Source organism: Thermoactinomyces vulgaris (assembly GCF_005886755.1).
Taxonomy (GTDB): domain Bacteria; phylum Bacillota; class Bacilli; order Thermoactinomycetales; family Thermoactinomycetaceae; genus Thermoactinomyces; species Thermoactinomyces vulgaris.
Map to the genome: position 1 here is coordinate 1,544,678 of NZ_CP039710.1, position 57,239 is coordinate 1,601,916.

The 57,239-nt window shown below is 47.7% G+C and carries 60 protein-coding genes (1 of these 60 cut by a window edge); 20 read left to right on the plus strand and 40 right to left on the minus strand.

What is annotated here, in order from left to right; translation table 11 throughout:
- Nucleotides 1–33: 33 nt before the first annotated feature.
- The gene (locus tag FA954_RS07875; protein WP_037994442.1) at nucleotides 34–216 is read right to left on the minus strand and encodes a DUF896 domain-containing protein; all 183 of its coding nucleotides are present in this window, start codon (nucleotides 214–216) and stop codon (nucleotides 34–36) included.
- A gap of 81 nt (nucleotides 217–297) precedes the next feature.
- Here FA954_RS07875 and FA954_RS07880 point away from each other — a divergent pair, with 81 nt between their 5' ends.
- From FA954_RS07880 to FA954_RS07890, 3 genes are read left to right on the plus strand one after another with little or no spacing between them, the layout of a single operon-like run.
- On the plus strand, nucleotides 298–954 hold the full coding sequence (locus tag FA954_RS07880; RefSeq protein WP_037994443.1) for a YneB family resolvase-like protein: 657 nt from the start codon (nucleotides 298–300) through the stop codon (nucleotides 952–954).
- A gap of 2 nt (nucleotides 955–956) precedes the next feature.
- Nucleotides 957–2,027, plus strand: coding sequence for a M42 family metallopeptidase (locus FA954_RS07885; protein WP_037994444.1), 1,071 nt, complete (start codon nucleotides 957–959; stop codon nucleotides 2,025–2,027).
- Nucleotides 2,028–2,039: 12 nt separating this feature from the next.
- A complete protein-coding gene (locus FA954_RS07890) occupies nucleotides 2,040–2,504 on the plus strand; it encodes a pyridoxamine 5'-phosphate oxidase family protein (protein WP_037994446.1) in 465 nt (154 codons plus the stop codon).
- Nucleotides 2,505–2,531: 27 nt separating this feature from the next.
- Here FA954_RS07890 and FA954_RS07895 read toward each other — a convergent pair whose 3' ends face one another.
- A complete protein-coding gene (locus FA954_RS07895) occupies nucleotides 2,532–3,041 on the minus strand; it encodes a PadR family transcriptional regulator (RefSeq protein WP_037994448.1) in 510 nt (169 codons plus the stop codon).
- Nucleotides 3,042–3,137: 96 nt separating this feature from the next.
- Between FA954_RS07895 and FA954_RS07900 the strand changes: the two genes are divergently transcribed.
- From FA954_RS07900 to FA954_RS07905, 3 genes are all read left to right on the plus strand, one after another.
- A complete protein-coding gene (locus tag FA954_RS07900; protein ID WP_037994450.1) occupies nucleotides 3,138–4,358 on the plus strand; it encodes a cytochrome P450 in 1,221 nt (406 codons plus the stop codon).
- Nucleotides 4,359–4,502: 144 nt separating this feature from the next.
- Nucleotides 4,503–4,709: a hypothetical protein gene (locus FA954_RS13665; protein ID WP_165489744.1), complete on the plus strand. Its 207-nt coding sequence runs from the start codon at nucleotides 4,503–4,505 to the stop codon at nucleotides 4,707–4,709.
- A 28-nt stretch (nucleotides 4,710–4,737) separates the two neighbouring features.
- Nucleotides 4,738–5,664, plus strand: coding sequence for a S66 peptidase family protein (locus tag FA954_RS07905; RefSeq protein WP_231855183.1), 927 nt, complete (start codon nucleotides 4,738–4,740; stop codon nucleotides 5,662–5,664).
- On the opposite strand, the gene FA954_RS07910 is transcribed toward FA954_RS07905, so the two are convergent.
- Nucleotides 5,636–6,406, minus strand: coding sequence for an arylamine N-acetyltransferase family protein (locus FA954_RS07910; protein ID WP_049720100.1), 771 nt, complete (start codon nucleotides 6,404–6,406; stop codon nucleotides 5,636–5,638). The genes FA954_RS07905 and FA954_RS07910 overlap by 29 nt on opposite strands.
- Nucleotides 6,407–6,505: 99 nt before the next feature.
- Here FA954_RS07910 and FA954_RS07915 point away from each other — a divergent pair, with 99 nt between their 5' ends.
- On the plus strand, nucleotides 6,506–7,501 hold the full coding sequence (locus FA954_RS07915; RefSeq protein ID WP_049720099.1) for an MDR family oxidoreductase: 996 nt from the start codon (nucleotides 6,506–6,508) through the stop codon (nucleotides 7,499–7,501).
- A 90-nt stretch (nucleotides 7,502–7,591) separates the two neighbouring features.
- Here FA954_RS07915 and FA954_RS07920 read toward each other — a convergent pair whose 3' ends face one another.
- Nucleotides 7,592–8,206: a PH domain-containing protein gene (locus FA954_RS07920; protein ID WP_138614984.1), complete on the minus strand. Its 615-nt coding sequence runs from the start codon at nucleotides 8,204–8,206 to the stop codon at nucleotides 7,592–7,594.
- Nucleotides 8,207–8,314: 108 nt separating this feature from the next.
- The gene (locus FA954_RS07925) at nucleotides 8,315–9,145 is read right to left on the minus strand and encodes a serine hydrolase (protein ID WP_138614985.1); all 831 of its coding nucleotides are present in this window, start codon (nucleotides 9,143–9,145) and stop codon (nucleotides 8,315–8,317) included.
- Between the two features lie 236 nt (nucleotides 9,146–9,381).
- Between FA954_RS07925 and FA954_RS07930 the strand changes: the two genes are divergently transcribed.
- The 3 genes from FA954_RS07930 to FA954_RS07940 all read left to right on the plus strand — a co-directional run bounded on the left by FA954_RS07930 (nucleotide 9,382) and on the right by FA954_RS07940 (nucleotide 11,478).
- Complete coding sequence (locus tag FA954_RS07930; protein WP_062843001.1) at nucleotides 9,382–10,341, plus strand: GAF domain-containing protein; 960 nt, start codon at nucleotides 9,382–9,384, stop codon at nucleotides 10,339–10,341.
- The gene (locus tag FA954_RS07935) at nucleotides 10,338–10,523 is read left to right on the plus strand and encodes a hypothetical protein (RefSeq protein ID WP_049720095.1); all 186 of its coding nucleotides are present in this window, start codon (nucleotides 10,338–10,340) and stop codon (nucleotides 10,521–10,523) included. The genes FA954_RS07930 and FA954_RS07935 overlap by 4 nt, the downstream gene beginning before the upstream one ends.
- Nucleotides 10,524–10,686: 163 nt before the next feature.
- Nucleotides 10,687–11,478: a sulfite exporter TauE/SafE family protein gene (locus tag FA954_RS07940; protein ID WP_138614986.1), complete on the plus strand. Its 792-nt coding sequence runs from the start codon at nucleotides 10,687–10,689 to the stop codon at nucleotides 11,476–11,478.
- 641 nt (nucleotides 11,479–12,119) lie between these two features.
- Here FA954_RS07940 and FA954_RS13670 read toward each other — a convergent pair.
- Nucleotides 12,120–12,266 (minus strand): hypothetical protein, encoded by a 147-nt coding sequence (locus FA954_RS13670; protein WP_156097719.1) that lies wholly within the window; start codon nucleotides 12,264–12,266, stop codon nucleotides 12,120–12,122.
- Between the two features lie 267 nt (nucleotides 12,267–12,533).
- A complete protein-coding gene (locus tag FA954_RS07945) occupies nucleotides 12,534–12,860 on the minus strand; it encodes a hypothetical protein (RefSeq protein WP_121874081.1) in 327 nt (108 codons plus the stop codon).
- A gap of 118 nt (nucleotides 12,861–12,978) precedes the next feature.
- Here FA954_RS07945 and FA954_RS13675 point away from each other — a divergent pair, with 118 nt between their 5' ends.
- Nucleotides 12,979–13,152 (plus strand): hypothetical protein, encoded by a 174-nt coding sequence (locus tag FA954_RS13675; protein WP_170151223.1) that lies wholly within the window; start codon nucleotides 12,979–12,981, stop codon nucleotides 13,150–13,152.
- 227 nt (nucleotides 13,153–13,379) lie between these two features.
- On the opposite strand, the gene FA954_RS07950 is transcribed toward FA954_RS13675, so the two are convergent.
- From FA954_RS07950 to FA954_RS07960, 3 genes are all read right to left on the minus strand, one after another.
- Entirely contained in the window at nucleotides 13,380–14,333 is a 954-nt protein-coding gene (locus FA954_RS07950) for an aromatic ring-hydroxylating oxygenase subunit alpha (RefSeq protein ID WP_037995334.1), read from the minus strand.
- Between the two features lie 77 nt (nucleotides 14,334–14,410).
- Nucleotides 14,411–15,343, minus strand: a complete 933-nt coding sequence (locus tag FA954_RS07955) for a cation diffusion facilitator family transporter (protein WP_175413182.1) — start codon at nucleotides 15,341–15,343, stop codon at nucleotides 14,411–14,413.
- Nucleotides 15,344–15,495: 152 nt separating this feature from the next.
- Nucleotides 15,496–16,248, minus strand: coding sequence for an SDR family NAD(P)-dependent oxidoreductase (locus FA954_RS07960; protein ID WP_138614988.1), 753 nt, complete (start codon nucleotides 16,246–16,248; stop codon nucleotides 15,496–15,498).
- Between the two features lie 600 nt (nucleotides 16,249–16,848).
- On the opposite strand from FA954_RS07960, the gene FA954_RS07965 reads away from it, so the two are divergent.
- Nucleotides 16,849–17,205, plus strand: a complete 357-nt coding sequence (locus FA954_RS07965; RefSeq protein WP_138614989.1) for a VOC family protein — start codon at nucleotides 16,849–16,851, stop codon at nucleotides 17,203–17,205.
- Between the two features lie 300 nt (nucleotides 17,206–17,505).
- On the opposite strand, the gene FA954_RS07970 is transcribed toward FA954_RS07965, so the two are convergent.
- Nucleotides 17,506–18,696, minus strand: coding sequence for an MFS transporter (locus FA954_RS07970; RefSeq protein WP_244932701.1), 1,191 nt, complete (start codon nucleotides 18,694–18,696; stop codon nucleotides 17,506–17,508).
- A 305-nt stretch (nucleotides 18,697–19,001) separates the two neighbouring features.
- Between FA954_RS07970 and FA954_RS07975 the strand changes: the two genes are divergently transcribed.
- The gene (locus tag FA954_RS07975) at nucleotides 19,002–20,219 is read left to right on the plus strand and encodes a Tm-1-like ATP-binding domain-containing protein (RefSeq protein WP_121874077.1); all 1,218 of its coding nucleotides are present in this window, start codon (nucleotides 19,002–19,004) and stop codon (nucleotides 20,217–20,219) included.
- 15 nt (nucleotides 20,220–20,234) lie between these two features.
- Nucleotides 20,235–21,059 carry a phosphoenolpyruvate hydrolase family protein gene (locus FA954_RS07980; RefSeq protein ID WP_121874076.1) on the plus strand — a complete coding sequence of 275 codons (825 nt, stop codon included), beginning with the start codon at nucleotides 20,235–20,237 and terminating at the stop codon, nucleotides 21,057–21,059.
- Between the two features lie 48 nt (nucleotides 21,060–21,107).
- On the opposite strand, the gene FA954_RS07985 is transcribed toward FA954_RS07980, so the two are convergent.
- Both FA954_RS07985 and FA954_RS07990 read right to left on the minus strand, forming a co-directional pair.
- Nucleotides 21,108–21,689, minus strand: coding sequence for a hypothetical protein (locus FA954_RS07985; protein ID WP_138614991.1), 582 nt, complete (start codon nucleotides 21,687–21,689; stop codon nucleotides 21,108–21,110).
- 109 nt (nucleotides 21,690–21,798) lie between these two features.
- Complete coding sequence (locus FA954_RS07990) at nucleotides 21,799–22,257, minus strand: D-glycero-alpha-D-manno-heptose-1,7-bisphosphate 7-phosphatase (RefSeq protein WP_138615207.1); 459 nt, start codon at nucleotides 22,255–22,257, stop codon at nucleotides 21,799–21,801.
- A 218-nt stretch (nucleotides 22,258–22,475) separates the two neighbouring features.
- Between FA954_RS07990 and trhO the strand changes: the two genes are divergently transcribed.
- Nucleotides 22,476–23,393, plus strand: a complete 918-nt coding sequence (trhO, locus tag FA954_RS07995) for an oxygen-dependent tRNA uridine(34) hydroxylase TrhO (RefSeq protein WP_138614992.1) — start codon at nucleotides 22,476–22,478, stop codon at nucleotides 23,391–23,393.
- A gap of 57 nt (nucleotides 23,394–23,450) precedes the next feature.
- On the opposite strand, the gene FA954_RS08000 is transcribed toward trhO, so the two are convergent.
- The 9 genes from FA954_RS08000 to FA954_RS08040 form a co-directional block, all read right to left on the minus strand.
- Nucleotides 23,451–24,545 (minus strand): SDR family oxidoreductase, encoded by a 1,095-nt coding sequence (locus tag FA954_RS08000; protein WP_138614993.1) that lies wholly within the window; start codon nucleotides 24,543–24,545, stop codon nucleotides 23,451–23,453.
- Nucleotides 24,546–24,609: 64 nt separating this feature from the next.
- Nucleotides 24,610–25,392, minus strand: a complete 783-nt coding sequence (locus FA954_RS08005; protein WP_037995352.1) for an enoyl-CoA hydratase/isomerase family protein — start codon at nucleotides 25,390–25,392, stop codon at nucleotides 24,610–24,612.
- On the minus strand, nucleotides 25,392–26,546 hold the full coding sequence (locus tag FA954_RS08010; RefSeq protein WP_138614994.1) for a thiolase family protein: 1,155 nt from the start codon (nucleotides 26,544–26,546) through the stop codon (nucleotides 25,392–25,394). Before FA954_RS08010 ends, FA954_RS08005 begins: the two co-directional genes overlap by 1 nt.
- A gap of 20 nt (nucleotides 26,547–26,566) precedes the next feature.
- A complete protein-coding gene (locus FA954_RS08015) occupies nucleotides 26,567–27,400 on the minus strand; it encodes an SDR family NAD(P)-dependent oxidoreductase (protein ID WP_049720083.1) in 834 nt (277 codons plus the stop codon).
- Nucleotides 27,397–29,253: an AMP-dependent synthetase/ligase gene (locus tag FA954_RS08020; RefSeq protein ID WP_069201542.1), complete on the minus strand. Its 1,857-nt coding sequence runs from the start codon at nucleotides 29,251–29,253 to the stop codon at nucleotides 27,397–27,399. The genes FA954_RS08015 and FA954_RS08020 overlap by 4 nt, the downstream gene beginning before the upstream one ends.
- Before the next feature lie 66 nt (nucleotides 29,254–29,319).
- A complete protein-coding gene (locus FA954_RS08025; RefSeq protein WP_231564595.1) occupies nucleotides 29,320–29,673 on the minus strand; it encodes an SCP2 sterol-binding domain-containing protein in 354 nt (117 codons plus the stop codon).
- Nucleotides 29,674–29,702: 29 nt separating this feature from the next.
- Complete coding sequence (locus FA954_RS08030; protein ID WP_037995357.1) at nucleotides 29,703–30,875, minus strand: acyl-CoA dehydrogenase family protein; 1,173 nt, start codon at nucleotides 30,873–30,875, stop codon at nucleotides 29,703–29,705.
- 58 nt (nucleotides 30,876–30,933) lie between these two features.
- Nucleotides 30,934–31,563: a TetR/AcrR family transcriptional regulator gene (locus tag FA954_RS08035; RefSeq protein ID WP_037995359.1), complete on the minus strand. Its 630-nt coding sequence runs from the start codon at nucleotides 31,561–31,563 to the stop codon at nucleotides 30,934–30,936.
- Between the two features lie 746 nt (nucleotides 31,564–32,309).
- A complete protein-coding gene (locus tag FA954_RS08040) occupies nucleotides 32,310–33,560 on the minus strand; it encodes an NCS2 family permease (RefSeq protein WP_037995366.1) in 1,251 nt (416 codons plus the stop codon).
- Between the two features lie 237 nt (nucleotides 33,561–33,797).
- Between FA954_RS08040 and FA954_RS08045 the strand changes: the two genes are divergently transcribed.
- Both FA954_RS08045 and lexA read left to right on the plus strand, forming a co-directional pair.
- Nucleotides 33,798–34,883, plus strand: coding sequence for a tyrosine-type recombinase/integrase (locus FA954_RS08045; RefSeq protein WP_037995373.1), 1,086 nt, complete (start codon nucleotides 33,798–33,800; stop codon nucleotides 34,881–34,883).
- Between the two features lie 117 nt (nucleotides 34,884–35,000).
- Complete coding sequence (lexA, locus tag FA954_RS08050) at nucleotides 35,001–35,621, plus strand: transcriptional repressor LexA (RefSeq protein ID WP_049720079.1); 621 nt, start codon at nucleotides 35,001–35,003, stop codon at nucleotides 35,619–35,621.
- An 89-nt stretch (nucleotides 35,622–35,710) separates the two neighbouring features.
- Here lexA and FA954_RS08055 read toward each other — a convergent pair whose 3' ends face one another.
- The 6 genes from FA954_RS08055 to FA954_RS08080 all read right to left on the minus strand — a co-directional run bounded on the left by FA954_RS08055 (nucleotide 35,711) and on the right by FA954_RS08080 (nucleotide 41,874).
- On the minus strand, nucleotides 35,711–36,904 hold the full coding sequence (locus tag FA954_RS08055; protein WP_037995379.1) for a pyridoxal phosphate-dependent aminotransferase: 1,194 nt from the start codon (nucleotides 36,902–36,904) through the stop codon (nucleotides 35,711–35,713).
- A gap of 71 nt (nucleotides 36,905–36,975) precedes the next feature.
- The gene (locus FA954_RS08060) at nucleotides 36,976–38,172 is read right to left on the minus strand and encodes an acetate/propionate family kinase (protein WP_037995382.1); all 1,197 of its coding nucleotides are present in this window, start codon (nucleotides 38,170–38,172) and stop codon (nucleotides 36,976–36,978) included.
- Nucleotides 38,169–39,017, minus strand: coding sequence for a 3-hydroxyacyl-CoA dehydrogenase family protein (locus tag FA954_RS08065; protein WP_231564597.1), 849 nt, complete (start codon nucleotides 39,015–39,017; stop codon nucleotides 38,169–38,171). The genes FA954_RS08060 and FA954_RS08065 overlap by 4 nt, the downstream gene beginning before the upstream one ends.
- Before the next feature lie 63 nt (nucleotides 39,018–39,080).
- Nucleotides 39,081–40,589 carry an AAA family ATPase gene (locus tag FA954_RS08070; RefSeq protein ID WP_242062442.1) on the minus strand — a complete coding sequence of 503 codons (1,509 nt, stop codon included), beginning with the start codon at nucleotides 40,587–40,589 and terminating at the stop codon, nucleotides 39,081–39,083.
- Entirely contained in the window at nucleotides 40,582–41,115 is a 534-nt protein-coding gene (locus tag FA954_RS08075) for a hypothetical protein (protein ID WP_138614995.1), read from the minus strand. Before FA954_RS08075 ends, FA954_RS08070 begins: the two co-directional genes overlap by 8 nt.
- A gap of 120 nt (nucleotides 41,116–41,235) precedes the next feature.
- The gene (locus FA954_RS08080; RefSeq protein ID WP_138614996.1) at nucleotides 41,236–41,874 is read right to left on the minus strand and encodes a hypothetical protein; all 639 of its coding nucleotides are present in this window, start codon (nucleotides 41,872–41,874) and stop codon (nucleotides 41,236–41,238) included.
- A gap of 198 nt (nucleotides 41,875–42,072) precedes the next feature.
- Between FA954_RS08080 and FA954_RS08085 the strand changes: the two genes are divergently transcribed.
- Nucleotides 42,073–42,270 (plus strand): hypothetical protein, encoded by a 198-nt coding sequence (locus tag FA954_RS08085; protein ID WP_062842990.1) that lies wholly within the window; start codon nucleotides 42,073–42,075, stop codon nucleotides 42,268–42,270.
- Nucleotides 42,271–42,362: 92 nt separating this feature from the next.
- Here FA954_RS08085 and FA954_RS08090 read toward each other — a convergent pair whose 3' ends face one another.
- Together FA954_RS08090 and ligD are read right to left on the minus strand one after the other, a co-directional pair.
- Nucleotides 42,363–43,661, minus strand: a complete 1,299-nt coding sequence (locus FA954_RS08090) for an amidohydrolase (RefSeq protein WP_062842989.1) — start codon at nucleotides 43,659–43,661, stop codon at nucleotides 42,363–42,365.
- Between the two features lie 68 nt (nucleotides 43,662–43,729).
- A complete protein-coding gene (gene ligD, locus FA954_RS08095) occupies nucleotides 43,730–44,632 on the minus strand; it encodes a non-homologous end-joining DNA ligase (protein WP_138614997.1) in 903 nt (300 codons plus the stop codon).
- Nucleotides 44,633–45,253: 621 nt separating this feature from the next.
- On the opposite strand from ligD, the gene FA954_RS08105 reads away from it, so the two are divergent.
- Nucleotides 45,254–46,195 (plus strand): ATP-dependent DNA ligase, encoded by a 942-nt coding sequence (locus tag FA954_RS08105; RefSeq protein ID WP_138614998.1) that lies wholly within the window; start codon nucleotides 45,254–45,256, stop codon nucleotides 46,193–46,195.
- A gap of 55 nt (nucleotides 46,196–46,250) precedes the next feature.
- Here FA954_RS08105 and nagB read toward each other — a convergent pair whose 3' ends face one another.
- Nucleotides 46,251–46,988: a glucosamine-6-phosphate deaminase gene (nagB, locus tag FA954_RS08110; RefSeq protein WP_138614999.1), complete on the minus strand. Its 738-nt coding sequence runs from the start codon at nucleotides 46,986–46,988 to the stop codon at nucleotides 46,251–46,253.
- Nucleotides 46,989–46,991: 3 nt separating this feature from the next.
- Nucleotides 46,992–48,179, minus strand: coding sequence for an N-acetylglucosamine-6-phosphate deacetylase (gene nagA, locus FA954_RS08115; RefSeq protein ID WP_138615000.1), 1,188 nt, complete (start codon nucleotides 48,177–48,179; stop codon nucleotides 46,992–46,994).
- A 282-nt stretch (nucleotides 48,180–48,461) separates the two neighbouring features.
- Between nagA and FA954_RS08120 the strand changes: the two genes are divergently transcribed.
- Complete coding sequence (locus FA954_RS08120) at nucleotides 48,462–49,646, plus strand: CynX/NimT family MFS transporter (RefSeq protein WP_138615001.1); 1,185 nt, start codon at nucleotides 48,462–48,464, stop codon at nucleotides 49,644–49,646.
- A 54-nt stretch (nucleotides 49,647–49,700) separates the two neighbouring features.
- Here the strand turns inward: FA954_RS08120 and FA954_RS08125 are convergent, their stop codons facing one another.
- The 8 genes from FA954_RS08125 to FA954_RS08160 all read right to left on the minus strand — a co-directional run.
- Nucleotides 49,701–51,029, minus strand: a complete 1,329-nt coding sequence (locus FA954_RS08125) for an APC family permease (protein WP_062842986.1) — start codon at nucleotides 51,027–51,029, stop codon at nucleotides 49,701–49,703.
- Nucleotides 51,030–51,180: 151 nt separating this feature from the next.
- On the minus strand, nucleotides 51,181–51,615 hold the full coding sequence (locus FA954_RS08130) for a pyrophosphohydrolase domain-containing protein (protein ID WP_138615002.1): 435 nt from the start codon (nucleotides 51,613–51,615) through the stop codon (nucleotides 51,181–51,183).
- A 23-nt stretch (nucleotides 51,616–51,638) separates the two neighbouring features.
- Entirely contained in the window at nucleotides 51,639–52,682 is a 1,044-nt protein-coding gene (locus FA954_RS08135) for a ribonucleotide-diphosphate reductase subunit beta (RefSeq protein WP_242062444.1), read from the minus strand.
- A 12-nt stretch (nucleotides 52,683–52,694) separates the two neighbouring features.
- Nucleotides 52,695–54,860: a ribonucleoside-diphosphate reductase subunit alpha gene (locus FA954_RS08140; protein ID WP_052186690.1), complete on the minus strand. Its 2,166-nt coding sequence runs from the start codon at nucleotides 54,858–54,860 to the stop codon at nucleotides 52,695–52,697.
- Nucleotides 54,861–55,263: 403 nt separating this feature from the next.
- Complete coding sequence (gene cas4 / locus FA954_RS08145; protein WP_062842985.1) at nucleotides 55,264–55,746, minus strand: CRISPR-associated protein Cas4; 483 nt, start codon at nucleotides 55,744–55,746, stop codon at nucleotides 55,264–55,266.
- Nucleotides 55,746–56,015: a hypothetical protein gene (locus tag FA954_RS08150; protein ID WP_062842984.1), complete on the minus strand. Its 270-nt coding sequence runs from the start codon at nucleotides 56,013–56,015 to the stop codon at nucleotides 55,746–55,748. The genes cas4 and FA954_RS08150 overlap by 1 nt, the downstream gene beginning before the upstream one ends.
- A gap of 127 nt (nucleotides 56,016–56,142) precedes the next feature.
- The gene (trxB, locus tag FA954_RS08155; RefSeq protein ID WP_037995428.1) at nucleotides 56,143–57,093 is read right to left on the minus strand and encodes a thioredoxin-disulfide reductase; all 951 of its coding nucleotides are present in this window, start codon (nucleotides 57,091–57,093) and stop codon (nucleotides 56,143–56,145) included.
- A gap of 141 nt (nucleotides 57,094–57,234) precedes the next feature.
- Nucleotides 57,235–57,239, minus strand: partial view of a DsbA family oxidoreductase gene (locus FA954_RS08160; RefSeq protein WP_037995429.1) — the 3' end only. The gene runs 628 nt beyond the window's last position; the window shows 5 of its 633 coding nt (coding positions 629–633); the start codon falls outside the window, past its right edge; it ends in the stop codon at nucleotides 57,235–57,237.

A 57,239-nucleotide genomic window follows, 5' to 3' on the forward strand; every position in this document is an offset into this window, starting at 1 on the left:
AATGTACAATATAATGGAAATCGAAACCATTCATCAATGTTTGGGTTCATCCACAAAGCGCACCCGGGACAACTGCTGTTTCACTTGTCCCCGGATCGCTTTCAGGTAAATTTGATACAGCTTGGCTTGTTCCTTTTTTTCTTCCTCTGTCAAACCCTGCGTTCTTTTTTTGCGGGCCAGTTCATTGATTCGCTGTATGAGTTGTTCATTGATCACTCCAATCACTCCTTCTTGTTCACTGTACCGAATTCAACGAAGTCTGGCAAGAATGTGAGAGGATGAGAAGAGAGATTTGCGATGAAAGCGATCATTTATGCGAGAGTCAGCACACAAAAAGAAGAACAGGAAACCAGCCTTAAAAGGCAAGTGGAAGTTTTGACCGAATGGGCAAAAATATTAAAAATGGATGTGTGTCAGGTGATTAAGGAGCAACACAGCGGGTTCGATTTAAACCGGCCGGGGTTGTATCAAATGTTTGAGACGATTAAAAAGGAGAAAGCAAACGCCATTTTGATCCAGGATGACACCCGCTTGGGACGGGGAGAAGCAAAATTGGCGATTATCCATCAGCTGGACCGTTCCGGTTGCCGCATCTATTCCAAACAGCATCAGGGCGAGTTGGAATTGGAAGCCGGGGAATCCACCGTGCTTGCCATCATCGCCAAAGTCGAAGAATTGCAACGGAAAATGATGAACCAGAAGATCAGTTGGGGAATGAGACGCGCCATCCGGGAGAAAGGATACAATCCGGCGAAAAATCTTAAGAACCAGGGAATGGGAGGAAGAGAACGGAAAGAACTTCCGGTGGAACAAATCGTGGCATTGAAAGAAAAAAATCTGACATTCGAAGAAATCGCCGCAACGTTGAAAGGTTTTGGCTATCCGGTTTCCCGCGCAACCGTTCACCGGCGATATCAAGAATGGAAAAATCAACAAGAAAAGATGGAGGAGTAACCATGGCTGAAGTCAATTTGGATATTTACAAAGAGTTGACACAAATCCCCGGCACTTCCGGCTTTGAACATGAAGTGCGCCAGTGGATGCGTTCTTACATAACCCCGTTGGCGGATGAAGTCCTGACCGATCGGTTGGGAGGCATTTTCGGAGTCAAAAAAGGAAACGCTCCGGACCCGAAAGTGTTGGTCGCCGGCCATATGGATGAAGTCGGGTTTATGATCACCAAAATCACTTCCAACGGATTTCTCAAATTTCAAACTCTGGGCGGATGGTGGTCACAAGTCATGCTTTCGCAACGTGTGGAAATTGTGACCCGCACCGGCAAACGAATCCCCGGTGTCATCGGTTCCACCCCGCCGCATCTGCTCAGTTTGGAACAACGCCGCAAACCGATGGAAATCTCCCAGATGTTTATCGATATCGGAGCCGACAGCGATGAAGAGGCAAAGAGCTGGGGAGTCAGAGTCGGGGACTTTGCGGTGCCGCATTGTGACTTTGTGGAAATGGAAGGCGGAAAACGCCTGTTGAGCAAAGCTTGGGACAATCGTTTGGGCTGCGGATTGGCGGTGGAATTGTTGCAAGAATTGCAAAACGAGAAGCACCCCAACACCTTGTATGCCGGCGCCACGGTGCAAGAGGAAGTCGGCACCCGGGGAGCGGCAACGGCTGCCAAAATGATTGATCCTGATGTCTTTTTTGCCGTGGATGTCGGTCCCGCCGGTGACACTCCCGGAGTGAAAGACGGGTTTGGCGAAATCGGAAAAGGGGTCGTGATCCGGATTTATGACCGCTCGATGATTCCGCTGCCGGCCATGCGGGACTTCTTGCTGGACACCGCGGAATCCAATGACATTCCATATCAATTCTTTGTCTCGCAAGGAGGGACGGATGCCGGACGCGTCCATCAAACCGGAATCGGAGTGCCGTCGGCCGCCATCGGGATTTGCGGACGCTACATTCATTCCAACATAACCATTGTCGATAAAGAGGACATCGCGGCAGCCAAAGAATTTGCCGTCAAACTGATCAAAAACCTTAACCGTTCCACATACCAATCTTTGCTTGCCTGAGAAAGGGAAGGGATGATGAGTCAAACCGCCATTTCCGAAGAACTGTTTTGCTTTTTGGATGGAAACGACTTGGAAGACAAAACACGGGAGGCCATGATGCTGCTTTCGGTCAGCGAAGACGGCTGGCCGCATGCTGCTATGGTCAGTGTGGGGGAAGTGGTTGCTTTAAACCATGAGGAATTGAGAATTGCCCTCTGGCCAAAGACCCATACCGTCGCCAATTTAAAACGAACCCAACAAGCAACCTTGGTCGCCGTCCACAAAGGAAAAGTGCACTATGTCCGGCTGGCGATCAAACCGCTGCCCGCCTTGAAGGATGACAAACACAACCGGGAGCGGTTTGCGGCCAAGGTGGTTTCCGTTAAAGAGGATACAGCCAAATACGCTGAGATTACTTCAGGCATCCGCTTTGATTTATATGATCCGGAATCCGTTGTCCGGCGGTGGACCGAAACGGTATCCGGGTTGAAGAAATAGAAGACCCACTTTCAGGGTCTTTTTTTATTAATCAATCTCTTGCGACAGGCTTTGAATCCAGTCCAATTCGAGCTCCGCCTGGGCTTTTTGGAAATCGATCACTTTCAATACATAAGGGTTTTGCACATGATCTTGTTCAACCTTCCGGTAGTATTCCAGTTTTTTTTGTAACACTTCCTGTCTGTTTTGCATAATTTCTTGTTGTATTTCCGGTTCCAACCGGTCAAATAATGCCACCCTGACTAAAAATTCGATTTGTCTTGCCGCCAGTTTACCCGGGAAGTCACAGATCATTTCCAGAAAGATTTCCTCCCCGGTTTCGGTCAAACAATAGACGTGGCGGTTTGGTTTTCCTTCTGACTGAATCACTTCTTTGGAAATGGCGCCCATTTCCACAAAACGGCGCAACGCGGGATACAACAAGTTGTTGTTGATTTCAAATTCATCGCCGAGTGCGTTTTGGATGTTGCGTTTGATTTCATAACCATGTTTGGGACCTGACATCAGTTCCCCCAAAATCAATATTTCTGCATACATGGACATCACCTTGATTTGAAATTTTTGCGAATCGCTCCGGCGTCATATTCTAAGTTAATTTATCATATGTTATCCTAACATAGGGAGGGATTTTCGTTGAGTGATACCAACAACACCATCATCGTTCCTGAAATTTCCAAACTCAAAACCAAAGAAGAGCAATGGGAGCCTTATGCATGGTACAAAGAAATGAGAGAAAACCATCCGGTATATTACGATGAAGAACAAGACGTATGGAATGTGTTTTTGTATGATCATGCCAAACGGGTCCTGTCCGATCATGAACTTTTCTCCAACGTAAAAACCAGAAGTTTGATCCCCACTCCCAGAACGGACAACCGGGCCAATATCAACTTTTGTGACCCGCCGGAACATCGCAAAAGACGTGCGCTGTTGGCCAAAGCTTTCACCCCCCGCAGCCTGGATTCATGGGAACCGCGGATCCAAGCCATTGTCAATGACTTGATTGCCGAAATGGAAAAACACGAAACGGTGGATATCGTGGAGAAACTGGCCGTTCCGTTACCCGTCACTGTCATTGCCGATCTGCTGGGGGTTCCCAACAAAGACTGGCGTTTGATCAAGCATTGGTCCGATATCTTGTTCCGTCCCTATGAAAAAGAACACTATGACGATATTGCCGAGAAAAAACAACAAGCTTTGAAAGAATTCCGCGAATACTTATATCCCATTGTGCAAGAAAAACGCAAAAACCCTGCTGATGACATCATTTCCGACCTGACCCGGGCCGAACTTCACGGCGAACGGTTAAGTGATGAAGAAGTTGTTGATTCCAGCAGAGGGTTGCTCGGTGCCGGTAATGAAACCACAACCATGCTCATTGCTAATATATTTTATTGCATGTTGTTCGATCAACCGGGGGTTTATCAAGAGTTGCGCGAGGATATCTCCCTTGTCCCCAATCTGATTGAAGAAGTGCTTCGTTTCCGCTTTCCGGCCTCCAATGACCGCCGGATCGTAAAAGACACCAATGTCTTCGGCCCTTTGATGAAGAAAGGGCAAATGATCATTGCATGGGCCGGATCGGCAAACCGGGATGAAGCCCAATTCGCCAATGCGGAAACCTTTGACATCCATCGTCCCAATAACAAGCAACACCTCACGTTCGGATCCGGACCGCATTTCTGCCTGGGGGCTCCGCTGGCCCGCATGGAAGCCAGAATTGCACTGACCACCTTTGTCCAAAGCTTTGCCGACATCCATCCGGTGGAAAACTTTAAATTAACCGATCATTTGATTGCTTCCGGTGTGGGACAGTCGTTGAAAAACTTGCCGATCCGCTTGGTAAAAGCATGACAACATTGATCATCGAACTCATCTCCTGACAGAAAACACCTTGAGTCCGTCTCAAGGTGTTTTCTTTTTACCTGAGATTGCAAAGCACAAAAGCCATGATATGATAGGGGGGATAGATAATACTTTGGAAAAGGGGTTATGTCATTGTTCCAAAACAGTTGGCTCTGGATTTTTGTCGGACTTTGCATTTTGTTCTCGTTGATCATCACGATCCGATTAGGGGTCAACCAGAGTCCGGAACAAAACCAAGGTTATGTCAAACGCCGCAGAAAAATCGTTTGGCTGCTTCTTTCGATTTATGTCGCAGCCGTTGTGGTTTGGGTTGCCTTTGTGTTCCCTTTTTTATTCTGACGACAAGAGGTGGGGGAATTTGGGTTTGGTGATAAAACCTGAAGCTTTGCGGCCCGGGGATACCATCGGCCTGATTGCACCGGCTGGTCCGGTTCGCGAAAAAGAGTTGGAAGATTGCATCCGCATGCTTTCCGGCTTTGGTTATCCGGTGAAAACCGGAAAATCGGCCGGCAAGGCGTATGGATATTTGGCCGGGAAAGATTCATACCGGAAAGATGATTTGGAAGCGATGTTTCTCGATCCGGAGGTGAAAGCCGTTTTTTGTTTGAGAGGCGGATATGGAAGTTTGCGCATCATCGACCGGATCGATTATGAAGTGATTCGCCACCATCCGAAAATTTTTGTGGGATACAGCGATATCACGGCGCTTCACATTGCCATCCGGCAAATCTGCGGCCTTGTCACTTTTCACGGCCCGATGGGTGCGGAATTGTCCGGCGAACGGTACGATGAAGAAAGTTGGGGCGTATTGTTTTCCGTCTTATCCGGCCGGGATGTGAAGAGTTACACCCCGAATGAACACTTCTTTTCCATTGTTCCCGGCGTGGCGGAAGGAGAACTGACCGGCGGCAATCTGAGTTTGTTGCGTTCGGCCGTGGGAACCTCTTATGAGGTGGACACTCGGGACAAAATTTTGCTTCTGGAAGATGTGAATGAAGAAGTGTATGCCATCGACGGCATGCTGAATCAATTGCGGCTGGCCGGCAAGTTTGAACATGTGCGGGGAGTGATTCTCTCTGATTTCCGGCTCGCCGAACCCGGCCGCGACAAACCTTCCCTCCCGTTTCGGGAAATGATTGAAACCTTTTTCGCCCCGCTCGGCATCCCTTGCTTTTACGGCCTTTCCGCCGGACATTGCCGACCCAATTTCACATTGCCCATTGGCGGAAAAGTGAGAATGGATTCCGAGCGGGGAAGGGTTCAAATCACTGAGCCTCCGGTGATTCCCACCTGATTTGGAATATTTCCCGGATCAAAGCGGGCAGTTCGTTTTCGCTCACTTCTCTTTTTTCTTTTCCGGACGGGGTCACTTGAACCAGCTTTCGGCCGATCAAAGAGACTCTGCCGTCCGGCGTCATTTTGGAGATATAAATGGAGCGATTAAAAGGAGAGCGGGGGGAAGTTTCGATTAAACGGCAAGCTTCATGAAAATCCTGAAATGTTTTCGCTTCCCCTGTAAACCGGTATAAGACCTGCCAACTTTCAGCCCCGGGCTCTTTTTTCTCCAGGACGTATCGATCCGGGTTGGAACGGATCCGGTATTGTCCGGCAATATCTTGCACAACTTCTCCGGATAATGGAACCGGCCGACGCGGGGCGTTTCCGCCAAAACCCACATCAACCAGATATTTTTCATCATTCAGATAAACAAGATTGGCCAGGTGGGTTCCTTCCAATCCCCAATCACCGCTGGACGGTTCGTATACCGTTCCTGCAACCATTTGCACGTCAAACCCCAATTCGTTTAAGAGCAAATGAAACAGGCCGTTTAACTCAAAGCAAACGCCTCCGCGGTGATTAATTATGATTTTTTGAAAGAGGGAGATTGGATCCAACTGAATGGACCGGCCGGAGAGAATATCCAGGTTTTCAAAGTGGATGTGTTGTTGGTGTTTTTGCATTAACCTGGTGAGGCCGGGAAGATGGACCGGAACCGGAGGTTGAACACCGATTCGCGCAAGGTATTGAGGAATCATTCTGATGTCTCCTTTTCCTTTTCTTCGCGCACTTCTTATTGTATCGGAAAGGAATTATGTTGGAAATAGAGAAGTATTTGCTTGAAGGAGGTTGTTGCTGTGCAAGATCGTGAATTTATCGCATTGGTTGTGGACCGGAAGCAAGATCAATATTCCCATTCTTTTCAAACACTGAAGATCAAGGACTTGCCGGAAGAAGATGTTCTGATTCGCGTTCAGTATTCCAGCTTGAATTACAAAGACGGAATGGCCGTTTTAAATCGCGGGAAAATCGTCCGCAAATTCCCCATGGTTCCCGGTATCGATTTGGGCGGCACGGTGGTCAAATCCAAAAACAGCGCATTTCAACCCGGCGACAAGGTGATTTTAACCGGATGGGGAACCGGAGAAACACACTGGGGAGGATATGCCGAATACGCAACCGCGAAACCCGAATGGCTGGTTCCGCTCCCGTCCGGCCTTCAATTGAAACATGCTATGAGTCTGGGGACCGCAGGGCTTACGGCCATGCTGGCCGTGTCGGCTTTAGAGCGGCATGGAATCAACCGGGAAAAACCGATTTTGGTTACCGGGGCATCCGGAGGGGTCGGAAGCTTGGCCGTAGCCATTTTGTCCCGTCTGGGATATACGGTTGCCGCATCGACCGGAAGTCCGGACAACCATGACTTTTTAAAATCCCTGGGTGCAAGCAAAATCATTGACAGGAAAGAACTTTCCAAAGCGTCCCGTCCGCTGGAATCCCAACGGTGGGGAGGCGCAGTGGACGTGGTGGGCGGTGACACGTTGGCTCATGTGTTGAGTGAGATGAGCTATTACGGAACCGTGGCCGCTTGTGGCTTGGCCGGAAGCCATTCGCTTCACACCACGGTATATCCATTTATTTTGCGCGGAATCAAATTGGTCGGCATCGACTCCAACACCTGCCCGGCGGATGAAAGAACCCAAGCGTGGAACCGTCTGTCGGAACTTTTGCCGGCAGAACTTTTGGACCAACTCACCGAAGTTCACGGCCTTCGCGATGTTCCGGCTTTAAGCGAAAAGATTTTAAGCGGCGACGTCAAAGGGCGGATCGTGATCGATGTTCAGTCATTGTAAGCGTTTATTTCAATGATGATTTTTGCGGTGTGGTCACAAAAAAGTCCTCTTTGGATCGATAAAGAGGACTTTTTTAAAAATGCATGTTCATCAGCGGTTGATATAACGTTCAAACACAAACCCGTAATCTTTGACATGATACTGATTTCTCGCTTCAACAAGCCAGGAGAATGCCGCCTGATTTAACTCTTTGAATTGCTCGACCGGATTGTGTTCGGTGGTCCGTAGCTGGCTTAAAGTGGACGAAGCCAGATTGAGACTCCGGTTGGCGTATTCCAGGATAATTTCGTTATCACGGGAGATTTCAGCGATTTTCAACAACGCTTTGTATAAGTCTTTCAACTCATCCAAATGTTTTTTATGGACATCAATGGAGAACACTCTGGATCCGATCTTGAATTTGAGTTCGATGTCCAAATCGACGGTTCCGGCGGTTTCAAGCGTCACTTCCGAAATCTTGTGCGTGCTGTAATCAAAGCGGTAAAGAGAACGTTTTTTGCTTGTTGCGCTGGTTCCGTCCAGATGAATTAACGCTTTATTCGTGAAACAATACTCATCGGTTTTGGATTTGATCAAAAAATAGATTCTCTCATTATCTTCGTGCATCACAAAATCGTCCGATTCAACTTTGTCATAATCTTCCGGTTTGATCACGGACCCGATCTCACTCAATCCGAGCACATCCGAGGCGACTTTTACAAACATTTGAATCAACCTTTCCCGTGTGATTTGTTGACGGTTGGATATTTCGTCCCATTCGTATGGTACCATAATTGGAATAAAACGGTTAAAAAAGATCAGCCGGCCCGTTTTTCATCGGGAGGCCTGGGTATAGGCATCGTAAACCCATTTGCCGATATGGTTGATTTCCCGTTGCGCTTGATGATGATCCAGCCCGCTGCTTAATACCACCAAGATCAAGGAATGGGAAGCGATGTATAAAATTCCCCCGTCGTGAAGCGTTTGGTTGACCCACCCGGTTTTGTGCGCCATTTCCCATCGTGGCAGACTGCCGATGATTTCGGAATCGGAGGGAGGAAGCCGTCCGGGCAGGCAATTCCGCCATTGTTGTTTTTTTAATATTTCGACCATCTTTCGGCTGGCATCACGGGAAACGGCTTGACCGGTTGCCAGCAGCCGGAAACAACGGGCCATGTCTTTGGCAGTGATTTGATTGGTTATATTCGAGCCGGCCGGGACAATATGGAGGCGGTTGATGAAAACCGTATCGGTCATTTCCAGTGCAAGGAGTGTTTCTTGGACAAATTCTTTCCCCAACCGGTCAATCAAAAGGTTGGTTGCTGTATTATCGCTTTGGATGATCATCAAGGTGACCAAGTCTTGAATGGTAAATTTCGTTCCATATGAAAGATGCTGCAAAACCCCCGAACCGCCGACTCTGTCTTCCCGTCTTAATTCAATCCGATCGCTCAAGCAAAGTTTTCCTAGCGCATGGGCCCGGTAAACCGCCACCATCACCGGTACTTTGATCATGCTGGCTGCCACAAAAGGTTGCTTTTCATTCCAAATCCATTTTTCTCCGGTGTTCAGATCTTCCATCCAGATCCCCCAAATCCCCGAAGATTTTTTCTTCCAGGCATCCAAAGAACCGCTCAACTTTTGGAACGGCGATTGTCCGTTCATGAACCATCCCCCTGATCATTTGACGTCATGAATATTCTAATGCAATTCCGGGGTCATTTCTATTTATTCATAAAAATATAACTTTTTTCCTTGTTTTAAAATATTAATATCTGTTTGTCGTTTTGTTGTATAATGGAATCAATAACAGAAACTTCATATCATTCAGGATCTAAAAACTCAAACAATCCATCCAGACATTGCAAAAGACTGATCTTTATAAAACAGGGAGCGGAACAATGACGGAAGATCTTATCGAGTTACTGGAGATGTTAAATAAAAATTCAGGATGGTTTTTTGACTTTTTAGTGATTATTATTGCTGTCGGTCTGACAGCCACCTTGGTGATCCATATTTATCGTTATGCCACAGGAAAAAATGATTGGTTGGGCCGCAGTTTGGAAGAAGGGGACCAAAACAGCCAAATGGCCATGATCCAACTGGACACTTGCCGAAACGAGAAAGAAGAGCTGGAAAAGAAAGTGCTGCTTCTGGAACAGGACCGGCAAGAATTAATGGATTTGTTAAAAGAAAAAGACCAGCAGATTGATCAACAGAATACCCAATTGGCCAAAGCGGAAGATGAAATTGAGATTTTAAAAAGTTTATATGAAGAATTGGACAGCAAATACAACGATGAAACCTACACCATGTCTCAAATTATGTATACCATTGAAGAAGTGGCCGCGGCCATCGCCGATCAAAACCGCTTCCGGCAAAACCGCGATGAAATCTTCATGAATTTGCTGGACTATCTGGTGAACACGCTGAAAAATTTCCGAAAAAAGCAACCCCGGGTCATCATTCACGTCAAACATCCTGAAAAAAATGATGTTCTTGTGCATTTCGCCCATTCCAGCGGACACTCTCACCGCGTAAAAATATATGAACCCCCGATCCATGGCAGTGCAGCGGGTCGTGCATGGAGAACAAAAGAAATTTATTATGTGCCTGATGTCGAATCCCCGGATTATGAATATGACCAAAAAAAGAATTCACGCAAGGTATATCGCACCATATTATGTGTGCCGATCAAAGCCGGAATGATGGAACCCACCCGGATAGGGGTTCTGACCATTACCGGAGCGCCGGTTGATGCTTATGAAGATATCGAAATTGAACGGGCTGCATTGTTTGCCAGTTTGCTCTTTCCACTGGTCTACAACGATCTTAAACACCGAGGTGGGAATCATCTATGACGCAAGGACGCAAACCATCGTATGAAGAAAGAAAAAAACTGAACCGGATGTATCGCGAAGGATTATTAAGCAGGGAAGAATTGATGGAGAAAATGAAAAACGGACTGTTTGACCACGAGCGGTTAAAAGTGAAGCGGAAGTTCGTCAAACTGTTCAAGTCAAACCCTTCGAAAAGAACATGATTTTTTCATGTTCTTTTTTGTTTTTCACCGGCAAAAGGGAGGAGGAGGCTTTTTTGACGCTGTTGACGAAGGCGTTTGAAAGCACTATGCTACAGAAGGGAATTCAGGATTCTCCGGATTGATTCGGAGGCCCTGAAAATCAAACAGAAAGAAGTGTACGGCAATGGATGTCAGTTTCATGGTGCTGATTTTTCTGCTTGGTGCCATCGGATCTTTTCTCTCCGGAATGTTGGGGATCGGCGGAGCCATCGTTCAATATCCGGTGTTGTTGTATCTTCCGCCTTTGTTTGGATTCCCTGCATTTTCCGCTCATGACGTTACAGGGATGGTTGCGGTTCAAGTGTTTTTCACGTCCATGGCGGGACTCGTTGTTCACGGGAAAGGGGGATCCTTCAATCAATCGCTGGCCGTTTATATGGGAACGGCCGTATTGGCCGGGAGTTTTCTCGGTGGATATGGTTCCAAATGGCTGAGTGAAACATGGATTCATTTCATCTACGCCATCTTGGCTACCTTGGCGGTATGGATGATGTTTCACTCCGAAAAAGAGACAAAGGAAACCGCGGCTCGTCCAATCGTTTCTCATCCCGCGACGGTGATGGGGATTACGTTGGTTGTCGGGGTTTTTTCCGGTATCATCGGTTCGTCCGGTTCGTTTATTCTGGTGCCGGTCCTGTTGTTTGTTTTTAAAATTCCCACCCGTACGGCCATTGCCACGTCCCTTGCGATCGCCTTTGTATCTTCTGCAGGATCGGTGGCGGCCAAATTGGTTTCGGATCAAATCTTGCTGCTTCCTTCCATGATTCTGGCAATTTCCGGACTGATCGCCTCGCCGGCGGGAGCGATGGTCAGCAAGAAAACAAATCCCCGTACATTGCGGGTCGGCTTGACCCTTGTCATCGCCATCACATTTTTGAAAATCTGGTATGATTATCTCGCAATCTATATCGGATAACCCGGCGGTTCAAATGTTCATAAAGAGAACCGCCGGGCAAATTCAAATTCATTTTTTACGCGCAGGGGGGAGGGAGCAGCTTTGTGTTTCACGACCGAAGCAGCCGGGTCTGCGCACAATGTTCAGTAAATACAGAAAAATCGTTTTTAATAATAAAAGAAATAATTCCGTGTTTTTTATTCAATTCCCAATGCGAATGTTTCGATGCGCCATTAAACATTTTTTATTTCTCAAAACTATAGTTAACTTTTCTTAATGAGATAACATCCAAGGGGGGAATGCCATTTTTTGAGAAATCGGTGTCTGCTTTTTCCCTCATCAACTGACAACGTTACAAAATATAGATTTTGTAACCGTATATAACGGTTTTTTGGAGGAGGGATCCACTGGTTATTTCCAATAGAACCATTCATCCCCAGTCGTTTAGGCTGTCTGTTTTACATTTATTTCCGATTAAAGATCCATTCTGATGATCGGATTGGATTTGTAAAAATAAATTTCTTTAAATCCATACAAAAAACGCCCGAGACACCATATACAGGTTTCCCGGGCGCTTGGATTTTTACCGGCTGTTCGTTTCCGATATCTGTCATTCTTAAAACCCTGCCAGATATCATATGTATCAATGGATCTGCGGAAGTTCAGGATTCAAAGATAATGATGGGCAATACAATAAAGATCCCGACGACAACCACCGAAAAAACCAGGATGCTTAAGATCATGACGATGATTTTCCAGAAGCTCATGTCATACGCCCATTCATTCATCCGGTCCAAGGTTCTTTTCAAGGGTTTCTTCCAATGAAGGATGCAAAAGGTTGCGACAAAAAATAATACAGGGAAATAAAAGACCATCCATTGAGGAAATTCTTCGTCGTCATAATTTTTTCTTATCAATATGATACCAAGCAAAATTAAAGCGTATAATGCAGAGTATAATAAATTTTTACCGACTTTCACCGCATCTCCCTCCTGCAATGTTTTGATAACATGGGAATATGTCTATTTCATAATACATGGAACACATGATTTTTCAACAACCACCGGATATGGATATCATTGATTTGCAACTTCGGGCTCAAAAACAGCGAGCGGAACCCCGATCAACAAGATGATGGCAATCACCCAGAAAAGAACCATGCCTGCAATGATCATGATACATTTCCAAAAACCCGCTTGCGCCTGCTCTTTCAACCGGTCGATGAATCTTTTCAACGGTTGTTGCCAATGATTGAAGCTAAAGGTCATGACAAACAGGAGTACGGGAAAATAAATCAGCATCCACAGGCGAACATCCGCCCCGTAAAGCCGTTGAAGCAAAAAATAAACCAGCGTGAAAAGCGCGAAACATCCTGACATGACAAGATTCGGTCCAACCCCCATGGTCATTTTCCTCCCGGTGTTTTTTTGATAACATGGGAACATGTCTGTTTCATGTTACATTTCACAATCGTTTTTCAACAGATGCCAAAGGTACTAATTTTTATGGCGAGGTGAAACAATGGATAAAGAATATCAAGTGCAACTTTCCGTGCAAGATCTCAAGCAGGCAGCCAAAATCATGCGCCGGGCTGCAGACCGGATCGAATCCATCAACCAGACGGAGTCTTTTACACTGCAAACGTTGATTTCCGATATCGAAGAGTTGACCGACCGGTTGGATAACAAAGGATGAAAAAGAAAATAATGGAATGAGCAAAAAAATAAAGGCCTTCACATTTCGTTTGTAAGGCCCCTCTTTTTTTATTCACGACCCATATGTCCAAAAGAACCTAACGCCTCTTAAAACCACGCCAGATTCGCTCTGAGGCGATTTTGGATTTTTTGGGAATATACGTTCGCTTTCTGTGGCCGATTTTATGCCGGTTTCCCCCTTGCTCTCCCCTCCTGCCACCTTTTATCTCAATATTCAAAATGATTCGCGATGGAAGACAGCTTTGGCTCGTTGCCGGTCAAAAAAGAATACCACCGGTTTCTGAACCGGACTTGGGGTCCGTCTGCCGCAACATGCGCTTCCAAACGCAGGGATTCCGGTATGGGCCGCGGATGCTGACTTTCCACGATTTCCTGATCCTCTTTCAGTACCTTGAGGCTGAATTTGGACAAGATTTTGTCCATCAAGAACGATTTGGCAAAATTTCGGCCGATATATCCCCGGATGTCCGTGGAATGAGAATCAACCGGCGTAAACGTCACGAAATTAATCAACCGGTGTTTTCCGCGGGATCGGGGGCGTAATATCCATTGTTGCGGAAACCGGTACTCCAATTCGGTTTGATTATTTTCAATGCGGATCCGATCCCCTTCCGCATGAAATTGAATTTTTACATCCGGCGAAGACTTTCTCCCGATCGTCCGGCGGTGAACAACCGGAAGATGGGCCACATCCAAGACGCTTTCCACCACCCGGGTAAAATGGGCTTTCCATGTGGATTGAAAAGGAACAAGCCGGAGGTCCGGATCCTCCAGTTCCGGAAACAACGTCAGCTCATCGTGGGCGTGATCGGAAGGATAAACCCAGATCAGCCCGGCCTTCTCCATCACCCGGTATGCCGTGGCATGGGCAAATTCAGGAATCCTTGCTCCGGGCTGGGATGGAATATCCGTACATCTTCCGTCTCCTTGAAACAACCAACCATGAAAAGGGCACCGGACTCCACCGTCTGCACAAAATCCCAGCGAAAGGTCGGCTCCCCGATGGGGGCAATAGGCATGAATGGCATGCGGGGTGTTGTCTTCTCCCCGGAATAACACAATATCCCGGCCGGCGATCCGTTTTTTGAGGGGTTCCTTTTTCAGCTCCGACGACCATGCAACGGCATACCACCGGGCGGGAAACACCGAGTCTTCCGACATGAAATAACCTCCTTGAGATGATTGTTGTCAAGACTTTGTATATGTGGATTCCCGGTATTTAGACCTCGAAGTTTTCCTCAATGGACGGCCAAAAAACGTTTTCCGTACTCCCCGTGATCATGAACGGCAGGATGTTCGATCTGGACGGTGGAGTGGACAATTCCGTATTTTTGAGAGAGAGTCTCATTGATGTCCTTGATCACAAGAAACGGTTCTGCCGCTTCATCAATAAACACATGAGCCGTCAGCGAATAATGGTCCGTGGAAACCGCCCACAGATGCAGTTCGTGCACATCCCGAACCCCTTCCACTCTGCTGATGTCTTGGCGAACCGATTCCAGATCAAACTTTTCCGGCACGGCTTCCATCAGAATGAAATAAGATTCGTAAAGTATTTTGGAACCGCCGTAAAAAATGATTCCTCCGATCACCATACTGATCAGCGGATCAAAAATCAAAAACCCGGTCACGGAGATCAGGATGAAGGAAACAATGATCCCCACGGAGCTCAGCAAATCCCCAATAAAATGCCAGAGAGCACTTTGGATGTTCAGATTTTCTTCTTCTTTGGAACTGCGGCTTAAAATCACCGTCAACACAATATTGACCATCAACCCGATCACCGCGATCGTCAACATCAAAGGCTTATCGATTTCCCGGGGTTCAATGAGCCGGCGGATGCCTTCAATAAAAATCCCGATTGCAATCACAACCAGAGCCAACCCGTTTAAGAAGGACGCAATGATTTCAAACCGGAGAAAACCAAACGTATATTTTCCGTCCGGATTTCGTGTGGCCATGTAACTGGCCGTCAAACTCAGGCCCAATGCAAACACATCGGAAATCATATGGGCGGAATCAGACAACAAAGCCAGCGAATTGGACAGCAGTCCGCCTGCCACCTCAACCGCTGTGAAAAAGACGGTTAACGCCAGGGTGATCCACAAGGTTTTTCGGGAGGTGTGCTGTTCTTTTACATGGTTGAGATGGTGGTAATCATAAACTTTCATTTTCATCCTCCTAAATTAGAATAATTATTAAAAAGGAATCATTCTAATGATATACTTCTTTGCCGCAATGATCAACCTCCAATTGCAAAAAAAGCCGGTGATTTACCGGCTTTTTTTAAAACTCTGAGACCATGTCCTTTATCCGTCTGTCATCAATCCATGTCATTTCCTCCGTTGACCGGAAGATAAGCGCCGTTCATAAACGAATTCCAATCAGCCACCAAACTCAAAACAGCCCCGGCCACATCCTCCGGTTCGGCCAGGCGTCGCAAAGGCGTGACATTCCGGATGGATTCATGCATTTCTTTCGGTTGGTCTTTTGTCGCATCAGTCAACACCAAACCGGGGGCAATCACGTTGGTCCGGATATTTTTGGGCCCCAATTCCAGTGCCAGGTATTTTGCAAACGACACGATGGCTGCTTTGGCTGTCCCGTGAGCAACAAATCCTGGCGCGGGCGTCCGGGATAACCCGCTGGAAATCAAGACGATTTTTCCTCCTCCCTGTTTTTCCATATACGGAACCACTTCTTGGCAAAGATGGAAAGCAGAACGCATCTCGTCGTTCAACTTGACGGAAAACTCCTCCCAGCTCATCTCCAAAAATGGCTTGACTGCAAAGGCAATGTTGGCATTGTTGATGAGAATATCCACTTTTCCGAATGCCTGAACGGCCCGGTCCACCAACTTTTTCACATCTTCTTCCTTCCGGACGTCCGCTTGCACCACAATGCCTTTTCTTCCGACGTCCTCCACTTTTTCAAGCACCTGCAAAGCCTCTTTTTCAGAATGATGATAATTAATGACAACATCGGCTCCGGCTTTGGCGAATAACACGGCCGTGGCGGCACCGATGCCCCGGCTGCTTCCGGTGATCACGGCCACCTTGTCGTTGAGTGGTTTCATTCTTTTCCCTCCTGCTTCTTTGATCGTAGTACTGTCAGCATAAATCATTTACGCCAATTTTTCATCTAATTATGCATGTCTGGATTCGCTTAATTCACGGGCCTTTTTAATTTTCGGGCAATAATAAACGATGAATCTTCTTGACATACTAACAAATAAAAGCGTATGATCAAACCGAACTGTTCAGTTTGATTTCAACTGAAAATTTGGATTCGTTTGAAAATAATTCGTTGAATCATCGTGACGAACTGCACCAAGCATTAAATAACTTTGCGTATCACTATATCTCCAGTCTTATGTAATCCAATTACCTTGCATTGATGCCAATTTTCGTTGCCGAGTCTCCTCGGTTTCCATAGCCAGGAAGCCTTTTTTGTTCAACCTTGCCGGAGAAGGTCATAAAGAGCATTTCGCTATTTTAGAGCAAGCGAAAAAAAGGATTGGTAAACATTGTTGATTTCAACGCAGCCGTACGCATGTTTGTCGGACCATTGTTTACTTATATCCTGCTTGGCGGATTCATTGTTACTGACCGTTCACCCCAACAACCTGATATCAAAGACCTTAAAGCGATTGTAAATTTGTAGAGGAGGAGATTCGATGAATCTCAACCATCTGAATCTGACGGTTACTGACGTTCGAGCCACTGAAGAATTCTTGAAGAAATATTTCGATCTGAAAACTGTGTCTACCCGTGGCAACTCGTTTACTCTGTTAACTGACGATCAAGGGATGTTACTGTCCTTAATGAAAGGAAAGCAAGTTGAATATCCCAAAACATTTCACATCGGATTTGTGCAGGAAAGCGATGAGCAGGTGAATAAGATCTATAAACGAATGAAAGAAGACGGCATCGATGTAGATCCTCCACAGAACGCACATGGTTGGACTTTTTTTGTTAAAACACCGGGTGGATTTACTGTTGAGGTTCTATCCCGTGAGAGATCAAAAAAATAATTCGTTCTGAAATTAAGGCTCGGATGCAGACGGAGGAGGTTTTGACGCTAATGTGGCAGACCTTCGCAGGCGATTCCATAATGTGTACCAGAACTGCAAACTCTGTCCCCCGGATAATAACAGCTGCCCCGCGCAAAGGGCAGCTTTTTTCATTCGTAAAAATGGGGGGCTGGAAGCCTCACAGAGCGACGAAGAATCGTTAACCGAAATGAAATAGGGCATATTAGCCGGCGCATCCCATCAATTAAAGGTACAATAAACCCTCCCATGCACTTCAAACCGGGAGGGTTCGGAATCCGTTTATGCAGCCAGTTTTCTTTCATCCGGAACCATGAACGCACATAGAACCGCCAAAATGGGCAATGCGGAAATCAACGATAAAATGGTGGGCACCCCGAACAAGTCGATCAGATATCCCATGAGCGTGGCTCCGATTCCCCCGGCTCCGACACCAAAACCAATGGCCAAACCGGAAGCCATAGCGATATTGCGGGGCAGCAATTTTTGCATATACACCACGGTCACGGCAAAAGAAGATAAAACAAAAAAACCGAACAAAAAGATCACCAGCCACATCGAAACCCCTTGGGCATAAGGCAACCATAAGGCAAAAGGCACCGAAGCGAGCAGGGAACCGACCAACCAGCGTTTGATCCCCAAATAATCAGACAACGCCCCGCCGATAAACGTTCCCAACGCGCCTGCCCCCAGAAACACGAAGTTTAACACCTCTGCCTGACTGTAAGACATGTTCATTTGATGCAAAAAGAAAAAAGGCAAAAAAGCGGAAACCCCGACTTGGCACCAAGACCGCAATGTGATCACAATGACCAGCCAAAAAACCCCCGGCCAGTGGTTTTTTCCTTTGGATTGTTTTTTGGCTGCCTGCGACCTGCTCACCTGTTCTTTATACCAAGGCAATAAACGCAAAAGCAAAATGAGCGCGATCACTGCCAGCACACTGAACCAGAGCAGCCCTTCTTTTCCCGTATAAACCAAAAACAACGGAATCATCAACGGTCCCAAAGCCTGGCCACCGTTGCCTCCCACCTGAAAAATCGCCTGCGCCAGCCCTTTGGTATTTCCTGATGCAAAGTGGGTTCCCCGGGATGCTTCCGGATGAAAAATCCCGGAGCCGAGCCCGGATAAGGCGATCAGAAACAAAACCCATCCATAACTGGGTGCCCAGCCGGTCAGTGCCAATCCCATCACAGAAATAAACACACCGAGCGGCAACATCCAGACCATCGGTTTGTGATCCGTCCATGCGCCAAACAATGGCTGCATGACCGAGGAAGTGATATAAGAAGCGAGAATAATGAGCCCCGATTGCGTGTAAGTCAAATCAAAAGCCTGCTGATACAGCGGCAATAACGCCGGGACGATGCCGGTCGTCACCAAGTCATTCATCAGATGCGTCGTGCTGAATGTCCATACTTTCCCTTTGGACATCGGTCTTTTTGCCGGCATGGATTGTTGTATGGTATCCACCAAAGGCCCCCCTTTCCCTAAAAAAAGGATGATGCCGGTTTTCGGCATCACTAAAAAATTCGGTACGTTAAATATTATTATACAATAACCTTCACAGTTTAAATCAAAAAGAGCATGGATCCAAGCTTTTCTCCTTACACCCCTCCGCTGTCGGAAGCCAAAAATTTAGGTTCTAAAAAAGTTTTTCTAAAAAATCATAAGAAAAATAATTGATATAATGAAGGGAATATAGCATTTATAACTAAATGTTATTTATAAGGGTTTTTCTCTAAAACACCCTAACTCAACTTGCAAGGAGGATCGAAATGGGCAAAACCATTGCTGTCATTGGTGCACTGGATACCAAAGGGCATGATTATGCATTTATCAAGCAGGAAATCGAAAAACACGGGCACCATGCATTTGTCATTAACACAGGTGTTTTGGGAGAACCGTTTTTTGATCCGGACATTCCTGCCGAAAAAGTGGCGGAAGCCGGTGGGGGCTCTTTGGAAGAGCTTCGAAAAAAAGCTGATAAATCTCATGCCATGTCTGTCATGACCCGGGGAATTGCCGTCATTATGAAAGAGCTGTTTCTGGAAGGAAAAATCGACGCCGGTTTTTCGATGGGAGGATCCAACGGGACCATGATCGGGACGTCCGGCTTGCAAGCCCTTCCGGTGGGAGTCCCGAAGGTGATGGTGAGCACGGTGGCCTCCGGTGATACAAAGCCTTATGTGGGGATCAGCGATATTGTCATGATTCCGTCGATATTGGATGTGGCCGGAGTCAACCGGATCAGCGCCAAAATTTATTCCAATGCCGTCGGTGCCATTGTCGGCATGTTGGAAGCCGAGGTGCCGCCCATCGATACCAAACCTTTGATCACCGCCTCCATGTTTGGAAACACCACCACGCTGGTGAATCAATGCAAACATTTGCTGGAACAAAAAGGCTATGAAGTATTGGTGTTTCACGCAACCGGCACCGGCGGGAAAACCATGGAATATTTGATTGGTCAAGGATACATAACCGGCGTGTTGGACATCACCACGACAGAATTGGCCGATGAACTGGTGGGAGGAGTGCTGTCCGCAGGCCCCACCCGGATGGATGCCGCCGCCAAGTGGGCGTTGCCTCAAGTCGTGGCGCCGGGGTGCCTGGACATGGTGAACTTTTGGGGACCGTCCACCGTGCCGGAAAAATTCAGAGACCGACTCTTTTATTATTGGAACGATAACATCACATTAATGAGAACCACCCCTGAAGAAAATGAAAAACTGGGCCGGATCCTGGCCGAAAAAATCAACCGGTCCAAAGGAGAATCCGCCGTCTTTCTTCCATTAAAAGGCGTTTCCGAACTGGATGCTCCCGGAAAAGAATTTTGGTGGCCGGAAGCCGACCAAGCGCTGTTTGATGCCATCAAGCAATACACCAATCCGGATATCCCAATCTACGAGTTGGATTGCAATATTAATGATCCGGAATTTGCCGATGCCGTGACGAAAAAATTGATGGAACTGATTCAAAAAGAAAACGAATGAAAGGAGTTTGACATCATGCCGTTTATCAGCAGAGAAGAATCACTAAAACGTTTAAGAAACACAATTCAGCAAGGAAAGCCGATTATCGGCTGCGGGGCCGGAACCGGAATTTCTGCCAAATTCGCCGAACGAGGCGGAGCCGACATCATCATTATTTATAATTCCGGCCGTTATCGCATGGCCGGTCGCGGATCCCTGGCCGGTTTGCTCCCCTATGGAGACGCCAACGCCATTGTGGTGGAAATGGCTTCCGAAGTGTTGCCGATCGTCCAAAACACTCCTGTCTTGGCCGGCGTTTGCGGCACCGATCCCTTCCGCAGAATTCCCGTTTTCCTGAAACAACTGAAAGAAATGGGATTTGACGGGGTGCAAAACTTCCCCACCGTCGGACTTTTTGACGGGAATTTCCGTCAAAACCTCGAAGAAACCGGAATGGGCTTTGATTTGGAAGTCGAAATGATTCGTGAAGCCCACCAACTGGATATGTTGACTTGTCCATACGTCTTCAATACGGAAGAAGCCGGCGCCATGGCTGAAGCCGGCGCCGATGTCCTGGTGGCGCATATGGGGCTTACCACCAAAGGTTCGATTGGAGCGGAAACGGCATTGACCTTGGAGAAATCCGCCGAACGGATTCAGGCCATCCATGATGCCGCCAAAAAAGTGAATCCCGACATCATCATCCTTTGCCACGGAGGACCCATTGCCGAACCGCAAGACGTGAAAGAAATCTTATCCATGACCAAAGGCGTGGACGGGTTCTTCGGCGCATCCAGCATCGAGCGCCTCCCCACGGAAGTGGCCATTCAAACCCAAGTGGAAAACTTTAAGAATTTATAAATGGCATAATGCAAAAAAAACGCCTGGATTCATTTTTCCAGGCGTTTTTTAATGGTGGTGTGGCTGGATGGTATTGGTTGTGGAAGCCGGAAAAGCATCCACCCACACCGCATTGAGCGGAAACGAAACGATAATGAGTGCGATCGAAAACAAAACCCCCCAACCGGCGATTTTCTTTTCCCGCATGGCTTCCATCTTTTTATCCGCTTTTTTCACTTCCTGTGCAATCAATTGGATGATCAACGCCATGGCAAGGACAAACGAGACAATCACCACGGCCAGGGTCCATGCCGAATTTTCGGGAACCATCATCACCCCCAGCATGGCCCCCATCATTCCTCCCATGATCCCTGCCAAAAACCCGTCCAGGGAAGCTAGGAGGTGAACCGGTTTACCGGTAAAATAACCGGCAACCATCCCAAACACCATGGCAATCTCCGTGGAAACCCTCATGGTTTCCAGAAAAACACCGAGCAAGGTTCCCAATAACAAACTGCTCATCATGGCCACACCCATGGAAACCATCATGCCCGTCATTTTGCTCAGAAAACGGTTATGTATGTTGGCGATGATCATCACATAAGCCGTAAACCCGATCCAGATCAGACATCCGACTGCCAATGTAGCCAATCTCGCACCCCCATCCCGGGTTTATTATATTTATAGTCCTCCTTTTTCGCATGATTCCTTCGGGCTATATTGAGAGATTTTTTGCTTTAAAAGAACAAAAAAGGAGGAATCACTCCTCCTTTGAATCCAATGAACAGGCAAAATCCCACAAAGTATATTCGCTCGAAACCAGAACGGAACGGCATCCCGCTCTTTTGCCCGCTTCCAGATCGACTTGCCGGTCCCCCACCATCCATGACCGGGACAAATCCACTTGATGCTTCTTTGCCAGCTCCAAAATCATGCCGGCTTGGGGTTTGCGGCAAGAGCAACCTTCAAAAGGTTTGTGGGGACAATACAAGATGTCGTCAATGATGGCCCCGGGATGTCCGGCGATTAAATCATTCTGCATTTTTTCATGGATTTTTTTTAAGGTTTTTTCCTGGATATAACCCAGTCCCACCCCACCTTGATTGGTAACCACAAAAATTTTGTACCCGAGTCCCCTTAATTTGGCAATCGCTTCCGGAACTTTCTCCAGCAAATAAAAATCCTGCGGCCGGTTGACATGATCCACCCGGCCCGTCATCACTTCGTTGATGACCCCGTCCCGGTCGAGAAAAACGGCTTTGTTTTGTCCCTTCAACTTCTTCCCACCTTTTAGTCTTTTTGATTATCATAATGGAAAAAAGGCCTTTGTGCGATCAGCTTCGGTCCCAAGCCGTACTTTGCGTTTTCGCATGTCTGTTGTATACTAAAAGGCAGGACTTTTTTCGGGGAAACTGATGAAAAGGGGAAGTGATCTGTATGGAAACCAATGATCAAAATTATCGTGTGCTCCTATACTATAAATATACACCTTTGGAAGACCCGGAATCCTTCGCGGATGAACACCGTGCATTTTGTAACGAACTGGGCTTGCGGGGACGGATCTGGGTTTCCAAAGAAGGAATTAACGGAACGGTGTCGGGAACGGTTGAGCAAACCCAAAAATATATGGATTACATGCATCAGCATCCGCTGTTCCATGATATACCCTTTAAGGTGGACAAACACCACAAACATGCATTCAAAAAAATGATTGTACGCCCGAAAAAAGAATTGGTCACCTGGCGTTTGAAAAAGAACGTGGATCCCAACAAAAAAACGGGAAAACGTTTGTCGCCCAAGGAATTTTATGAAATGCTCCAACGGGATGAAGTAATTGTGTTGGACGGAAGAAACGATTATGAGTATGACATCGGCCATTTTCGCGGAGCCATCCGCCCGGATGTCAAAACCACCCGCGAGTTCCCGGAATGGATTCGCAAAAACATGAGCCAATACAAAGACAAACCGATCATCACTTATTGCACTGGGGGTATCCGTTGTGAAAAATTGACAGCCTTGATGTTGGAAGAAGGGTTTAAGGAAGTTTACCAGCTGGACGGGGGAATCATTACCTACAGCCAGGATCCGGAAGTCAAAGGGCAACTCTTTGACGGGAAATGTTATGTGTTTGATGAGCGCATCTCGGTCCGCATCAATCAAGTCGAAGACAAGATCGTCGGGAAATGTTCCCATTGCGGAAAACCCGAAGACCGCTACATCAATTGCAAATACGATCCTTGCCATAAACAGCACATTTGTTGTCCCGAATGCGAAGAAAAATATGAAGGCTATTGCACCACGGAATGCAAAGAACAGGATCTTCAAAAAGCAGCCAAAGAAGCAAGCGCTTCTTAATCAGCGCAACAATAAAGCTTGTCGCCAAGTCATCCGGGCGACAAGCTTTATTGTTTCTTACCGCACTTCAATCATTTTGTCCGGATCATGCCGGTGATCTTCATAGAATTTGACACAAACCTGAATGTAATCTTTAAAATCCGCGCACTTGACCCCTGAATCTTTTAAATCTTCCAACGCTTGTGAGCAATCGTATTCCGCCTTCAGGCGAAAGTATTCGATGGTCTCTTTTTCCACCATCAACCACCTTCGAAACGCGGGGATTGAAAGCAAACCGTATACAATGAAAGAGGGCAGCGTAAAGGACGCTTTCTTTCCAACCAGTGTCTCGCAAATGATACCGAACGCTTCCCGGGCCGGATAAGGGTTGGGGTCGGTCAAATGATACACTTTTCCTTCCCCCACCGGATGCGTGGCCAAATAACACGTTGCGTCCACGATATAATCCACCGGCACGAGATTTAACAAGGCTTTCCCCCGGCCCGGATAAGGAATGGGGAAACGGGAAAATTTGTCCAAATAACGCATCACAAAGTAAGGTCCGTCAAACTTGACCGTTTCCCCCGTTTTGGAATCTCCCATGACAATTCCCGGCCGGATGATTGTCAAAGGCACTTGCTTCATGATCTTCTGAGTGATAACCTCCGCTTCAAACTTGCTCGCTTCATAATGGTTTTTAAAAGACTGTCCTTCATCCAATTCAGTCTCCAAAATCCGGCCGGTCCGCTTGCCCGATACATAAGCGGTACTGAAATAGACGTACCGCTTCAATCCGGATAAACTTAAGACGAAATCGTTTACATTTCGGGTGCCGGTCACATTGACCTTATAGGCGGTCTCCTTGGAAACCGCCAAGTCATAAATCGCGGCCAAATGAAAAACATAATCGATCTCCTCCCGGAGGCGTTCCATGCGTTGCTGCGGGATGTCCAAATTTTCCTTGGTAATGTCGCCGGGGATCGGGATGAAACATCCTCTGGACCCTGCTTTCTTTTGCGTTAATTGCGAAATCACCTTTTCCGCCTTCTCCTGTTGGCTGGGGTGAACCAACAGCAGGAATCGGGAAGACGGATCCTGGTCAAACAACTTTTCAACCAGCCTGGTGGCAATAAATCCGGGGAAACCGGTAAAAAAGTAAGTATGTGAAGGCATAGGATCCCCCCTTTAAATGAAATGCAGGCACAGCCTCCCTGTCCGGGAGGCTTGTGTGCCGATATTACTTTCCTTTAAAAGACGGTTTGCGTTTGGAAAAGAAAGCGGCAACTCCTTCAATGGCATCCTCCGTGCGCATCACGGCCAGCATGTTCTCGCGTTCGACTTTTAACCCTTCTGTTAATTCCTTCCGGCTCCCGTTGATGACCGATTGGATGATTCCTTTCATGGCAACGGGCGGTCCTTCGGCCAATTGTTTGGCCCATTCAAACGCTTCTTCGGCCAACTGTTCCGCCGGCACAACTTTATTGACCAGTCCGATTTCCAATGCTTCCTGTGCGGAAATTCTTTTTCCTTCCAGCATGATTTCCAAAGCGCGCCTTTGCCCGATCAGACGTGGTAACCGCTGTGTCCCTCCATAACCCGGCATGATCCCCAACCGGACTTCCGGCAACCCGAGTTCGGCATGGTCGGCGGCAATCCCCAAATGGCAAGCCATTTGCAATTCGTTCCCGCCGCCCAACGCTTTCCCGTTGATGGCGGCAATCACCGGTTTGGGGAAGTTTTCAATCCGGTTGAATAAATCATGGATTTGTTTTAAAAAACCTTCTGCCTGTTCCCGATCCCCCATTCCGCCAAACTCGGAAACATCCGCACCGGCGGAAAAAGTTTTCTCTCCCGCCCCGGTGAGGATCAAACTCCGGACGGACGGATCCTTTTCCAGCTGATCCAGAATGGAACCCAATTCAAAAAGGGCATCCCGGCTCAGCGTATTCATTGGCGGGCGGTTGATGGTGATCCGTGCAACCTGATCGCGAATCTCCACCAAAAATTGCTTCCACTCCATCAGTCTTCCTCCCGTTCAATAATGACTGCAAGCGCCATTCCAAATCCGATGCACATCGTGGCCAACCCGTAACGTTCCTTTCGGCGTTCCAGCTCATTGACCAATGTCGCGATAATCCGGGCACCACTGGCTCCGAGGGGATGCCCCAATGCAATCGCGCCTCCGTTGGGGTTGACTTTTTCCTTGTCCGGTTTGATCTCCCGCTCCCAGGCAAGAACCACCGAAGCAAACGCTTCATTGACTTCAAACACCCCGATGTCATCCAAGCTTAAACCGGCACGGTCCAACACTTTTCGGGTGGCGGGAATGATCCCCGTCAGCATGATATCCGGCTCCACACCAGCCAATTGTGTGGCAACCACCCGGGCTTTCGGAACGAGCCCCAAGTCTTTGGCTTTCCGGCGGGAGGTGAGCAAAACAGCGGCCGAACCATCACTGATCTGGCTGGAATTTCCCGGTGTCACATTGCCGTCGGGACGGAAGGAAGGCGACAATTGAGCCAGTGCTTCCAAACTGGTATTGGCCCGGGGCGTCTCATCCTTGTCCAGTTTTACCCATTCCCCTTTATCTCCTTTGATTTCCACCGGCACCAGCTCGTTGTAAAAACGTCCTTCCTGTTGTGCAACCAGTGCCTTTTCATGGCTGTGCAATGAAAATTCGTCCATCTCCTCACGGGAGATTCCCCATTTTTCGGCAATCATTTCCGCTGAGAGCCCTTGCGGAATAATGTTGTATTTGGACAACAGCCGGTCGCTGAAACTGCCGCCGTCACTGCCCATGGGGACCCGGTTCATGCTTTCAACCCCGGCCGCGATCACACAATCCGCCATCCCCGCCATGATGGCATGAGCCCCTTGGGCAACAGTTTCCAAAGAGGAAGCACACATCCGGTTGACACTCACTCCGCACACTTCCACCGGAAACCCTGCGATCAAGCCGGCCATTCTGCCGATATTGTATCCTTGCTCGCCGATTTGCGTGACGCATCCCATTTTAATGTCTTCCACTTCTGCCGGATTCAATTGGTTTTTCTCCACCAGCTTTTGCAGGACGAAAGCTGCCATGTCATCAGGCCGGACCGTCGAGAGTGTTCCTTTTTTCCGCCCGATCGGTGTCCGGATGGCATCAATGATCACTGCATCGCGGTCACTCATGCTTTTCTCTCCTTTCTTCATCAAAAAGTAAACAGATCGATTCCGCCTGCAACCGGAAGTCCGACCCCGGTAATGTATTTGGCCTGATCTGATGCCAAGAACACGATGGCATATGCAATATCCTCCGGTTCCCCCGGTCTTTTAAAAGCCGTCCGTTCAATCATGCGCTCCCGCATTTTCGGGTTGGTGTATTGAAAAGCCTCCGTATTGATAATTCCCGGCACAATGGCATTGGACGTAATATTGTACCGGGCCCCTTCCAAAGCCAAGGTTTTGGTCAAGCCCAGGATTCCCGCTTTGGTGGTTGAATAACTGGCTTGTCCGTATCCTCCCAAGGTTCCGGCCACAGAAGCCATATTGATGATGCGTCCCCATTTCTGTTCTTTCATATAGGGCCAAACCGCTTTGGAACAGTTGTAAGCTCCGGTCAAATTCACCTTCAAATCCCGGTCCCAAAAATCATCATTCTGATGTTCCAAACGCGCTGTATGATCCAAGGTTCCGGCATTGTTGACCAAGATGTCAATCCGACCGAACCTGTCTTTGATTTCAGCCATTACCTTTTGGACTTCTTCCCGATCTGTGACATCCATCCGGTATGCCGCCGAGCGCCGTCCCATTTCTTCAATTTGTTTGGCCGTAGATTTGGTGTAAATGGTTTTGGATTGAGCCATGATTTGGGACATCGGCCCGTACTGTTCGGACTTTTCCTCCAATTTCTCGTCTTCTTCGATCAAAATATCCGTCACCACCACATCGGCTCCGGCTTCTGCCAACTTCAAAGCGTCCATTCTCCCCAAACCGCGGGAAGCCCCGGTGACAACCGCCACTTTTCCTTTGAGTGGAAGATTCATGATGTACCTCCTTGCTTTGCGGATTCTAAAATAATCATGCGCGGATGAGAAACATCCCCGTACATTTGGGCAATTTCATTTTTATAAATTTTTTCGATCTCATGTGTCCGTACTTTCAATGAAGGCGTGATCTCTCCGGTTTCCTCTGTCCACTCCCGTCCGGATATCCAAGCTTTTTTGGGCCGTTCATAACGGGGGAAATTCTTGACCGCCTGCTTGATCTCGTTTTGAAGAAGCGTTTTCACTTCTTCGCATTCGACCAGCTTCTCACGGGAATCGGCAGGCAAATTCTTCTTCTTTGCCCAAGGGACCAGCTGTTCAAAATCAGGTTCGATCAACACGGTGGTGTATTTTCGGTCTTGGCCGATTAAACAGCACTGGTTGATGTACAAACTGGCGCAAATCGCATTTTCCACCGGTTGGGGACTCACATTTTTTCCGGTGGACAATATCAAAAGCCGTTTTTTCCGGTCCGTGATTTTCAAATAACCTTCCTCGTTGATTTCACCCAGATCCCCTGTCTTCAACCATCCGTTGTGGAACTGATTGGCGGTTGCTTCCTCATTTCGGTAATACCCTTGCATCACATTGGGACCGCGAACCCAAATTTCGCCGTCCTCGGCGATACTGACTTCCAAGTTGGGCAGCGGCAGCCCCACAGTTCCGATCCGGGCACGGGAAAACGGATTGACACTGATCACCGGTGAGGTTTCGGTCAGTCCGTATCCCTCCAACACCGGCACATCAATCGCCCAAAAGAACCGGGCGATGTCGGGATTCAAAGCAGCCCCGCCCGAAATCAAACCGCGCAGCCGCCCGCCCAGTTGCGATTTGATCTTCTGAAAAACGAGCTTGTCGGCAATTTTCCATTTCCATTTCAGATCCGGCGGCAAATCATGCATCATCAAATAATCAGCCGGCTTGCTGGTGTACAGTTCATACCGTTTTTCCCCGATCTTAAGAGCCCATTCAAAAACCGCACGGCGGATCGGTGTCCCCGATTGGATCTCTTCTTGGACGCGGGCATAAATTTTTTCAAAAAGCCTTGGCACACTGGTCATCACCGTGGGACGAACCTCCAACAGATTTTGCGGGATCGTCTCCAGGCTTTCTGCATAAGCAATCGTGGCCCCGACCGATAACGGCATAAACTGTCCGGCCATTCGTTCAAAAACATGCGCCAGCGGCAGATAGGACAAGAAAATGTCATCGTGCCGGGCTTCCATGCACCAAATTTGAATTCCCTCAATATTGGATAAAAAATTTCCGTGTGTTAACATAGCACCCTTGGGAACACCCGTCGTTCCGGATGTATGGATGATGGTCATCAGTTGATCGCGCCCGATTGCTTTCCAAATCTCTGACCATTGATCCAGCGGGTGTTCCTTTCCTTGGCGCTCCAAGGAAGAAAAGGTGACGATATTCCCGTTATTTCCTGAATATTCTCTGAATCCCATATAAATAATGGTATGGACATCGTTTTGGCCATGGATGACTTTTTGGAGTTGTTCTTCATCCTCTACAAAAACCACTTCGCAGTCTGCTTGTTTTAAAATGGTGTTGACATGGTCCGCAGGAAGGGACGGGTAGACCGGCACGCTGACAGCCCCCAAACTGCCGACAGCCAGATCCGCAATGGGCCATTTGTATTGATTGTTGGAAAGGATGCCGACTTTGGTATCCTTCCGGACCCCGAAACGATACAATCCTGCGGCCACCCATTGAATACGGTTCCAAAAATTCTGATAAGTGAGTGTTTGGTAAGTGTTGTTTTCTTTCCACTTCAGTGCGATATTGTCCGGATATTTTTCAACGGAGCGCCATACCATTTCCACCAGATTTTGGTTTTTCATTGGCAGCCCTCCAGAAGCAGTGATATGACGCCTGAGGCAGTTCCCGGTCCGGACCGGGAACTGAAATCATACATATTTGCTTACGTCATATTGACGGAGCAAGTTTTCCATCTTCATCGCAGCACCGATATTTCCTTTGATTTTCAATTTCCCGGACATGAACGCTGCGGTTCCGCTCAGATTTCCCAAAAGCAATTCTTTAAAATCATCGATTTTCATTTGCAACACACAATCCGCTTCAGCCGGTGAACCTTTCTCCACTTTGGCTTGACCATTGGACAATTGCAGCTGATAGGTGACTTCTTCTTCGCCTGTGAGATCATATTGATAAACGGCATTCATTCCTTCAATCGGCTTGGAATCCTCATTTAACGCCTGCTCGATTTTTTCGAAAATTTCATGAATGCTCAAGTCTTTCATCATCATTTCTCCCTTCATATTGATAATGTTTAGAAACTGTTGGTGATCACTTTATATTGAATTTGTGTGGTTCCTTCATAAATGGACAGGATTTTCGCATCCCTCATCCACTTTTCAACCGGATAATCCCGCATATAACCGTATCCGCCCAAAATTTGCACCGCATTGGTCGTGACTTCCATGGCTGTTTCGGCTGCGAATGCTTTGGCCATACTGGCTTCGGTCGTACAGGGTTCCCCCCGGTCTGCCAGATCGGCCGCGCGATAAGTCAGCAGGCGAGCCGCTTCGATTTTGGTTTTCATTTGTGCAAGCATAAAGGAAATCGCCTGGTTTTTGATGATGGGACGCCCGAATTGCACCCGGTTTTTTGCATACTCCAATGCATATTCATATGCAGCCTGGGCAACACCGACAGCGCCGGCAGCCACAACCGGTCTTGATTTTTCCAACATCTGCATGGCCCCGAAGAATGCCATGTGCTCTTCTCCCAGCAGGTTTTCCTCTGGGACGCGGACATCCTCAAAAATCACATCTCCGGTATGAGAAGCCCGAATTCCCATTTTTCGCTCTTTTTTCCCTCCGGAAAGTCCCGGCGTTCCTTTGGGGACAATGAAGGCCGACACCCCGTGATAACCCGCATCCGGAATGGTCCGTGCAAAAACAACGTACAGATCGGCAATGCCTCCATTGGTAATGAAACATTTCCGTCCGTTGATCACCCATTCGTTGCCGTCTTTTTCGGCGCGGGTTTTAATCGCTTTGACATCGGAACCAGCGCCTGGCTCAGTCAGTGCCATGGCTCCCATCCGCGGGGTTTCCGGATCACACAAGAACGGAATCCATTTCTTTTTTTGTTCTTCCGTTCCCATATAATAAAGAGGTAATCCGGCCAACCCTGCCACCATCAGGGATGTGGCAATTCCCGCGCACCCCCAATACAACTCCTCGGCAATCAGGCAAGCAGCCATCACGCTGGTCAGGCCGCCCCCTCCATATTCCACCGGAGCCGCATAGCTGGTTAAGCCGGCTTTCGCAGCTTTTTCCAAAACTTGCATGGGGAACTCTTCTTTTTCATCATACTCGGCCGCGATCGGGCGGATCTCCTTTTCTGCAAATCCATGCGCCCACTTTTTGAGATCCAGTTGTTCTTCAGAAAGTTGGAAACAAAGTCCCGAATTCGCTTCCTTATTGGTTCCTGACATAATGGCATCCCTCCGTTTGATACCGATACGTACTGGTACTTCCCGTCCAAAGACAGGCCTATTGACGAACCATGTTTCCAGCTGATTTCCCAAACGAAAAGTTGACATACGAACTGACCATGATCCGGTTTAACAACCGTGCCAGGTGGTCCGTGTCGATTTTTTCATCAGACCGGAAAAGATTATGCATCACGACTTCATTGATCGCTCCAACCATGGCTTGCGAAATGATCCGGGCATCCTGGTTTTGTTTGGCCGGCGGAAGAATCTCCTGCACAATCCGGTCAATCAAATCGGCAAATCTCAGGTGAGCTGTCCGGCGCATCCGTTCCACCGCTTTACTCACCCCGACAGACTCCACCAACAATAATTTCGCAACGGTTGAACGATTCACACAAATCTCGATGTAACGGCGTATGCCGGCATACCCCTTGTACGCAATTTGCTCTTCCCGGAGAACCGCTTCCTCCACTTCCTTCAGAACTTCGTTGGCCAACAGTTCAAACAAGCAGACAAGCAATTCTTCTTTGCTGCGGAAAAAACGGTAAAAAGTCGTTTTGGACACCCTTGCCTGTTCCACCACTTCAAGGATCGAGGTCTCTTTAAATCCTTTGGTGGTAAACAGTTGAAGAGCGACATACAATAACTTGTCTTTTGCTTCTGTTGGCATTTTGGTTACATGAAGCATATCCATCATCCATTCTTCAATGAGTACCAGTACGTATTAGTATTATACTACAAAATTAAATCATTTATCAATTAATTTATTATTTTTTGAATAATATATTTTTATTGTTTTTCGATCGCGATGTTGCTCGGTTTGATTGATGTTTTTTGGTTGCCCGGGAGAACGTCGTAAATTTATCCTTTGTGTGTTTTTATTTTTTGAAGGTTTGTTTGTGTTGCAAACTTGTTTATGTTGGTGTTTATGCGCAAACTAAAGCTTCTTGGATAAAATACCTTCATTAATGGATTAAATGTTGATTTTGTTCAATTCGTTCCGCTGAAATCCAGGGGTTTAATTTTGAATAGTGGGAATAGACAAAAATTAAATCCTCCTTACGAATGATCCATTATCGGGATGAAAAGGAGAAAAAGATATGATTGCAAAAAAAATATCAGTCATTCTCGTATTCTCCCTCGGCTTTTTGTTTACATTTTTTCTCATGTTTTCCACCCCTGCCCTCGTCATGAATCACCCGCCGGCAAAAATAAATGGCATCCTGGACAACAGCCGTTTGGATCCGCCCCACCCGGACCGCTTAACATTGGCAGAGCAACCTGAAACTGAAATGGCACACAGGTGTCCCGTCCGGTTGTCCCGGCTCATTCTTTGTTTCCTCTCCCACGGGCAATGACATGCCACAATGAATCTCCTCACCCATGTAAATATGTCGTCCCCACAAAAAAAGAGGCCGGATCCGGCCTCTTTTTTTAATGCATCATCCATGCGGAAGCAACAAAATAGATTAAAAACAATCCCGCTGTCATATAAATCAAGCGCGAAACCTGTTTCCATTTTCCGCTTGCGGCTTTGAGCAACGGATACGCGATGAATCCCAACGCCAATCCATCCGCAATACTGCCCGTAAGCGGAATTCCAGCGATGATTAAAAAAGCGGGAAATCCTTCTGAAAAATCATGGAAGGGAATCTCTTGCACGCTTTTCATCATCAGCGCACCAATCACCATCAATACAGGAGTAACTGCATTTTCCGGAATCATGCCGATCACCGGCAGCATAAAAACCGAAAGGGCAAACAATCCGGCTGCAACCAGAGCCGGAATGCCTGTTCTTCCCCCTTCAGCAATTCCGGCTGAGCTTTCAGCCGATGCCACCGTCGGGCTTGTTCCGAAGATGCCGGATGTGAGTGTGGATACCGCCACAACCTGATAAGCCCGCGGAAATTTTTCGGCATCCGGCAGCATACCGCTTAATAAGCCCATGTTTTCAAAAACCACAATCATGGTCATCGAGAAAACAGACAGCCAAAACGGAATCTGCCAAAGGTTGAACTCTGCTGCAGCAAACAGATGGAAATAATCTTGCAACTTCACATCGGCTGCCTGGGGACGAAAATCACCGGTCAGGATCATCGTCAGCAAGCTGGTGATGATCAGCCCGATCAACATGCCCCCTCTGGTCCCCCGGACAAACAAAAACAGAGTAACAACAAGGCCCAAAATCGTCGCGAGGGTTACCGGATGGGAAAAATCACCCAGTTGAACCACGTTGATTTCACTCGGTTGGATGATCATCCCTTTCTGCAAGCCGATAAAAGTCAGCAAGAAACCAATCCCTGCTGTGATTCCGTGCTTCAACGAATCCGGAACCCCGGTGACAAGCTTATCGCCCCAGGATGTCACACTGGCGATGAAAAAGCAAAGCCCGGAGAGAATCACCACAGCCAACCCTTGCTTCCACGAAAGCCCGAAAGATTGCACAATGGTGTAACTGAAAAATGCATTGACTCCCATCCCGGGTACCAGGATAATCGGAGCTTTGGCATACCATCCCATGATCAAACAACCAAAGACGGAAGCGCAAATGGTGGCCATCAATCCTGCTCCCAACGGAATGCCGGCATCTTTCAAAATCAGTGGATTAACAATCAGAATATAGGCTGTCGTGAAAAAGGAAGTCACTCCTGCAATGATCTCAACTTTCAATGTTGAACGATCCATCTTGCCTTTCTATTCCTTTGAGATGATCCCTCACCCACCCGTCACGCAACAAGTTGCGTGACACAAAAAGATTGATGTCGTTTATCATATAAAATTGGATTATGGTCATTAAAAAACGGGTGTTTCCCACACCCGGATAGATATTATAGATGATCTTGTCGGCTGAAGTCAAATAACCTTCCATTCTTTATGTTAGAATAATGACACTGACTTTCAGGAGCAGGAGGTGGATTCGGCTTGAAACCGGTTTTTAAATCACGTAAACTGCCAGAAAATATCAATCGGATCATCTCTCAGTTTCCTGCAGAAGTGCAAGAATTTTTTCTCGAGATGATCAGCGCCGAACGTTCAAAACAAACCATTGCAAATTATGCCTATGATTTTGCACTCTTTTTTGATTATCTTGATTCCATCAACAAAACGATCGATCAAGTGGATTCGATGATCATCAAACGTTTTTTCCGGCAGATTGAAAACGGCTATGAACGAACCGTACATATTTTAAGAAAGAAAAAAGACCCGAAAACCGGGAAAATCAAGGAGGAGTGGATCACCCGGACACACTACCGGGAAAACTCCCAAAGTGGCAAACAAAGAAAGCGCGCTTCGTTGCGCTCTCTCTTTCGTTTTCTGGTCAAAACCCATGTGCTGAGCCAAAATCCAATGGCAGAATACGAAGATGCTTCATTGAGAAGCCGTTCGCGCCAGAAAGTTCCTGTCTTTCTGACCAAAGAAGAGGCCCTGCGCCTTCTTCACGCCGTCAAAACGTACCATCAAAAGAAAAACACCAAAAGCCCGGAATGGATGGAAAGACGCGATCTGGCCATTCTTCTCCTTTTTTTAAACACCGGGATGCGGGTGTCCGAGCTGATTCAATTAAATCTGAACAGCATCCAGTCCGACGGCGAAGTCATGCGGGTGATCATCTTGGGCAAAGGCGGAAAAGAACGGATGCTCAAATTGAATGAGACGGCCAAACAAGCGTTGAGAAATTATTTGTCCGTCCGCCCCGAAAACAAAGCAGATCGGGAACATCAGCAAGCCTTGTTTCTCAATAAGAACTATCAGCGCATCAGCCGGAAAGGAATCTCGGATATTATCAGCAAATACGTGCGCGAAGCCAACCTGCCTCCGAAGGCAGCCTCCATTTCCCCTCATAAACTGCGCCATACCCTGGCCACCCTTCTTTTGTCCAACGGGGAAAACCTGCGGGTGGTGCAAGAAATTCTGGGGCATTCCAATATTCAAACCACCCAGATCTATACCCATGTCATCAATACGGAAAAGGATGAAGCGCTCGACCGGCTGGATCAAATGTTATAAACTGTGTTTTAAGAACAAACATTCTGCAAATGTTTGTTCTTTTTCCATTGTTCATGTATACTAATAGAAGATATGTCGATGTGGAGCGGGTGAATGTGATCAAAGGGGGATGAAAACGTGGACAAACTCTCACCCAGGCAAAAAGCCATTTTAGACTATATCCAAAAAGAAGTGGCCGAAAAAGGATACCCGCCTTCCGTTCGGGAAATCGGTGAAGCCGTGGGTCTTGCCTCCAGTTCCACCGTGCATGGACACCTGGCTCGTCTTGAAAAAAAGGGATATATCCGGCGTGACCCGACCAAACCCCGTGCCATCGAGCTTTTACACCGCCCTGAAATCTATACCAAAGGCGTGGAAACCGTCATGGTCCCGCTGGTCGGTAAAGTGACGGCGGGCGAGCCGATTACAGCCATTGAAAATATCGAAGATTATTATCCGCTTCCAAGACGGCTCGCCGGACAAGATGATCCCGTTTTTCTCCTGTCCGTGCGCGGGGACAGCATGATCAATGCCGGAATTTTGGACGGGGATTATGTGGTCGTGCGTCAGCAACCAACCGCCGAAAACGGCGACATCGTCGTGGCCATGACTCCTGAAGGGGAAGCAACGGTCAAACGGTTTTTTAAGGAAAAGGATCATATTCGTTTGCAACCTGAAAATGACACCCTTTCGCCGATTTTATTGCCCAGTGTGAAAATCCTCGGCAAAGTGATCAGCTTGATTCGTGAAGTTTTGTAATTCATGTGATGCTTACAAGGATTTTATCTGTCAAAAAAATATTCTGATGGATGGCAAAAAGGCTGTTGACCACGGTCAACAGCCTTTTTTCATGCCTGAGATTGGGAAACGAACCGTTCAATCCGGTCCAAAGCCTTTTCCAATTGTTCCAATGAGGTGGCATAAGAAATACGGATATGATCTTTGGAACCGAAACCGGAACCCGGAACAACGGCAACCCGTTCGGTTTCCAACAAATCCGCCGCCCACTCATCCGGGGTTTTGTAACGGCCGCCGGAGTTTTCGAGCGCTTTACGGATATTGACAAACGCATAAAACGCGCCCGCCGGCTTCAGGCAAACAAAACCCGGAATTTTGTTCAAGCGGTCCACCACGTAATCTCGGCGTTCTTTGAAAGATTTTTTCATTTCTTGAATGGGTTCCTGTGTACCCGACAAAGCTTCCAAAGCGGCATATTGCGCAATGGAAGTGGGATTGGATGTGCTGTGGTCGGAAATTCCGTTCATGGCTTTGATCAGCGGCTCCGGACCCGCAGCAAATCCGATCCGCCATCCGGTCATGGAATAAGATTTGGAAACCCCGTTGATGATGACCGTATGATCATAATAATCCGGCCCCAGACCGGCCATGCTGACATGTTTTTTGTCCGGATCATAGATCAGATGTTCATAAATTTCATCCGAAATGATGAGGATATCCCGGTCAATGCAGACTTTTCCAATTGCACGCAACTCATCCTCCGTATAAACCATGCCGGTCGGGTTGGACGGGCTGTTTAAAATCATCGCTTTCGTCCGCGGAGTAATGGCTTCTTGCAATTGTTGAGGTGTGATCTTAAACTCTTGCTCTTCTGTTCCTTCGATCACCACCGGCTTTCCTTGGGCCAGTTTCACCTGTTCGATATAACTGACCCAGTAGGGGGCCGGGACAATGACTTCGTCCCCTTCATCCAATAAGGCTTGGAACAGATTGTAAAGCGCGTGCTTCGCCCCGACGGTCACAATAATTTGGCCGGGTTTGTAAGTCAACCCGTTATCCTTTTTCAACTTGTTTGCAATGGCTTCTTTCAGCTCAGGGATCCCGCCTGTTGCCGTATATTTGGTATAACCGTTGTCCATTGCAGATTTGGCAGCTTCAATGATGTGTTCCGGTGTGTTGAAATCCGGTTCACCGGCTCCCAGGCCAATCACATCATGCCCTTGTTGTTTCAAGGCCTTTGCTTTGGCAGTAATCGCAAGTGTCGGCGACGGCGCCAACTGTTGCACACGTTTTGAAAGCTTCAAGATCGGGCCCCTCCCATGTTCAGCAGTCTAACAATCTATCTCACTATTATCCATCTTATCATGAACATGCCTTATTGAACCAGTGCTTGTGTTTCTCTGGCAATCATCAGTTCTTCATTGGTCGGAATGACAAGAACATCCACTTTGGACCGCTGCGTACTGATCCGGCGCTCTTTTTTGCTGCGTTCAGCATTTAATGCCGGATCCAGTTCCACGCCAAGGAAGGTAAGCCCTTCGCACACTCTTTCCCGGATCAAATCAGCATTTTCGCCGACCCCGGCGGTAAAGAGAATGGCATCCACGCCGTTCATGGCCGCAATATAAGCCCCGATGGTCTTTTTGATTTTATAGACATACATGTCAATGGCCAGACGCGCGTAATCATTTCCGTTCTCCATGGCTTCGGTCACTTCGCGCATATCCCCGGAAATTCCGGAAATCCCCAGCAACCCGCTGTGCTTGTTCATCATGGAATTGACTTCGGCAAGGGTCAAATCTTCTTTTGTAATGACAAAAGGAACGATCGCCGGATCGATATCCCCGCTGCGTGTTCCCATCATCAAACCTTCCAGTGGTGTCATCCCCATGCTTGTATCCACCGATTTTCCGTTTTGAACAGCAGTAATGCTGGCTCCGTTCCCGATATGACAAGAGACAATTTTCAGTTCATCCAGCGGACGACCGAGGAATTTGGCAGCCTGTTCCGAAACATATTTGTGCGAAGTCCCGTGGAAACCATAACGGCGAATTTTATGTTTCCGATACAAGACATAAGGAAGCGGGTACATGTAGGCATAATCGGGCATGGTTTGATGAAAGGCCGTGTCAAAAACGGCAACATGGACGGCATGCGGAAGTTGGGCTTGGGCCGCGTCAATGCCGAGCAGGTTCGGCGGATTATGCAAAGGAGCCAAATCGATGGTTTCCCGGATGGCCCGGCGCACATCGTTGTCGATCACCACCGAGCTGGAGAAGTTTTCTCCCCCGTGAACAACGCGGTGCCCGACGGCCGCCACTTCTTCAGCGCTTTTGATCACGCCATCTTCCGGATCCATCAACAAATCAAGCACTTTTTTCATACCGACCCGGTGATCCAGAATCTCGCTGGCAATCACCAGTTCTTCTTTCTCCGGCACCTGATGTTTGATAATCGAACTTTCCGTCCCGATTTTTTCAACCAATCCGGTGGCCAAGACGGACTCGTCCTTCATGTCAAACAGCTGGTATTTAATGGATGAACTGCCACAGTTGATGACTAAAATCTTCATTGCTGCTCCTCCTTGTCGATACGTTCACCGTCTTCATCATACCGGAAAAATCCTTCCCCGGTTTTCACTCCCAAATGCCCGGCACGAACCATTTTTTTCAACAGCGGAGCGGGACGATATTTAATATCGCCAAATTCACGGTAAAGGCGCTCCAATGCCGCCAAAATCGAATCCAAACCGAAGTGATCCGCCATTTCCAACGGACCCTTGTCGAAGTGATATCCGATTTTCATGGCCCGGTCAATGTCCTTCTCGCTGGCAACTCCTTCCATCAAGGTATAAATCGCCTCGTTGATCAAAAGAACAATCAGACGGGTGGTGACAAAACCAGGAGATTCGTATACTTCAACCCCTTTGATTTCCAGTTTCGGCAGCAACCCCATCACGGTTTCCACGGTTTCTTGAGAAGTTTTTAAGCCGCGTACCATCTCCACCAACGGTGTCCGGGGAACCGGATGCACAAAATGAAGACCAATCACATTCTGAGGGCGATTGGTCGCAGCCGCAATCTCCGTCAAACTGAGGGTCGATGTGTTACTGGCTAATACGACTTCAGGACGGCACAGTTTATCACATTGTTCAAAGACTTGAATTTTCGTCTTCATGTCTTCGTAAACGGATTCAATCACAAAGTCCGCTTCTTTTAACACATTCATGTCACTGGTGACATGTAAACGGGAAAGGGTCATTTTCTTTTCAGCAAGCGTAATGCCCCATTTCGACAATTTCTTGTCTAGGCTCATCTCAATAGAGTCGTACGCTTCTTTGGCCAATTCATCGTTTTGTTCGATAATGGTGGTATCAAAACCTTTGGACGCAATCAATTCGGCAATGCCGCGTCCCATGGTTCCGCCACCGATGACTGCGATGTTTTGTATGCTTGCCACGATAAGTACTCCTTTCATCTTTTACCTAACTTGATCTATTTTAACAGTTCTTGCAGCATATTTCTTTAACATTTTCCGAAAATCGTCACCAGATAACACTTCTTCTTCTAATAAAATGCGCAATGCATCCTGAAACATGAAGGAAAATTGCACAATGTCGTTCAAAGTTTCCCGATACAGGTTATCCAATATTTTCTTGGCTTCCGTGTACATATCTTGTTTGTCCGTCCACTCGGGGTGAATGATTCCGAGCCCCGACAAGCCGGCTTCAATCAATTGCCGGGCATAACGGTAAGCTTGCTCATAATCGTTCTTGGCCCCGGTGCTCTTTTGGCCGTAAACATGTTCCTCCGCAGCCGCTCCGGCCAAACAGACACGGATGCTTTCTTCCAAATCCTCCCGGGTATACAAAAGCCGGTCCTGTTCCGGTTTTTGACGCACATAACCCAGGGCTTGCCCGCGGGGAGTCAAAGTGATTTCCGAAACGGAACCGGGTCTTAACCGTTCCGAGACAATCGCGTGACCCATTTCATGAACCGCCACCCGTTCTTTTTCCTCTTCGCCGGCTTCCCGGTCGGTTTGCTCCCCCATCAGCACTTTGTCAATGGCGGATGCAAAATGCGCTTGTCCGATTTCGGTTTGCTTGTCGCGCAAAGCGTAAATCGCTGCTTCATTTGTCAGGCTTTCCAATTGTGCACCGGAAAACCCGAAAGTTTCGGATGCGATTTTTTCCAATGACACATCCGGGTGCAACGTTTTGTTTCTGGTGTGCAATTGAAGAATCTTTAACCTTGCTTTTTTATCCGGCAAATCCACCTGGATATGCCGGTCAAACCGTCCCGGACGAAGGAGTGCCGGATCCAAGATATCTTTCCGGTTGGTCGCCGCTACAATCAAAAGCTGCACATCCTGATCGGACCGGATCCCGTCCATTTCCGTAAGTAGCTGATTGAGCGTTTGGTCATATTCGCGCTGTTGGCCGCCATCCCGTTTCCCGCCGATGACATCAATTTCGTCAATAAAGATAATGGCGGATGACTTTTTGTTTTTCTTGGCTTTTAAACGGGCATTTTCAAACAACGAGCGAACGCGTTTCGCCCCGACTCCGACATACATTTCCACAAATTCACTGCCGGAAGCGCTGACGAAAACCGAGTCCGTGTAGTGGGCAGCCGCTTTGGCCATCAGCGTTTTCCCCGTTCCGGGAGGGCCGGTGAGCAAAATCCCCTTGATCGGACGAATTCCAAATTGAGCGATCTTTTTCCGGTCGATCAAGAATTGAAGGGCTTCCTTCAACTCATTTTTGGCCCGGTTTTGACCGCCGATCTCGTCAAAATCAACAGTGGGAATCACTGATGTTGTTTTTTTCTTTTCAAAAATCTTTCCTGTCCTTTGCGCCATGCGGGAACGCTGAAAATAAACCATTCCTCCGATCGCCGCCAAAACCAAAACTGGCAGCGGATCCACGCCCAGATATAGAAGAAAAATAACGAGAGCCGCACCGGCTCCCGCCAAAACCGGCTTAATCAACACTGTCGCCTCCTTTCTGCGCAGAATTGACATGCATCACACGGGTTAAATAATGATCTCCGTCATAAAGCAAAATATAAACAGCATCTTCATTCATTTTGACGCCATAACCCAAATGGTACTGGTCCGCCCATTTCCCGATGGTTTCAGGAATTTCCGTAAATTTTTGCGTTTCCAAGCCTTCCCGGATCCCAAAGATCATTTGATCCCAAGCAACCAGCAACTTCTCATTGGGACGGTCTTTCCATTTCACATGAAGAGAACGATGCTTGTTTTTTTCCTGAATCCGTCGGATTAAATCCGGAGCCTTTCTTGTGAAGACCTTTTGGTCGGGACGGTTCATTTCCAGTTCAATTTCTATGTCAGATGGATAAACATCGATGTTTCTCAGCATCATCCCGGTTTGTTTTTCAATCATGGAAACAACCGGTCTTTTCACCAGCAGCTCTTGGTATCCCCAAAAACCGCCAAACAATAAAACAAGCGTGACCAAGCAACTGATGAAAATGATTTTTTTATTTTTCACACGCCACGCTCCTTTCTAAAACGACATACACAAATACATAAAAAGTATAACATTTTTTATATATGATCGTATTGACAATCCATTCCAATAAAAAAAGACAGCATTCCGGTGATGCTGTCTTTACCCCTCAATCTCATAAGTCAAGGTTTGTTTGGCTTGCTTTTTGTCATGCACATGCAAAATCATTCGTTTCAGATCCATTTGCGGTCCGGTGTAAATCAACTCATAATAAATTTCCATCTCTTCATAAACCGGAAACAACACTTGTTCGGTCCCGTCATTGACGCGCTGTTTGAAATTACGGGTTAACTTCGCCGAATCGACGGATACTTTCATCCTTTTTGCGTCCGGATTCTTTTCAATCTCTCCATAAACCTGTCCGATAAACCGCAAATGGTCTTTCAACGAAACCAAACCGGCTTGTTCCGGTGTCATTTCTTCCTTTTTTCCTGAATGATATGCCCAAACCTTTTCTTTTTTTCTTTCCATGACTTTGTGTTCCTGCGCATCCAAAATCACCCAATTTTCCCCATTTTGCATTCCTTTGTATTCTTCTTTTTGTTTGGAATTTTGTATTTGCAAGCAAAACGCGTAATGCTTTTTTTGCTCCGCACGGTGGATCAGGTGCTGAAGTTCTTGCTGAAGCCGGCTTTGCTCCGCACGCTTGATTTCCGCTGGAGAAGGCTTGTTCGCTTCTGTCCCGCAACCGGAACAGAACCACAACAGGGAAAACAACAAAATGCAACAGAACGGTTTCATGCGACACCTCCTTTCAACATACTTACGTCATTTCCTTGTTTTTTATCCCGAAAAGAAAAAATGGTTCAAGAACCGTCGGGTTCTCAAACCATTTCATGCCAAAAGCCGTCCGCCGCGAATTTTGCAGACGGGCAAAATGTGCTAATCATAAACGGGTTATCTCCGGTGATACTAACACCAACAAGGGAGGTGAAGGCAATGACAACCCCTTCCCTTTATCCCGATTGGATTTACAAAGAGTTACAAAACCGATTGACCGAAGAAGAATGGAAACAGCTGTCCGCCTTTTTACCCGCGGAAACATGGGCTTCCCCTGCTGCTCAAAAACGGGAATGGCAAGAAAGAAATACAGACATTCCCTTGCGCTTCCAATTGGATATTGATATGGAAATTTGATTTGTTCTTAGTATGACTTAGAAACTCCTGCCTATTCCCCTTCGCCAACTCTCTTTTCGCTGCCAATGATGCCAATAATTGGCGGCTTTTTCTTATAAGATCTCCTGAATGGCCTGATTGGCTTCATATTTGACTTTTTCTTCATCCATGGTCAGCAATTCCCGGTTTCGCATGACCGGTTTTCCATCAATGTAAACATCCCGCACATCATTTCGGTTGGCCGAATACACAATATGCGATACCACATCATGCAAAGGCTGCATATGGACCCCCGACAAATCCAACACCACAAAATCCGCTTTCTTTCCAACTTCCAAGGATCCGGTTTCTTTTTCCAAAAAGGCGCATTCCGCACCGTACAAGGTAGCCATTTTCAATGCCGTCATTGCGGGAACCAGCACCGAATTTTCATGAACGCCTTTATGGATCATCGCTGCGATATGCATTTCTTCAAACAGATCCAGATTGTTGTTGCTTGCCGCCCCGTCCGTGGCCAATCCGGGACGGATGCCTTTTTCAAGCATTTTCGGAATGGGAGCAATGCCGCTTCCCAGCTTCAAATTGCTTTCCGGGTTGTGAGCGACTTTAACATCATAAGAAGCAAGAATATCGATCTCCTCATCCGTCACATGCACGGCATGCGCCACCAACGCAGGCTGATCAAAAAAGCCCAAACGGCGTAAATGTTCCACCGGACGGACACCGTAATCCCTCACATTTTGTTCCACTTCTTTCGCGGTCTCCGACATATGGGTATGCAGTGGCAATGAGAGTTCGGCTGCTTTTTCCACAAATTGGCGGATGTAATCCGGCGAACAGGTGTAAGGGGCATGCGGCGCCAGCATGGTGGTGATTCTCCCGTCTGCTTGTCCGTTCCAATCCTTGGCGAATTGCACGGCTTCATTCAGTTTCTGTTTTTGTTCTTCTTCACTGCAAAGTCCGATGGAACCGCGGCACAGCCGGGCGCGCATCCCGGATTCCATCGTGATTTTGGCCACTTCATCCATATGGTCATACATATCCACAAAACATGTGGTCCCGGATTTTATCATTTCCGCGACCGCCAAGGCCGTTCCGGCCGAAACTTGTTTTGCTGTAAACCTGGCTTCCAGCGGCCACATTTTTTCTTCCAGCCACGTTTGTAACGGAAGATCATCGGCATACCCTCTGAGCAACGTCATGGCCGCATGTCCGTGTGTATTGACAAGCCCGGGCATGATCGCGCGTCCCCGGCAATCGATGACTTCATCATAGGAAGCCAGTTCGTCTTCTCCCGGAACCGGACCTATATATGTAATATCGGTGCCATCCACACCCATGGCTCCTTGTTCAATCACTTCTTGTCCTTCCACCAGGGTGATGATCGTGCCGTTAATGAATATCCGTTTCAATCATTTTCCTCCTCACCATTCAAGTAAAAATGCACATCAATATTAAGATAACACGACCGATTTCCTTTTTACAGTTTGCGTTTTTCAATAAACTGAAGAATCGCATCCAATCGTTGTCTTTCACCGGATAAAACCGGTTCAAACAAATCCCCTTTTTCTTTCAAACGGTCAAAAATGTTGAGCAGCGTCCATTCCTTGGGCGAACGAAGTGTTTGGAGTTCCTCCCACTCCAGCGGCGTCGAAACCGTTGCTTCCGGCACGGCCCGCGGCGAATAGGGCGCAATTAACGTTTTGTTGTGCCAATGCTGCAGATAATCAATATAAACCTTGTCTCCCCGCTTTTTGACCAGGCGTTCCACCGTGACCAACCGGGGATGAAGTTCGGTCAAATAATGTGCAATCAATTCCCCGATTTTCCTTGTTTCTTCATAAGAATAAACCGGTTCGATCGGGACATAAATTTGAAGTCCCGTTGCGCCGGAGGTTTTCACCACCCCGAATAATCCGATTTTCTCCAGCACTTCCTTGATCAGCCACGCCACTTCGGCCACTTTTACAAATCCGGGAGCACTGGGATCCAGGTCAAACACCAACTCGGTGGGAACCGGGCGATCCACCCGGTGAAAAGAAACATGGTATTCCAGACAAGCCAGGTTTGCCAGCCAAATGAATGTCGGGACATTATTGAGCAAAATATATTCAATATCCCCTGACGTGCTGGTTTCCACCCAATCCGGGCGGTAAAAAGGCGCGTTTTTCTGATAAAACGAAGAATGGTTCACCCCGTCCGGAAAACGGATCGTCGTCAGCAAACGATCTTTGCAATAAGGCAGGAGATATGGAGCCAGACGGGCGCAATACAAAATAAAATCCCACTTTTTGATCCCTGCTTCGGGAAACCAGATTTTATCCGGATTGGTGATCTTTAATTCCCGTCCGTCAACTTGGACGTATCGCTCTTTTTCAGCCATGTGACCTCCCCGTTCAAATGCCTATTTTTCATTGGACAATGACCCGGGACGTGATAAACGCATAGTTTATAACAAACCCTGAAACCCGAGCAAACAGGAGGAATGAAACGTGTTGGAATCTGCCAATCAGCCGCTTCATGATGATTCTGCAGAATTTGTGGCATCCGGGTTGGAGCAGGAACCCATCCATGCATCTCAATTTTTCCCGGGGCCGTTTTTCGGAGCTCCCTTCATTTACCCGCGTCCCTTTTTTTATTTTGGATTTTTTCCTTTCTTCCGCCCTTTTGGACGGTTCGGCCCGTTTTAACTTCATCACCCGTTAAGGAGGAGATTTCGTATGTATCATCATGATAAGGAATGGATGGATACCGAAGAAAATGAAATTGAAACCAAACAACGGGGTTTTTACCCGCCTTTTTCACCCTTCTGGCCACCTTATTATCCCCCGTTCTATCCATTCTATCCGCCGGTTTTGTTTCCCCCGGTTTTCCGGCCACCTTTCTTTCCCCGGGACCGGCGCCGGGACAGAAGGCGCGGCTATTGACGGAAGGACACTTCCCTTTTATTGGGAGGTGTCCTTTTTTAAAACCTGCAAAAAATATAAAAAAAGGAGGCTTTCTCATGGATTTGAAGCCAATCATCCCGTTTGAACCGGTGCCAACGGATGACTTTCCGCAAGGAAAACAATGGATCGCGCAAGTGAAATGGGACGGCGTCCGCATCCTGGCATACCGGAACAGAAACGAAATCAAACTTTTTAACCGCAAAAAAAATGAACGGACGTTTCATTATCCCGAGCTTCAGCATTTGGATCAATCCTTAAGAGCCAAATCGGCAATATTGGACGGGGAAGTCATCGCATTAAAAGACGGGAAACCTTCTTTTTATGAAGTGATGAAAAGAGACGGCCTTCGCAAGATCGACCGGGTTTTGACCGTGCAAAAACAAGTTCCGGTTACATATATGGTTTTCGACCTGTTATACTTGGACGGCCAATGGATCATCCACCGGCCACTTTCGGAAAGAACCGCGTTGCTTCATGAAATCTGCGAATCTTCCGGTCCTGTTCAGCTCGTCCCCTCTTATGAAGATGGAAAAGCGCTGTTTGAAGCCGTGAAAGAACACGGCTTGGAAGGAATCGTTTTCAAAGACCAAAACAGCACCTATGCCATCGGCGGGAAAGATCACCGCTGGCAGAAGAAAAAAAATATGCAAGATTTGATTGCGGTGGTGGGGGGCGTCGTTGTACGCGATTCCGTGGCCCGTTCCCTTCTGCTCGGATTATATGATGAAAAGGACCGGCTTTGGTATATCGGACACGCAGGAACCGGCAAATTGACTCACGAAGATTGGAAAACGCTGACCCGCATGATTCAACCTGTTGTGCAGGAGAACATGCCTTTTGTCAATCCGCCTTCCCGGATGAAAAACACACTTTGGCTGAAGCCGGCCATCACGGTGAAAGTTGAATACTTGGAATGGAGCCACGGACACACCTTAAGACAGCCGAGCATTCAGGCTTTCGTGACCCATCCTCCCCGCCAATGCCGCTTCGACCAATAAAAAACCCCGGCGCAAGCAGAAAACCCGCTAACGCCGGGTCCGCATGCCGGGCAGCTCATCCACGGTCGTCCAGGGACAAAGCCTCTTCATCGGCAATGATGGTGACATTCGGATGTTGTTTCAAAATGGAAGCCGGCAATTCCGGGGACGGCTCGTCCATGGTAAACAGCCGGTGCAAGACCGGGGCTTTCATCTTCCCGTTGGCAAGCAAGACAATCTTTTTGCTTTTCATAATGGTCGAAAGCCCCATTGTGATCGCATGGGTGGGAACCTGATCCTTCGCATCAAAAAAAGGACGGTTGGCTTCCCGGGTCGATTCCGTCAACTTCACCACGTGGGTCTTGGAGGAAAAAGGGGTTCCGGGTTCATTAAATCCGATATGCCCATTTCTGCCGATCCCCAAAATTTGCAAATCGATGCCTCCGTGTTCTTCGATCTCCCGCTCATAACGCACACATTCCTCTTCCGAATTTTTTGCCAAGCCATCCGGAATATGGGTTTGGCCGACAGGAATATCGATATGGCGAAAGAGATGTTCCATCATGTAGAAGAAATAACTGGTTGCATCCTCAGGTCCCAACCCGACATACTCATCCAAATTGAAGGTGGTGACATGCCGGTAGGAAGTACCGTTTTGCCGGTGGTCCGAAACCAGTTTTTCATAAACACCGGTGGGGGTCGCGCCGGTCGCAAGTCCCAGCACGGGAGACTCCGTTTCCTTTACAACCCGGATGATTCGTTCAGCCGCCAGATCACACATTTCTTCATAGTTTTGTACACGGACCAGTTCCATCATTCATTCCTCCTGTGTCTGTTGATACGCAAACTCGCCGCGGCAGATCGTGAGGTAAATTTCCAAGTCGGGATTTAACACCACCAGGTCCGCATCTTTGCCGACCCGGATACTCCCTTTGCGATCATCCATCTTTAATTCTTTGGCCGCGTTGGAAGCGGTAATTTGGATCACTTCTTCCATGGTGCACCCGGTATATTCGATCATATTTTTTGCAGCATCCTTCATTTTTAAAATGCTTCCGGCCAACGTACCGTCTTCCAAGCGGGCATCCCGGTCCGAGACAAAGACCTTTTGTCCTCCCAGATCATAATTGCCCCTCTTCATGCATTTGGCACGCATGGCATCAGTGATCAGCAAAATCCGGTCACTCGTGATTTGCTGGTAAGCCAGCCGCACGCTGCGCGGATCGATATGGATCCCGTCCACAATCATTTCCACATTCAATTCTTTACGTAACATGGCCGCGCCGGCGACACCGGGCTCCCGGTGATGAAATCCGCGCATGCCGTTAAAAAGATGGGTGACGTGGGAGATACCGGCTTCGATTCCTTCCATCACTTGATCATAGGTGGCATCGGAATGGCCGATGGAAGCAATGACCCCCGTCTCCTTCAAATAGGCAGCCAGTTCATACCCGCCCGGTTCTTCCGGGGCCAATGTGACCAATTTAATGGTTCCGCGGGCAGCCTCCTGCCATTTTTTAAACTGCTTTACATCGGGTTCCAAGATAAATTCCAACGGTTGCGCGCCTTTTCGCTTGGCATTGACAAACGGCCCTTCCAGATGAACCCCCACGCATTCTGCTTTGCCCGGGGTTTGATGATGCTTTATATATTCCGCGGCATTTTTCAGCGCCTTTTCAATGTTCTCCGGTGACTGAGTAATCGTTGTCGCCAAAAATGCGGTTGTCCCTTCCCGGGCCAAAGCAACCGCCATTTGATCCAATGCTTCCGGCGTGGCATCCATCACATCAGCCCCGGCGGCACCGTGAATATGGACATCAATCATTCCCGGAACCACGGTTCTTCCTTGGACATCCAGCACGGACCCGCCGGAAGGAGGAACATCATCGTCCATGGTGCCGATCGCCGATATTTTATCCTTTGTCACAGAGATAAAACCGTTTGGTATCAAACCGTTTTCAGCATAAATCTTTGCATTGATCAAGGTCCACGTAACTTCGTTCATATGAATAACTCCTTTGTTCTGCTTGTCATTCTAAAGTTTAACGCTGTGCATCCCATCCGTCCATCGGATGGCAATGTCCGTTCATATCAGATACCCGGCCCGAATAAAGCACGCCGCTTTTTCATTGCCAGTTTGCATTATCTTTGCTAAAATATCTTCCAATCAATAAACCCTTTTATCTTTTCATATTTCCAGTCGACTTGTAAAGAAGATGGCGGTCTCTCATGCCATCTTTTCTTTTATCTTCACCTTGTCAATGTCAACGAAAAAGGAGTCCACAGCATGAATCAGCCATCATCGGTGAAAAAAGCCATTTTAATTGCAGGGATTGTTTTTGTTGCATTTAATTTACGCCCTTCGATCACTTCCGTCGGGCCCGTGATTCATTCGATTCGCGCCGATCTGAACATCTCCAATGGAACGGCCGGATTTCTCACCACTTTGCCGTTGATTGCTTTTGCCCTGCTGTCTCTTGTGGCCCCGCTTTTATCCCGCAAGTGGGGAAATGAGCGAACCATCTTCATCGGGCTTTTCACACTGGTATGCGGCATTCTTATCCGTTCGGCCGGAACGGTGTTCACCGTCTTTTTCGGCACGGTTTGGATCGGAGTCGGAATTGCCATCGGAAACGTGCTGCTTCCCGGGATCGTAAAAGAAAAATTTCCGGATCAAGCCGGCTGGATGACCAGCATTTACACCACTTCAATGAACACCTTTGCCGCCATCGGATCAGCTGTGAGCATTCCGCTGGCGGATGCGTTGAACGGGGGATGGAAATCCTCTCTTTCTTTTTGGGCATGGATGGCCGTTGCTGCTTTGTGTATCTGGATTCCCCAAGTCCGAAGCAGAGATCAAATCCGGCCGGCCAAAGCGGAACCGGTCCGGACAGGCGGCACCTTGATGTGGCGTTCGTCGCTTGCTTGGTATGTGACCATTTTCATGGGACTGCAATCCTTTCTGTTTTACTGCACGATCACCTGGCTTCCCGCCATCATGCAAAGCCGGGGATTCAGTGAAGAAACCACAGGTTGGATGGTATCGGTCATGCAACTCATCAGCCTTCCGGCCACTTTTGCCACCCCGGTTCTGGCCAACCGGCTTTCCCAGCAAAAAGGAATCGCCTTCGCCATCGGACTGATTCACCTTTCGGGAATCATCGGTTTGTTCACCAGCGAACCGGTTCTTCTGTATATCAGTATTGCCCTGATCGGGATGGCCCAAGGTGCCAGCGTCAGCCTGGCCCTCACGCTGATCACACTGAGGACGGCTGATGCCAAAGAAGCCGCCAATCTTTCCGGCATGTCGCAATCCGTCGGGTATCTCCTTGCCGCCTTTGGTCCGATCCTGCTGGGTTATCTCTTTGATGCAACCCGCTCATGGGTTCCGTCCCTTGTGCTCCTGCTGGCAACAACGGTCTGTTTGATTCTTTCCGGACTGGGGGCCGGCCGCCGGGGTCATGTCGCATGATACGAAAAAAGAAGGTTCGCATCCTGCAGGATGTGAACCTTCTTTTTTCATGAATCAAACCTGATCCGTCGCTCTCCGTTTTAAGAAATAATAAACCGGCAGTCCGATGACCATAATGAAGATTGCACCCAATCCGCCGACCGGATCATGCCGGAGCATGCTGACAATGATGTAAATCGAACCGACAATGGCAACCAGAGGCACCAACGGGTAAAGCGGAACACTGTAAGGCCGCTCTTTCCCGCTGTTTCTTCTGCGCAAAGTAAACACGGCAAAAAAGGCAAAAATATAAAAGAGATAAATGGAAAATACCGAGATATCCGACAAACGGTTCGGATCGCTGATCAGCATGAAAACCGTGGCGATCGCCGCTTGTGAAATAATGGAAACATAAGGCGTGTGAAATTTCGGATGCACCTTGCCCAACCCTTTGGAAAACGGCAATTGGCCGTTTTTGGCCATCGCATACGGGATCCGCGGAAAAGCCATCATTTTTCCGTTCAGGCAACCAAAAATCGAAATAATGATTCCAATGGTGATCAAAATCCCGCCAAAATCGCCAAACAACGTTGTTGCCGCCGTACTTGCCGCGTTTTCACCCAACTTCACAATATCTTCTGCAGGCAACACATACAAAAGGGCCATATTGACAAGCAAATAAACCACGGTGACCCCCGCCAAACCGATAAAAATCACCTTCGGCAACAATCTGGTCGGGTTTTTCATTTCCCCGGCAACGGATCCGACCAAAATCCATCCGTCATACGCAAACAAGGTTGCCAGCACGGCCGCGCCAAAGCTGAATTCTTCCGGCTCGAAAGCCCCCGGGGTGAAGATCGACTGTTCTCCCTTCCATAAACCGAAGATGATAATGAGCACAATCGGAATCAGTTTGGCCGCCGTGGAGATGTTTTGCACCCATCCTCCATACTTCGTTCCGGTGATGTTCACCAACATCAGCAATACCACAAACCCGATCCCGATTCCTTTCAACCATGACTCGTCCAGGCCAAACAGATGAACAATCAATGAACCCAGATACAAACCCAATGCGGCAATGACCGCCGGACCGTACACCACGGTCTGCACCCATCCGCATAAATATCCCCAAAACTTTCCATACGTTTCTTCCAAATAAATATATAACCCGCCCGTTTTGGGAATTTGCGCTCCCACTTCAGCAACGGTCAGTCCGCTGGCCAATGTGATCAATCCCCCCAAAAGCCAGGCGAACAAAGCCATCTTTGCATTTCCTGAAGAGGCCAACACTTCGCCGGGTTTCATAAAAACCCCGGAACCGATGACTGTTCCGATTACAATGGATAATGCCGTAATAAATCCAATGTCCCTTTTTAAATGATTGCTGTTGTGTTCTGCGTTCATGGTGTCCTCCTTATAAAGACAAATGTCTTTTAGAGGATTATACATTATCAAGATGGGAATATGTATAAAAATAATAAAGTAACTCAATTTAGAATATATCCATAAAAAAGAAACCGTCTCTTATGAAAGAGACGGCGTTTGGTACCGGCATTTAATCTTTTTGGACACCCGCAGGTTCATCGGATGGATCGCCGGTGGTTTCCATTTTTTGCTTCCGGATTTCTTCCCGGATCCGCGGCTGGGGATCTTTCCACCCCGGCGGCTTGATCACTTTTCCGTCCGTTTCCCGGTAACGGGGTTTTCCATTCGGCCACAACTTGCTCATATTGGCTTCATGGACGATTTGAAAAACCGCTTCCGGCTTCACTCCCATTTCCACCAGCGTGCCCAACGCCAGGTAAATGGTATCGATCATGGCATCCGCTTGATCTTCAATGGTCGAAGCTTTGGCAAACTCGTCCAATTCTTCCTCCATCCATTTTTTGCGCTTGGCGACCCGTTCTTCGGACAGTTTCCCGGGTTGGTCGCTCACCGGAACCGAGTAAGCTTGATGAAATGCTTTGACTTTTCTCCAGGCCTCATTCATGGTCAGAATCCTTCCTATCCATATTAAAGGTCACTGAAATCCAGGTTTCCGGCTTTTGCATAGTTGGTCACTTTCTGCTCAAAAAAGTCGGTTTTGGTGGCATTGAGATTGGAGAAGCTTTCCACCCATTTCATGGGATGGGACGTGATTTCCGGATACAAAATTTCCAGTCCCAGCCGTCCCAACCGTTCATTGGCCAAAAATTTGATGTACCGGTCAATGAGGTCATTGTTCAATCCCTGAATGTGATTGTTGGTGATATATTGTCCCCAGCGGATTTCATGTTGCACGGCAGTCCGGGTCATTTCCCGCAATTCTTCAATCAATTCCGACGTAAACAGATCCGGGTTTTCCTTACGCAACTCTTTGATCATGTTTTGGAACAACACCACATGGGTCAGTTCATCACGCTGAATGTATTTGATAATCGTTGCCGTGGCGGTCATTTTCCCGTTTCGCGCCAAGGCATAGAAGAAGGAGAATCCGCTGTAGAAGTAGAGAGATTCCAGCAAAAAGTTCGCCATGCAGGTCCGGACAAAGTTTTTGTCATTCCGGTCATCCACAAACTGCTGATATAAATCGGCAATAAATCGGTTCCGTTCCAAAAGCCGCGGATCATTGCGCCATTCATCATAAATGTTTTCCCGTGTTTCCGGCGAACAAACACTGTCCAAAATGTAGCTGTATGACTGGGCGTGAATCTCTTCCTGAAACGCCTGGATATTTAACAAGGAGCAAACTTCCGGCGCCGTCACATACTCATTGATGTTCGGCAGGTTCTCCCCTTGAATCGAGTCCAAAAAGTTGAGAAAGGAAATGGTTTTGTCAAAAGCGCGCCGTTCTTCCGGACTCAATTCCGCGAACATTTTGGCGTCTCCCGCCAACGGAATCTCCTCGGGAATCCAAAAGTTGTTCAGCATGGTCCGGTACAATTTGTGTGCCCAATCGTATTTAATCCGGTTCCACTCTCTCAGGTTGGTGGTGTTTCCGTTAATCATGCGTTGGGTTCCCCGTTGTCCGTGTTCATTAAATATTTTTTTCCGTTGCAGTTTTTCCATTTTCTTCATTTCCCCTTCCCTTTATGATGAACAACTGACGCATTCTTCCACTTCAATGGATTGATTCCGGACATAGTAGATGGTTTTCAGCCCATGCTTCCAGGCATCCATATACAGTGACAAAAATTCTTTTGCCGATGTATCGGGGGTGATATACAGATTAAACGACTGGGATTGGTCGATATGCCACTGTCTTTTCCCCGCAGCCCGGATGCTCCAATGCTGGTCAATCCGATGGGCTTCTTTATAGTACCAAGCCGTTTGGGGCGACAAATTGGGAGCCGTAAGCGGAATGACCGCCCCCCGTTTCTCCTCCACAAAATATTTGGCATAAACCGGATCAATGCCCGCCGTCGATCCGGCAATCAAGGAGGTCGATCCGGTCGGTGCCACGGCGAATAACCACGCATTTCTCAACCCGTGTTTTTGCACGTCCTCGCGCAATTGTTGCCAGCGTGAACTGGTGTAACCGCGCCGCCGGAAATACTCTCCGGTTTGCCATTCGCTTCCCTCAAAGCAAGGATAACTTCCCTTTTCTTTGGCAATTTCCATGGACGCTTTGATCGCTTGATAAGCAATTTCTTCAAAGAGACGGTCCGCTTCTTCCAGATGTTCTTCCGACTCCCAAACAATTTGATGTTGTGCAAGATATTGATGGTATCCGCTCGTTCCCAAGCCGACGGCCCGGTATTTTTTATTGGTCCGTTCCGCTTGTTTGACCGGATAGATATTCAAATCCACCACATTATCCAACATGCGCATTTGAACCGGGATAATCCGCTTGATGTCTTCAAGGGATTGAATCCGACCCAGATTCAGCGATGACAAGTTGCATACGACAAAATCGCCCGGCTTGGTTTTGGTTACGATGACACCGTCTTCCAACTCCTCGCTGATCAATTCCGTCGGGGACATGTTTTGGCAGATTTCGGTACACAGATTGGAAGAATAGATCATCCCTTGATGTTTATTGGGATTGGCCCGGTTGACCGCATCCCGGAAAAACACAAAGGGCGTTCCTGTTTCAAAAGCGCTGACCATGATCCGTTTCATGATCTCAATGGCCGGAACCTTTTGCTTTTTCAAGTCCGGATGGGCTTCACATTCCAAGTAGCGTTTTTCAAACTCGCTTCCCCAGTAATCTTCGATGGAATATCCCATCACTTCCCGGATCTCGTGGGGATCGAACAAATGCCAGTCGCCCCGTTCCTCCACCCGTTTCATAAACAAATCCGGAATGCAAACGCCCGGGAAAATATCATGGGCTTTCAACCGGTCATCCCCGTTATTGGTTTTGAGATTGAGAAAATCAAAAATATCGGCATGCCAGACATCCAAATAAATGGCAAAAGCCCCGCGGCGGACTCCCAACTGGTCGACGGCCACCGCCGTGTTATTGTAATTCCGGATCCAGGGAATCACCCCGCCGGAAGCGCCATGATGCCCGCGGATCTTGGAACCTTTGGCCCGGACTTTCCCCAGATAGATGCCGACCCCGCCGCCGTGCTTGGACACTTGGGCCGTCACCGAATTGGTGTGGTAGATCGACCACAACGAGTCCCCCACCGTGTCGATAAAACAAGAGGACAACTGATGGAGGGGTTTTCCCGCGTTGCTCAACGTCGGGGTGGCAACCGTGATTTCCAATTTGGACAAAACATCATAAAACCGCTTCGCCCACCCCACACGGTCTTCTTCTTTTTGCGCCAGATGCATGGCAATGATCATAAAACGCTCTTGCGGCAATTCCATGATCCGTCCGTCATAATCCTTCACCAGATAACGGTCTTGCAACACTTTTAAACCGATGTAATTAAACAACAAATCCCGCTCCGGTTTCATGTACGCTTCCAATTCATTAATTTCATTCTCTTCGTATGATTCCAACAAATAAGCACCGTATAACTTTTTCTCCGTCAATGTATGTATCAGTGGATAAAATCCGCCATACTTTCTGGAAGATGGATAACCGCGGTTCTCTGCCGCCTCCATGTACAACTCATGTGCCAACAGATGCGCGGCGACAAATTGCCAATCCGGCTCTTCCGCCGTTGTTTTTTCCACCGTGGTTCGAATAATGGTTTGCAACACTTCTTTGTCCGTCATATTTTCGTGCAATTGCGCTTCCGCTTCCCTCAGCCATTCTTCCCGATCCAAATGCGGAAAGCGCCGGCACGCTTCATTCATCAAATTTCGAAACGGGCTGATCTGATCCAGATTCGTCTTCAACACAACGAACACCTGCCATTCATACTATATATAGTTGCCATCTAAGTATAACCAACACAATATATAGTGCCAAACAGCAAAAAAAAAGCTAACATGACTTCTGTCCGTCCGAGAAGCAAAATTCAACCCGGGATATTCCTTTTTCTCGAAGAAGCTCGGTCCCCCGGGGGTTGACGAAGCCCTGTCCGGATTGATTCCTTGTTTTTCTGCATGTTTTTTTATTTTAATTCATGCAAACACATGAATTTAACATTTATTCATGGCATCTTTCATTTGTTTTTTCTTTTTGCGCTTTGTTTGTGTTGCAAACTTGTTTACAATTCCCCAAAAAACGGACCCGCTTCCTTCTCGCCCCCGTTTTCTACACTTTCGTGCAGGAAACTTTGTAGAATTCACATTGCCGGCATTTTGGCAAATAAATGTTCACCCGGGTTTCATTCGTCTGTTCCACTTCCCTCATCTGTTTGATGACGGTCAATAATTGTTCCTTTAATTGCGGAGTCCACTCCACCTCGCACACCCGATTTTGATAGCGGATTTCCCCCCGGATTTTTTTCGCTTGATACGTTTCCTCCACGAGCATGAAATAAGCAGCCAATTGCAACCGGTCGCCGTCATAGGGGCGTGTCCTTTTTAACATTCCTGATTTGTATTCCACCACGAAATAAGTTCCGTCCTTCATTTTCCAGATCTCGTCGGGCTTGCCCCGGATACCCCATTTTCGGTTGACCAGAACTTTCCCCGCACCGGTTGCGTCTGAATACACCAAACTTCTTTTGGATTTTAAGAAAAACCGTAAAAAGATCAACAGGAAAACCAGCAAAACAGAGAGGAACATGGCCATCAAGCATTCATCACCGTCCAAATCACAAACAACAGGATCACGACAAGCAACACCGCCACTGCCCAATCCGTCCCTTTCGTTTTCACCCACACCAAAACGGCTTTCTTCCGGTGGTAACGCTTCCCTTTTTGAAAGAGCCGTTTTTGGGTTTTCAACTTTTGTTCATCGGCTTCGACCAGCCCTTGACGGTGCAATTTGGCCAGCCTCCATTGCTCGGGACAATAACAAAACTGATTAATTTCCTTTGCGGTGATCCACCTCTTTTTCAATCCGGATATCCCCTTCTTTATGCCATTCTTTTTGTTATATTTTACCAAATTTTCTGTATCTTTTAAATAAAAAACACCCCTTCCCCGTCGAAAGTTTCAAGGAAAGGGTAACGAATAAACTTCATTTTTATTTCAGCGACTGGCTCCAGTCTTGTGCGGCATTCCCTTCCAAAAAGCGTTCACAATCAAGTGCTGCCATACAACCGCTTCCGGCCGCCGTGATCGCCTGACGGTAAACCCGGTCCTGCACATCCCCGCAGGCAAAAACGCCGGGGACATTGGTTTGCGTCGTTCCTGGCTTCACTTGGATGTAACCCAACTCATCCAACTCAATTTGCCCTTGAAGGAAGCCGGTGTTGGGTTGGTGCCCGATGGCGACAAAAATTCCGTCTGCTTCCAGAATTTCTTCTTCCCCTGTTTCGTTATTTTTCACTTTTAATCCTTTGACTCCTTGTTCCCCACGGATCACTTCCACCGGTGTCCGGTTCATGGCCCACTTAATCTTGTCGTTTTGCCGTGCCCGGTCCTGCATGATTTTGGATGCCCGCAATTCATTGCGCCGGTGAACAATGGTGACTTCCGATGCAAAACGGGTCAGGAAAGTGGCCTCTTCCATCGCGGAATCGCCGCCGCCTACAACCAGCAATTTTTTGCCGCGGAAGAAGAAGCCGTCGCATGTCGCACAAGTGCTCACGCCCATCCCGATGCTTTCTTTTTCGCCGGGAATTCCCAACAATTTGGCCGTTGCCCCCGTCGAGATAATGAGCGCAGACGTTTCAATCACTTCATCTTCTCCAAGAAACAATTGAAAAGGACGTTTGGACAAGTCGACCTTTTTCACCCAGCCGCGTTTGAAGGTGGCTCCAAAACGTTCGGCCTGCTTTCGCATATTATCCATCAATTCCGGGCCCATGATTCCGTCCGGAAAGCCCGGAAAATTTTCCACTTCCGTCGTGGTCGTCAGTTGTCCGCCCGGTTCAGGCCCTTCAATCACCAACGGTTCCATGTTGGCGCGAGCCAGATAAATGGCTGCGGTCAACCCTGCCGGACCGGTTCCCAATACAATCACTTTTTGCATGTTGTTTACCCCCTGTTCAAAACGATGATCTATGTCACATATGTAACCTTCTATGATTACAGCATCCCTTCATCATTGTAACTGAAATTTCGCCATGAAGCCAAACGGATTTCCGGCCTCCTCTTTGAAAACTCTCCTTGTTCAGG

Bases quoted from the DNA above. Each gene is read 5' to 3' on its own strand.
- FA954_RS07880 (WP_037994443.1), top strand. From the start codon at position 298: ATGAAAGCGATCATTTATGCGAGAGTCAGCACACAAAAAGAAGAACAG.
- FA954_RS07885 (WP_037994444.1), top strand. From the start codon at position 957: ATGGCTGAAGTCAATTTGGATATTTACAAAGAGTTGACACAAATCCCC.
- FA954_RS07890 (WP_037994446.1), top strand. From the start codon at position 2,040: ATGATGAGTCAAACCGCCATTTCCGAAGAACTGTTTTGCTTTTTGGAT.
- FA954_RS07895 (WP_037994448.1), bottom strand. From the start codon at position 3,041: ATGTATGCAGAAATATTGATTTTGGGGGAACTGATGTCAGGTCCCAAA.
- FA954_RS07910 (WP_049720100.1), bottom strand. From the start codon at position 6,406: ATGATTCCTCAATACCTTGCGCGAATCGGTGTTCAACCTCCGGTTCCG.
- FA954_RS07920 (WP_138614984.1), bottom strand. From the start codon at position 8,206: ATGTTTGTAAAAGTCGCCTCGGATGTGCTCGGATTGAGTGAGATCGGG.
- FA954_RS07925 (WP_138614985.1), bottom strand. From the start codon at position 9,145: ATGAACGGACAATCGCCGTTCCAAAAGTTGAGCGGTTCTTTGGATGCC.
- FA954_RS07930 (WP_062843001.1), top strand. From the start codon at position 9,382: ATGACGGAAGATCTTATCGAGTTACTGGAGATGTTAAATAAAAATTCA.
- FA954_RS07935 (WP_049720095.1), top strand. From the start codon at position 10,338: ATGACGCAAGGACGCAAACCATCGTATGAAGAAAGAAAAAAACTGAAC.
- FA954_RS07940 (WP_138614986.1), top strand. From the start codon at position 10,687: ATGGATGTCAGTTTCATGGTGCTGATTTTTCTGCTTGGTGCCATCGGA.
- FA954_RS07945 (WP_121874081.1), bottom strand. From the start codon at position 12,860: ATGGGGGTTGGACCGAATCTTGTCATGTCAGGATGTTTCGCGCTTTTC.
- FA954_RS13675 (WP_170151223.1), top strand. From the start codon at position 12,979: ATGGATAAAGAATATCAAGTGCAACTTTCCGTGCAAGATCTCAAGCAG.
- FA954_RS07950 (WP_037995334.1), bottom strand. From the start codon at position 14,333: ATGTCGGAAGACTCGGTGTTTCCCGCCCGGTGGTATGCCGTTGCATGG.
- FA954_RS07955 (WP_175413182.1), bottom strand. From the start codon at position 15,343: ATGAAAGTTTATGATTACCACCATCTCAACCATGTAAAAGAACAGCAC.
- FA954_RS07960 (WP_138614988.1), bottom strand. From the start codon at position 16,248: ATGAAACCACTCAACGACAAGGTGGCCGTGATCACCGGAAGCAGCCGG.
- FA954_RS07965 (WP_138614989.1), top strand. From the start codon at position 16,849: ATGAATCTCAACCATCTGAATCTGACGGTTACTGACGTTCGAGCCACT.
- FA954_RS07975 (WP_121874077.1), top strand. From the start codon at position 19,002: ATGGGCAAAACCATTGCTGTCATTGGTGCACTGGATACCAAAGGGCAT.
- FA954_RS07980 (WP_121874076.1), top strand. From the start codon at position 20,235: ATGCCGTTTATCAGCAGAGAAGAATCACTAAAACGTTTAAGAAACACA.
- FA954_RS07990 (WP_138615207.1), bottom strand. From the start codon at position 22,257: ATGACGGGCCGGGTGGATCATGTCAACCGGCCGCAGGATTTTTATTTG.
- trhO (WP_138614992.1), top strand. From the start codon at position 22,476: ATGGAAACCAATGATCAAAATTATCGTGTGCTCCTATACTATAAATAT.
- FA954_RS08000 (WP_138614993.1), bottom strand. From the start codon at position 24,545: ATGCCTTCACATACTTACTTTTTTACCGGTTTCCCCGGATTTATTGCC.
- FA954_RS08005 (WP_037995352.1), bottom strand. From the start codon at position 25,392: ATGGAGTGGAAGCAATTTTTGGTGGAGATTCGCGATCAGGTTGCACGG.
- FA954_RS08010 (WP_138614994.1), bottom strand. From the start codon at position 26,546: ATGAGTGACCGCGATGCAGTGATCATTGATGCCATCCGGACACCGATC.
- FA954_RS08015 (WP_049720083.1), bottom strand. From the start codon at position 27,400: ATGAATCTTCCACTCAAAGGAAAAGTGGCGGTTGTCACCGGGGCTTCC.
- FA954_RS08020 (WP_069201542.1), bottom strand. From the start codon at position 29,253: ATGAAAAACCAAAATCTGGTGGAAATGGTATGGCGCTCCGTTGAAAAA.
- FA954_RS08025 (WP_231564595.1), bottom strand. From the start codon at position 29,673: ATGAAAGACTTGAGCATTCATGAAATTTTCGAAAAAATCGAGCAGGCG.
- FA954_RS08030 (WP_037995357.1), bottom strand. From the start codon at position 30,875: ATGTCAGGAACCAATAAGGAAGCGAATTCGGGACTTTGTTTCCAACTT.
- FA954_RS08035 (WP_037995359.1), bottom strand. From the start codon at position 31,563: ATGCTTCATGTAACCAAAATGCCAACAGAAGCAAAAGACAAGTTATTG.
- FA954_RS08040 (WP_037995366.1), bottom strand. From the start codon at position 33,560: ATGGATCGTTCAACATTGAAAGTTGAGATCATTGCAGGAGTGACTTCC.
- FA954_RS08060 (WP_037995382.1), bottom strand. From the start codon at position 38,172: ATGAAGATTTTAGTCATCAACTGTGGCAGTTCATCCATTAAATACCAG.
- FA954_RS08065 (WP_231564597.1), bottom strand. From the start codon at position 39,017: ATGGGACGCGGCATTGCCGAATTGATTGCGTCCAAAGGTTTTGATACC.
- FA954_RS08080 (WP_138614996.1), bottom strand. From the start codon at position 41,874: ATGAAACCGTTCTGTTGCATTTTGTTGTTTTCCCTGTTGTGGTTCTGT.
- FA954_RS08085 (WP_062842990.1), top strand. From the start codon at position 42,073: ATGACAACCCCTTCCCTTTATCCCGATTGGATTTACAAAGAGTTACAA.
- ligD (WP_138614997.1), bottom strand. From the start codon at position 44,632: ATGGCTGAAAAAGAGCGATACGTCCAAGTTGACGGACGGGAATTAAAG.
- FA954_RS08105 (WP_138614998.1), top strand. From the start codon at position 45,254: ATGGATTTGAAGCCAATCATCCCGTTTGAACCGGTGCCAACGGATGAC.
- nagB (WP_138614999.1), bottom strand. From the start codon at position 46,988: ATGGAACTGGTCCGTGTACAAAACTATGAAGAAATGTGTGATCTGGCG.
- nagA (WP_138615000.1), bottom strand. From the start codon at position 48,179: ATGAACGAAGTTACGTGGACCTTGATCAATGCAAAGATTTATGCTGAA.
- FA954_RS08120 (WP_138615001.1), top strand. From the start codon at position 48,462: ATGAATCAGCCATCATCGGTGAAAAAAGCCATTTTAATTGCAGGGATT.
- FA954_RS08125 (WP_062842986.1), bottom strand. From the start codon at position 51,029: ATGAACGCAGAACACAACAGCAATCATTTAAAAAGGGACATTGGATTT.
- FA954_RS08130 (WP_138615002.1), bottom strand. From the start codon at position 51,615: ATGAATGAGGCCTGGAGAAAAGTCAAAGCATTTCATCAAGCTTACTCG.
- FA954_RS08135 (WP_242062444.1), bottom strand. From the start codon at position 52,682: ATGAAGAAAATGGAAAAACTGCAACGGAAAAAAATATTTAATGAACAC.
- FA954_RS08140 (WP_052186690.1), bottom strand. From the start codon at position 54,860: ATGAATGAAGCGTGCCGGCGCTTTCCGCATTTGGATCGGGAAGAATGG.
- cas4 (WP_062842985.1), bottom strand. From the start codon at position 55,746: ATGGCCATGTTCCTCTCTGTTTTGCTGGTTTTCCTGTTGATCTTTTTA.
- trxB (WP_037995428.1), bottom strand. From the start codon at position 57,093: ATGCAAAAAGTGATTGTATTGGGAACCGGTCCGGCAGGGTTGACCGCA.